Below are 56269 nucleotides of genomic sequence, written 5' to 3'. Positions count from 1 at the left end.
CGGCACTGCCGCCCCCGCCCCCGCCGCCACCACCACCGCCGCCACCGCTGTTGCCACGACCACGCGAACGCCTGGAGTTCGGTCCCTGTCTCATTCGGCTCTTAAGGCCCCATGCAAGAGAAGCGCAGTCCCCGGATCGCTCCGGAGGCCATCCGGCCTGCCGGGCCGCCATGGACGTTTTCCATGGACCGGTCACGGGGTTCAAAACGACGCGTCCGCATCAGGTGCGGCAGGGCCTCGCGGTCAGCACTCGGCAGACAACATCCGAGATTCATGCTCCGCAGGCCATAGGTTCGCGGTCGTGTACCGCACACTAACCGGCAAAGCCCGTCGATCCAACCGTTTTTTTGCCGGACCGGCGCCTCACCGGCCGTTTCGTGCCCGGACGCATCGTTTTATCCCGCCAAGGTCACACAGGATCGCGGTCTCGCCCAAGCCTTGCGCCTCGACCAGGGCGGCGACGTCCTCGGCCTGGCCCTGCCCGACCTCGAAGGCCGCCAGCCCACCCGGCCGCAGCAGGCGCGGCAGCTCCACGGCGATGATGCGGTAGGGCTCCAGCCCGTCCGGACCGCCATCCAGCGCACGCAGCGGGTCATGCTCCCGGACCTCAGGATCGAGCGTGGCGATGTCGGCGCTCGGGATGTAGGGGGGATTGGAGACGACGACGTCGAACCGCTCGTCGACGCCCCTTGCCCAGTCGCCGGTGCGGAAGCGGGCGCGCTCCGCCAGCCCGTTGCGCTCCGCGTTGCCGGCGGCGGCGGCGGCCGCTCCCGGGCTGAGATCGACGCCGAGGCCGGTGGCGTTCGGCAGTTCCGACAGCAGCGCCAGCAGGATGCACCCCGTGCCCGTCCCGAGGTCGAGCAGCCGCAGGGCGGCCTTGCGGTCGGGGATGGCGGCCAGCACCGCCTCCACCACCGTCTCGGTATCGGGCCGCGGCTCCAGCGTGTCGGGGGTGAGGACGAGATCGATGGTCCAGAACTCGCGATGGCCAAGGATGCGCCCCACCGGCTCGCGGGCGGCCCGGCGCTCGACCAGCGCCAGGGCATGGGCGGCGTCCTCGGCCGGAACGGCCTGATCGGCCTTCATCACGAAGTCGGTCCGGGTGAGACCGAGCGCATGCTCCAGCAGGTAGCGGACGTCGAGATCCGGCGTCTCGACGCCGGCCTCCCGCAGGCGCGCCTCGGCCTGCGCACGCAGGGCGCGGAGGGTCATGGATGCGACCATTCTACATCTTTCTCAACCGGACGGACGTCTTCAAACTCTGCACTGATCCCCTCTCCCGCGAAGCGGGGGAGGGTTAGGGAGGGGGCAGACGCCGCCGCACCATGCCGCACGCCAGAAAGACCGAGCTTGCCCGCGCGCGCGGAATGCGCCGCGTTCCCACCGATGCGGAACGCAAACTCTGGAGCGTTCTGCGCCGCCGCCAGATCGGCGGATGGTACTTCAGGCGCCAGCATCCCATTCATCCCTTTATCGCGGACTTCGCCTGCGTCGAGGCAATGCTGGTCGTCGAGGTCGATGGCGGGCAGCATGCGGAGTCTTCATACGACGCCGCACGCGACCAGCGGATGGAGGCCGCCGGCTGGCGGGTGCTGCGCTTCTGGAACACCGACGTGCTGAGCAATCCGGAAGGGGTGGCGCGCATGATCTGGGAGGCTCTCGGTCCCCTCCAGGCTCCCGGCCCCCTCCCCGACCCTCCCCCGCCTTCGGCGGGAGAGGGAGAAAGAGGCGGCGCTGGATAGCCCTCTCACCCCAGTTCGGCCAGCCTTGCCGCTTCGTCCTCGGCGATCAGCGCGTCGATCATCTCGTCCAGCGCTTCTCCCGCCATCACCTTGTCGATCTTGTAGAGCGTCAGGTTGATGCGGTGGTCGGTGACGCGGCCCTGGGGGAAGTTGTAGGTGCGGATGCGCTCCGAGCGGTCGCCGCTGCCGACCTGGCTCTTGCGGTCGGCGGCGCGGGCGGCGTCCTTCTCGGCGCGCTCGCGGTCGTAGAGGCGGGCGCGCAGCACCTTCAGCGCCTTGGCCTTGTTCTTGTGCTGCGACTTCTCGTCCTGCTGGCTCACCACCAGCCCGGTCGGCAGGTGGGTGATCCGCACGGCGCTGTCGGTGGTGTTGACAGACTGGCCGCCGGGACCGGACGAGCGGAAGACGTCGATCCGCAGGTCCTTCTCGTCGATGTGGATGTCCACCTCCTCCGCCTCCGGCAGCACGGCGACGGTGGCGGCGGAGGTGTGGATGCGGCCCTGCGCCTCGGTCGCCGGCACGCGCTGGACGCGGTGGACGCCCGACTCGAACTTCAGCCGGGCGAAGACGCCGCGGCCGGTGATGTTGGCGGTCGCCTCCTTGTAGCCGCCGATCCCGGTCTCGCTGACGTCCATCGCCTCGAAGCGCCAGCCATGCAGGCCGGCGTAGCGGCGGTACATCTCGAACAGCTCGGCGGCGAACAGCGCCGCCTCGTCGCCGCCGGTGCCGGCGCGCACCTCCAGGATGGCGTTCTTCTCGTCCGCCTCGTCCTTGGGCAGCAGCGAGACCTGCACCTTGCGCTCCAGGTCGGGGATGCGCTTGGTCAGGTCGTGGAACTCCTCCTCCGCCATCGCCTTCATCTCGGCGTCGGCGCCGGGGTCGGCGATCATCTCCGCCAGGTCGCCGGCCTCGCTGCGCGCCTTCTTCAGCTCGGCGATCGCCTCGGCGATCGGGGTGAGGTCGGCATACTCCTTGGACAGCCGGGCGAAGTCGCCCGAGTCGGCAAGGCCGGCCGCCAGCGTGTCGCGCAGCTCGTCGTAGCGGGCCATCACCTTATCGAACTTCTCGTCCAGGCTCACGTCGCTCGTCCTTATCCGGTTCAGTCTCATCCTGCCGGCCAGGGGCCGGGCCGGTCGCCCGGTCCAGCCCGAACAGCCGGAACAGCAGCCGCTCGGCCGAAGCCCGCTCGGCCAGCCCCTCGCCACTGCCGTCGGCGGCCAGCGCCCGCAGCGCCTCCGACGGGGCGTGCAGCAGGCGGTTGACCAGCAGCCGCGTCGCCGACGCCGCGTCGAGATCGGCATGCCCGGCCAGCAGGCGCCCGCGCTCCGTCTCGAAATGGCTGCGCAGGGCGGCCACCGCCGGCACCGCCGCCCGTTCGGCGCGGTCGCGGGCGAAGGCGGCCACCGCCTCGTCCACGATCATCCAGGCCGCCTGGGTCGCCGCCTCGCGCCCGACGCGGCCCTGCAGCGCCACCCGCTCCAGGTCCGCCAGGTCGTAGACGAAGGCGCCGTCCATGCCGGCGACCTCGGGGTCGACGTCGGCCGGGATGGCGGCGTCGACCACGAAGACCGGCCGGCGGCGGCGGCGCTTCAGCACCGCCTCCATCATCGGCGCGGTCAGGATATAGCGCCCCAGACCGGCCGCGGTCACCAGGATATCGGCGCCGGCCATCGCCGCCTCCAGCTCGGCCCAGGGGGCGAAATGACCGTCCAGCCGCCGCGCCGCCGCCTCCGCCCGGCGGTCGACCGGGGCCGCGACGGTCAGCCGCGGCAGGCCGGCCTCGCGCAGCCCCTCCAGCACCAGCGTTCCCATGTCGCCCAGCCCGACCAGCAGGGCGCCGCAGCGCCTGATGTCGCCGTGCAGGTCGCGCGCCACCTGGATGGCGGCGGCGGCGAGCGAGGTGGCGCCCTCGGCGATCGGGGTTTCGCTGCGGACCCGCTTGGCGGCGGCATAGGCCGCCTGCAGGACCGCCTCCAGCTCCGGCCCGGTCAGGCCGGCACCGGCGGCGCTGCGGTGCGCGGCCTTGACCTGGCCCAGGATGTGCGGCTCGCCGACGATCTGGCTGTCGAGGGAGCAGGCGACCGCGAACAGGTGGCGCACGGCGTCGATGCCGGTGCGGGTGTAGAGCTGCGGCGCCAGGTCGGCGGTGGACAGGCCGACACGATCGGCCATCACCTCGGCCACCGCCAGCGCCGCCTCGTTGGGGCGGTCATGGACCGCCTGCACCTCCACCCGGTCGCAGGTGCTGAGCCACAAGGCCTGGCCCAGCCCGGCGGCCCGCAGCCGCTCCAGCATGCCCGCGGTCTCCGCCTCCTCGGTGGAGAGGCGGTCCCGGACGGCTCCGGCACAGGTCCGGTGGCTGGCGCCGATGACGAGATAGGAGGAGGTGGTCACGCCGCTGGTCGCTGTCCCTGCCCAATTCGAGGGCAGCTTACTCCGCGGCCGGCGCCACGTCTCGGGCGGTCTGGTCTTGGCCAGTCTGGTCTTGGCCGGTCTGGTCTTGGCCGGTCTGGTTTCGGGCGCTCTCGGCCTTCGCCGCCTCGATCTCGGCGGCCTTCTTCTCGACCAGCCCGACCAGGTGGTCGACGATGTCCTGGTCCTTCAGCCGGTGGTCGGTGACGCCCGACAGGTAGACCTGGTGGGTGTTGTTGCCGCCGCCGGTCAGGCCGATGTCGGTCTCCCGCGCCTCGCCCGGGCCGTTGACGACGCAGCCGATCACCGACAGGGTCAGCGGCGTGGTGATGTGGGCCAGCCGCTGCTCCAGCAGTTCCACCGTCTTGATGACGTTGAAGTTCTGGCGGGCGCAGCTCGGGCAGGAGATCACCGTCACGCCGCGGCGGCGCAGCCCCAGCGATTTCAGGATGTCGTAGCCGACCAGGACCTCTTCCGTCGGGTCGGCCGACAGCGAGACGCGCAGGGTGTCGCCGATGCCCGACCACAGCAGCATGCCGAGCCCGATCGACGACTTCACCGTGCCGGCGCGCAGGCCGCCGGCCTCGGTGATGCCGATGTGCAGCGGATAGTCGCAGGCCTCGGCCAGCCCCTGGTAGGCGGCGACCGCCAGGAAGGCGTCGGAGGCCTTCACCGAGATCTTGAACTCGCGGAAGTCGTTGTCTTCCAGGATCTTCGCATGGTTCAGCGCGCTCTCGACCATCGCCTCGGGGCAGGGCTCGCCGTATTTCTCCAGCAGGTCCTGCTCCAGCGAGCCGGCATTGACGCCGATGCGCATCGAGCAGCCGTGGTCCTTGGCCGCCTTCACCACCTCGCGCACCCGCTCGGCCGAGCCGATGTTGCCGGGGTTGATGCGCAGGCAGGCCGCCCCGCTCTCCGCCGCCTCGATGGCGCGCTTGTAGTGGAAATGGATGTCGGCGACGATCGGCACCTTCACCTGCCGCACGATCTCCTTCAGCGCCAGCGCCGACTCGCGGTCGGGGCAGGAGACGCGGACGATGTCGGCCCCCACCCGCTCGGCCGCCTGGATCTGCTCGACCGTCGCCTTCACGTCGGTGGTCGGCGTGTTGGTCATCGTCTGGACCGAGATCGGCGCGTCGCCGCCGACAAGCACGTTGCCGACGCGAATCTGGCGCGATTTGCGGCGGAGGATCTGGCGATAGGCGCGCACGGTCATGACGGAAAGCCTCTGGACAGCAGAACGGTGCCGGGGGCGCATCCTAGCGCAGCCGGCGTCAGGCCAGAAGTGCGCTCCGCCGCCCCCGATTCAAGTCATAGGAGCCTTGTGACCGGCTCCCCCCGGTGAAGGCCCCCGTCCCGGCGGCGGCCGTGCACTCAACGGGTACGCTCAGCGGGTGTGCTCAGCGGCGTACCAGCCCGTGCGAGTCGATGCTGACGTCGCGCAGCACCTGGCCGGTGGAGCCGAGCGGCGGGCTTTCGGCGCCGTCGGCCATCACCACCAGGCCGCCGGCGTTGCCGGTGCGGATCTTCACGTTGGGCTTGTCGGGAACGCGGAAGGTGTCGCCCGGCTTGAGCACGCGCGTGAAGACGATCTCGCTGCCGTCCCGCACCTGCAGCCAGCTATCCTGCGTCGCCTTCAGGATCAGCTTCGCGTTGGTGTTCAGCGTGCCGTAGACCTTGCCGTTCGCCGGCACCGTCTCGGCGGCCGGCGCCGGTGGCGCGGCCGGAGCGGCCGGCGGCGGCGCGGCGGCGTTCAGCGGTGTCGGCGCCTCCGGCGCATCGTCCTCGTCATCCTCGGACGGCGGCGGCGGAACGTTGGTCATCCCGGAGGACGCGGCGGATGGGGAAGCGGACGGCGCGGCGGGTGGCAGTGCGGCGACGGTCGCCGGCCTGCCCGGTACGGCGGAGCCGGCCGGCGGCCTGGCGGCGGGAACGGTCCCGGAAGCCTGCCCGGCCGGCGCGGCGGTGGTCGCGGGGGGCGTCCCGGCCGCCGTCTGCTGGGAGGCGGAGGGCGGTTGGTCGGCCGGCGGGGTCAGCGCCGCCGGCGATCCCCCGGCCGGCGACTGCACCGATGTCTGTGCCGGGGCCTGGGCAGGAGGCTGTGTCGGAGCCTGGGCCGGCGGCTGGACGCCGGCGACCGTCTGCTGCTGGTCCGACGGCGCGGTGCCGCCCGCGGTTTCCGGCTTCGTCGGCACGCCGTCGAGCAGCGAGACCAGCCGGTCGGGCAGCGTCGGCACGAAGTCTGCGACCGAACGGTCGGTGGCCGACAGATAGTACCAGCCGCCATAGACGATACCGGCCAGCACCAGCGTGCCCAGCAGCAGGGTGCCGCCGGACGCCCGTCCTTCCGCCGCCGGGGTCGGCAGGTACAGTTCCTGGCGGCGGACGGTGCCGGCCGCCTCCTCCTTGTAGCGGGCGACGACCGCGTCGGGGTCCAGCCCCAGGGCCTCGGCGTAGGAGCGCAGGAAGCCGATGGCGTAGGTGCTGCCCGGCAGGTCCTGGAACCGGCCCTCCTCGATCGCCAGCAGGTAGGGATAGCGGATGCGCAGCATCGCGGCGACTTCGCGCAGGTCGTAGCCGTGCGCCATGCGCGTCGCGCGCAGTGTCTCGGAGATGGAGGGACCGGCGGGGGCCGGATCGAAATCGTCGAAAACCTTGCGCTTGGCCATGGGCTCGCCATCTGCTCGCAACGGGGGGCGCGCCCGCGGGGCCGCGCACCGGGGCATCCTCGGGGATGCGCTCGACGGAATGCGTACGACATGCCGCCCCCGCGGCGCAACCGCAATGACCACCCGCCGACGGGAGCCGGGCCGTGACAAGTGGCGTGCGGGCACCGCCGCAGGCCGGTCGACGGCCCGCCCGCAGCCCGCCGGCAGCCCGTCAGATGATCACGCCATGGTCCTTGGCGAAGGTCCTCAGCTTGTCGCGCAGGCTGTGGTCGGCGCCGGTGTAGAGCCCGCTCATGTACTGGCGCAGCGCCGCGACGTCGAGCGAGCGCAGCATGGTCTTCACCGGGCCGACCGAGGGCGGCGACATCGACAGGGTGCGGAAGCCGACGCCGATCAGGGCCATGGCGTCGAGCGGCCGGCCGGCCATCTCGCCGCAGATCGACAGCGACACCTTGTGCCTGCCGCACTCGTCGACCAGCCGGCGCATGACGCACAGCATCGCCGGCGACAGCGGGTCGTAGCGGGTCGAGGTGCGCGGGTTGCCGCGGTCGGCGGCGAACAGGTACTGGGTCAGGTCGTTGGAGCCGACCGACAGGAAATCCAGCTTCGGCAGCAGGGCCGGCAACTGCCAGAGCAGCGACGGCACCTCCAGCATCGTGCCGACGCGCAGGCTGCTGGGCGGCGCGATGCCCTGGGAGGACAGACGCCTCAGCTCCAGGTCGACCAGCCGGCGGGCGCCGTCGAACTCCGCCACCTCGGCGATCATCGGGAACATCACCGACAGCGGCCTCCCGGCCGCCGCCAGCAGCAGGGCGCGCAACTGCTGGCGCAGCAGCGACGGGTGGTCGAGCCCGATGCGCACGGCGCGCCAGCCCAGCGCCGGGTTCTCCTCCTCGCCACCGGTCATGTAGGGCAGCATCTTGTCGCCGCCGACGTCCAGCGTGCGGAAGACGATCGGCCGGTCGCCGACCTCGTCCATGATCCGCCCGTAGAGGTCGGTCTGCGCCTTCACGTCCGGGTAGGAGGCGCGGACCATGAAGGGAATTTCGGTGCGGTAGAGCCCCACCCCCTCGGCGCCGCTGGCCTTCAGGTGCGGCAGGTCGATCAGCAGGCCGCAGTTGAGCTGGATCGAGATCGGCACCCCGTCGCGCGTCACCGAGGGCAGGTTGCGGATCTCCGCATACATCTGCTCCTTGCGGTGCTGCAGCGCCACCGCCTCGGCGAAGGCCATCTGGATGTCTTCGGCCGGGCGGATGAAGACCTGCCCATGGTCGCCGTCGACGATCAACTGGTCGAGCGCCTCGATCCGGTTGAGCGCGTCGCCGGCCTGCACCACCGGGATGTTGAGGGCGCGGGCGACGATGCAGACATGGCTGGCCGGCGAGCCCTCCTCCAGCAGCAGGCCGCGCAGGCGGGTGCGGTCGTAATCCAGCAGCTCCGCCGGCCCCATCGAGCGGGCGACCAGGATCATGTCGTCGGGCAGGGTGGCGCCGTCGGTCCCGCTGGTCTTGCCGGCCAGATGTTGCAGCAACCTGTTGGTCAGGTCCTCGAAATCCATCAGCCGTTCCCGGATGTAGGGATCGGTCAGATGGCTCATGCGGGCGCGGGTGTCGTTCTGCACCTGCTGAACCGCCGCCTCGGCCGTCAGGCCGACGCGGATCGCCTCGCGGATGCGCGACAGCCAGCCGCGGTCCTCGGCGAACATCCGGTAGGTCTCCAGGATGTCGCGCGGTTCGCTGAGGCCCGCCAGCGACGCCGCCTCCAGCAGGTCGTCGATGGCGCTGTGCATGGTCTGCAGCGCGGCATTGAAGCGCTCCAGCTCGGCATCGGCGTCCTCCGCCACCATCTGGCGCACGGTCAGTTGCGGCCGGTGGATGACGGCGAGCCCCATGGCCAGCCCGGCGCTCATCGCCGTGCCCGACAGGCGGGCCGGCAGCAGCACGGGATCGCCGGTGGTGGTGACCTCCACCGGGTTGACCAGCTCGCTCTGGGCCACCAGTTCGGCGACGACCATGGCGATGGTCTGGAGGGTCTCGACCTCCTCCTCGACGTAGCGGCGGCGGTCCTTGTGTTGGATCACCAGCACGCCGCGCACCTTGCTGCCGCGCAGGATCGGCACGCCGGCCAGCGACTGGAAGGGATCCTCGCCGGTCTCCGGGCGGTAGGCGAAGCTGGGATGGGAGGGCGCGTTGTCCAGCGCGACCGAGCGGGCGTGGCCGGCGATGTAGCCGACGATGCCCTCGCCCACCCGCAGGCGGGTGTTGTGGACGGCGGTCTTGTTCAGGCCCTCGGTGGAGAACAGCTCCAGCACCTCGCCGGCCCGCATGACGTAGCAGGAGCAGACGTCGGCCTTCATCTCCGCCGCGATCAGCGTGACGATCTTGTCCAGCCGCTCCTGCCCGGACCCCGAGCCGGCCATGATGTCGCGCAGGCGGGCCAGCAGCCGGCGCGACGAGGTGCCGTCGAAGCGGGGACCCGCCCCCCCGTCGCCGGCTGCCGTCTCGAGGGTCTCGGTCATCGCTACAGGGCTCCCACGGCCTGGTCCGCCATCATGCCCAACGATGCCTCATCGCCTGCCCGCCGTGCCAGGGCCGTTTCCGCCTGGGCGGTCAATTCGGCCAGGATTTCCGCCACCGGCTGCTCGCGGGTGACCAGCCCGACGCTCTGGCCGGCCATCAGCGAGCCGCTTTCCACGTCGCCGTCGATGACCGCCCGGCGCAGGGCGCCGGCCCAGAAATGCTCGATCTCCAGGATGCCCTCGTCGCGGCCCATGGCCCCGGCGTCGACCTTGGCGATGACCTCGCGCTGGAACTCCATGAAGCGCTTGGACGCCTCGTTCGCCAGCGCCCGCACCGGGATGACGGGAAAGCGCGGGTCGATCTGCACCGACGGCTGGGCGTCGCGGGCCGAGGCCCGGATGAAGGCCTGCTTGAAGCTGGGATGGGCGATGCACTCGGTGGCGCAGACGAAGCGGGTGCCGATCTGCACCCCGGAGGCTCCCAGCTCCAGGTAGGAGAGGATGGTCTCGCCGCGGCCGATGCCGCCGGCGACGAAGACCGGCACCTCGCGCAGGTCCGGCAGGATCTCCTGCGCCAGCACCGTGGTGGATACCGGGCCGATATGCCCGCCGGCCTCGGTCCCCTCGATCACCAGCGCGTCGGCGCCCTGCTTCACCAGCCGCCGGCCGGCGATCAGGGTGGGGGCGAAGGCCAGCGCCTTGGCCCCGCCGTCCTTGATGCGGCGCAGGGTGGCGCCAGACGGCAGGCCGCCGGCGATCACCACATGCCCGACCGCCTGCTCGCGGCAGACGTCGAGCAGGCGGTCGAGCGCCGGATGCATGTTGATCAGGTTGACGCCGAACGGCCGGGCGGTCAGCGCCCTGGTGGCGGCGATCTCCTCGGCGAGCTGGTCCGGCCCCATCGAGCCGCAGGCCAGCACGCCGAAGCCGCCGGCATCGGAAATGGCGGCGACGAGGCGCCGTTCCGACACCCAGCTCATCGCCCCGCCCATGATGGCGGTGGGGGTGCCGAGGAAATCGCACCCCCGCTGCCAGAGCCGGTCGAGGCGCGCCCGCGCTGCCCTGCCGGCCAACGGGGTTGGGGCCGGGGCCGGAGCCGGAGCCGCCGCGTACGAAATGGCGTCGGTCATCACCGGCCCTCCCCTGCTGTTGCGGTCCCCGGCAAGCGGGTTCCCACCGGTGCTCAGGCGGCGTCCAGGCCGTACGCGGTGTGCAGCGCGCGCAGCGCCAGCTCCGCATACTCCTCGGCGATCAGGACGGAGATCTTGATCTCGGAGGTCGAGATGACCTGGATGTTGATGCCCTTGTCGGCAAGCGCCTTGAACATGCGCTGGGCGACGCCGGCATGGCTGCGCATGCCGACGCCGATGACCGACACCTTGACCACGTTGGCGTCGGACACGATGCGCTTGTAGTTCAGGGTGGACTGCGCGTCCTCCAGCACCTTGACGGCGCGGGCGAGGTCCGCCTTGCCGACGGTGAAGGTCATGTCGGTCGACTTGCCGTCCTCCGACACGTTCTGGACGATCATGTCGACGTTGACGGCGTTGTCGGTCAGCGGGCCGAAGATGGCGGCGGCCACGCCCGGACGGTCGGCGACGCCGACCAGGGTGATCTTCGCCTCGTCGCGGCTGTAGGCGATGCCGCTCACAACTTCCTTTTCCACGATCTCGTCCTCGTCAACAACCAGGGTTCCGGGAAGCGAGCTGCCGGCCGCAGCCTCGAAGCTGGACAGCACCTGCACGCGCACGCGGTGGTTCATCGCCATCTCGACCGAGCGGGTCTGAAGCACCTTGGCCCCCTGCGAGGCCAGCTCCAGCATCTCCTCGTAGGTGATCTTGTCGAGCTTGCGGGCCTTGGAGACGATACGCGGGTCGGTGGTGTAGACGCCGTCCACGTCGGTGTAGATGTCGCAGCGGTCGGCCTTGACCGCCGCCGCCAGCGCCACCGCCGAGGTGTCGGAGCCGCCGCGGCCCAGCGTGGTGATGCGCCCCTGCTCGGACACGCCCTGGAAGCCCGCGACCACGGCGACCTCGCCGGTCTGCAGGGACTTTTCCATCTCGGTGGTGTCGATGGAGACGATGCGCGCCTTGCCGTGGGTGTCGTCGGTGCGGAGCGGCACCTGCCAGCCGGCCCAGGAGCGGGCGGGGATGCCGAGCGACTGCAGCGCGATGGCCAGCAGGCCCGAGGTCACCTGCTCGCCGGACGCCACGACCGCGTCGTATTCGCGCGCGTCGTGCAGCTTGTCGATGTCGTTGCAGTACTTGACGAGCTGGTTGGTCACGCCGGACATCGCCGACACGACGACGGCGACCTGATGCCCCGCCTTGACTTCCTGCTCGACCTTCCGGGCCACGTTCTTGATGCGGTCGATGTCGCCGACCGACGTGCCTCCGAACTTCAGGACGATCCGCGCCATACCTCACACCATGTCTGGCCGCATCCGATCGGTCGGGCGCGGCGAAGCGCACCCCCGCTCCACCGTTGCCGGCGCGGGGCGGCGTATCCATACTCCGTCGCTGGAAGCGAGGCAAGTTGCCCGCACCCGTCCCGCCTCACTGTTTACGGATTTTCAGCCATGACCGCCTCCGCCTCGGCCCACCCCCACGCGACCGCCACCGCCCCGGCAGGAGGGACCGTGGATGCGGAGGACGTCGCGCGCTTCTCCGCCATCGCCGCCGAATGGTGGGACCCGGCGGGCAAGTTCCGGCCGCTCCACCGGCTGAACCCGCTGCGCCTCGCCTACATCCGCGACAGCGTGTGCCGGCGGCTGGGCCGCGACCCGCTGGCGCCCAGCCCGCTGGCGGGCCTGCGCGTGGTCGACATCGGCTGCGGCGGCGGCCTGCTGGCCGAGCCGCTCGCCCGCATGGGCGCCACGGTGGTCGGCGTCGACGCCTCGGAGCGCAACGTCGGGACGGCCGCCGCCCACGCGGCGGAGAGCGGCGTCGCGGTCGACTACCGCGCCACCACCGCGGAGGCGCTGGCCGCCTCGGGCGAGAGGTTCGACGTGGTGCTGGCGATGGAGGTGATCGAGCATGTCGCCGACGTGCCGCTGTTCGTGAAGTCGCTGGCCGACCTGCTGGCCCCTGGCGGCGTCCTGTTCCTGGCGACGCTGAACCGGACGCCGAAGTCCTTCGCGCTCGCCATCGTCGGGGCGGAATACATCCTGCGCTGGCTGCCCCGCGGCACCCACAACTGGCGCCAGTTCCTCCGCCCGTCCGAGCTGAGCGCCGCCGTACGCGCGTACGGGCTGTCGATGCGCGACCTCACCGGCATCACGTACAGCCCGCTGAGCGACGAGTTCCGGCTGGCCCCGCGCGACCTCGACGTCAACTACATGGGCTGGGCGGAGAGGGTGTAGGCCTCTGTCAATCCTCGTAAAGCGCATCGAGGGGAACGGACATGGCGACCGACGCTAGGTGTACTGTTCCCTCGGTCACCACATCCGTCACCCAGCCGCCGTGGTCGCGGCGGTAGATCTCCACCCGGCGGTCGGCCTGCGACACCAGGACGATCTCCCGCAGGGACGGGATCCTCTGGTAATTGGTGCGCTTTTCGCGACGGTCGATCGCCTCCGTGCTGTCGGACAGCACCTCGACAATCAGGACCGGGTGCTTGACCACATAGGGATCGTCGTCGCCGTCGGCACAGGTCGCGATGAGGTCGGGGTAGTAGAAGGCGTTCGCCGCCTCGACCCGGACCTTCACGTCGTTGGCGTAAGCCCGGCCTCCGTTGGCGCGGGCGGCCTGCCGCAGGACGACGAACAGATTGCCGACGATGGTCGCGTGACGCCGGCCCGCCCCGACCATGGCGAAGATCTCGCCGTCGACATATTCGTGGCGCACCTCGGCGACCCGCTCGCCGGCAAGATAGTCCTGCGGCGAAATCCAGGCTTTGCGCTGCGCGTCGGCCATGGCCCTGCCCCCGGTCGGTGGATCGGCTTGGCTCAAGTGTACCAGCCTGCACGGCCCCACACCAATCGGTGTGCCGGACGCGAACAAGAAAAAGGGCCGCGCACGATCCGTGCGGCGGCCCCTTCGCCCTGGCGCCCCCTGGACGGGCCGTCCGTCAGTTCGACGGGCTCGGCTCGTGCTGGGTCAGGAGCGCATACATCGCGTCGCCGGACTCGGCACCGCGCAGCTTCTCACACATGGACTGGTCGCGCAGCAGGCGCGACACACGGGCCAGCGCCTTCAGGTGATCGGCCCCCGCCTGCTCGGGAGCGAGGAGGAGGAAGATCAGGTCGACCGGCTGCTCATCGATCGCATCGAAATCGATGGGCCGCTCCAGGCGGGCGAACACGCCGTGGACGCGGTCGAGGCTGGACAGCTTGCCGTGCGGGATGGCGATGCCATGGCCCACGCCGGTCGTGCCCAGCCGCTCGCGCTCCAGGAGCACGTCGAAGATCGCCCGCTCATGCTGGCCGGTCAGTTCGGACGCTTTGCGCGCCATCTCCTGCAGGGCCTGCTTCTTGTTGCCGGCCTTCAGGTTCGGGAGGATGGCGCGCGGGGAGATGAGGTCGAGCATGACGCTTCGGACCGCGGAAGGGGGTCGGCGCCGGTCAGGCGCCGGCCTTCCCCGCCGGATCGACCCAGCCGATGTTCCCGTCGGCGCGGCGGTAGACCATGTTCAGGCGGCCATGCGCACCGTTGTGGAACATCATGGCGGGCGCCTGCGCCAGCTCCAGGCGCATCACCGCCTCGCTGACCGAAAGGGTCGGGATGCTGGTCTCCATCTCCGCCACCACCATCGGCTGATGCGCGCCGTCGACCTGCGCCTCGGCCTCGTCCTGGCTATCCTCGCGCTCGGCTTCCAGGATCTGGTAGCGGGCGGGCATGGCGCCGCCGTTCTCGGCGGAATGGTGGTCGCGCAGGCGGCGCTTGTAGCGGCGCAGGCGCTTGGCCAGCTTCTCGGCGGCGAGATCGAAGGCGGGGTAGGGCTCGGTGGCGTCGGCGCCGCTCTGGAGCATGATCCCGCGGCCCACATGGACCTGGATGTCGGCCTTGTAGAGATGGGCGTCCTTGGTCAGGATCACCGTCGCTTCGATGGGCTTGTCGAAGTACTTGCCGACCACGGCGTTCAGGCTGTCGGCCACATGGGTGCGCAGAGCGTCGCCCACGTCGAGCTGCTTGCCTTTAACGGAGAGTTGCATGGTGGAACGTTTCCAAATTGGTCCGCTGGGGACGGTGTAGCGACGGCGTGTGGAGATGTGCGGTCCACCGCTTGCGGGCCGGGACGATAGGTCAGGGAAAAGGCGGCTGTCAATGCAACCGCCTCCTGGCCATCCGGCTACATGCGTGACATCTTGGCGCGTCGTCGCTGCACCGATGACGGTATTTTCATCGCCTCACGATACTTCGCGACCGTCCTTCGCGCAATGTCGATCCCCTCATCCCGAAGAATCTCCACCAGTTTGTCGTCCGACAGCACGTCGGAGGGCTTTTCGGCATCGATCATCGTCTTGATGCGGTGCCGAACCGCTTCCGCGGAATGCGCGGCCTGCCCGTCGGCGCTCTGGATGGCGGAGGTGAAGAAGTATTTCAGCTCGAAAACGCCGCGCTGCGTCGCCATGAACTTGTTGGTGGTGACGCGGCTGACGGTGCTTTCGTGCATGCCGATCGCCTCGGCGATGTCGCGCAGGATCAGCGGCCGCAGGTGCGAGACGCCGTGGATGAAGAAGGCGTCCTGCTGGCGGATGATCTCGCCCGCCACCTTCAGGATGGTGGTGGCGCGCTGGTGCAGCGACTTGACCAGCCAGTTGGCCGACTGGAAGCGCTCGGAGATGTAGTCCTTGTCGGCCTTCGACTTGGCGCCGTCGGAGATGCGGGCGAAATAGCGGTGGTTCACCAGCACCCGCGGCAGGGTGTCGGGGTTGAGGTCGATCAGCCAGCCGCCGCCGGGATTGGGCCGCATCAGGATGTCGGGGGTGACGAGCTGCGCCGGCGTGTGGTCGAAGGCCAGCGCCGGCTTCGGGTTCAGCTTGCGGATGTCGGCGACCATGTCGGCGACGTCCTCGGCATCGACGCCGCAGACCTTCATGATGGCCGGCAGGTTGCGCGCGGCCAGCAGTTCCAGGTTGTCGAGCAGCGCCGCCATCGCCGGGTCGAGCCGGTTCTTCTCGCGCAACTGGATGGCCAGGCATTCCTTCAGCGAGCGGGCGAAGATGCCGGGCGGATCGAAGCGCTGGCAGGCGGCCAGCACCCGCTCCACCCGGTCGAGGCCGCAGCCGAGCTGCTCGGCGAGCGCCGGCCCGTCGAAGCCGGCAAGCCAGCCGGCCTCGTCCAGCATGTCGATCAGCGCCAGCCCTATGAGCTGGTCGCCATGGTCGGGCAGGTCGATCTTCAACTGCTCGGTCAGGTGGTCGCGCAGGTTCTTTTCGCTGGTCAGCGTCGCTTCGAGGTTGCCGTCGTCATCCTCGAAGCCGCTGCGGCCGCCGCGCTCGCCGTAGGAGCCGTAGACCTCGCTGCCGCCGTCGGAGCCGTCGGAGAAGCGGTCGTCGCTGTAGACATTCTCGTAGTCGGTGTCGAGCGGCGCCTCCGCGGAGGACCCCATCGTGTCCGACGAGGTCATCTCCACCGTGTCGCGGGTGCGGCCGTCGGCCGGCGGGGCCGCCGGCATCTCGGCGTCGACGCCGCTGGCCTCCAGCCGCCCGTCGAGACGCCCCGCCTCCGCGTCGCCGCCGGCCTCGCCGCCCTCTCCGGGACCGCCGTCACGCTCCAGCAGCGGGTTCTGCTCGATCTCGCGGTCGACGAAGTCCGACAGTTCGATGTTCGACAGTTGCAGCAGCTTGATGGCCTGCTGCAACTGCGGCGTCATCACCAGGGTTTGGGCTTGTCGAAGGTCGAGACGTTGAGCAAGCGCCATGGCTGGAAACCGGGACCAGTGGAACGGAAGGCTACAGACTGAACCGGTCGCCGAGATAGACCTTGCGCACGCCCTCGTGCGCGACGATCTCGTCCGGCCGTCCCTCCATTAGTACCACACCATCGTGCAAAATGTATGCCCGATCGACGAGGTCCAGGGTTTCCCGCACATTGTGGTCGGTGATCAGCACGCCGATGCCGCGGTCGCGCAGGTGTCCGACCAGTTCGCGGATATCGCTCACCGCGATGGGGTCGATGCCGGCCAGCGGCTCGTCCAGCAGGATGAAGTGCGGCTGGCCGGCCAACGCGCGGGCAATCTCGACGCGCCGCCGCTCGCCGCCGGACAGCGCCAGCGCCGGCGACCGCCGCAGGTGCGTCACCGAGAATTCGGCCAGCAGCTCGTCCAGCATCGCCTCGCGCGCGTCGCGGTCGCTCTCCACCACCTCCAGCACCGAGCGGATGTTGTTCTCCACCGTCATGCCGCGGAAGATCGACGCCTCCTGCGGCAGGTAGCCGATGCCGAGCCGGGCGCGCCGGTACATCGGCAGGGCGGTGATGTCCTGGCCGTCCAGCGTGATCATGCCGGAATCGGCGGCGATCAGGCCGGTGATCATGTAGAAGCAGGTGGTCTTGCCGGCGCCGTTCGGGCCGAGCAGCCCGACCGCCTCGCCGCGCTGGACGCTGAGCGAGACGTCGCGCACCACCGGCCGCTTCTTGAAGGACTTGCCGAGATGCTGGGCCACCAGCCCCTCCGCCGCGGCGGCGGCACCGGGGGAGTGGGGCGCCCCGGCGGCGCCGGGCCCGTTGGCGGTCAGCACGGTCACGGCTTGCCCGCCGGCTGGCCCGCCGCGCCCTGGCCCGCACCCTGCCCCGCGGCCCGGCCTGCTCCCTGCCCCGGCGCCTGGCCCGGGACACCCGCCTTGTCGCCGGGGATCAGCAGGCCGCTGACGCGGCCGCCGGCGTCGCGGCCGGCGATGACTCGGTTGATCTTGGTGTTCATGTTCATCTCGGCGGCTTCGCCGTTCAGTTGGTTGTCGCCGCGGGTGATCTTCACGTTGCCGATCAGCACCGCGACGTTGTCGGCCACCGAATAGACCAGCTTCTCGGCCAGCGCCACATCCGTCGGGGTGGTCACCACCACGTTCCCCGAGCCGTCGATCCGCTCCATCTGGGTGGTGCCGTCGGCGGCCTTCTTCAGCCGGCCGATCAGCACGTCGGCCCGCAGCCGGTCGGCGCCGCGCACCGCGACGGCGTCGCCGCGCGCCACCGTCAGGTCGCGCGCCTCGTAATATTCCAGGCTGTCGCGGGCGGTGACGACGTCCTTGGTGGTGACCAGCCGCAGGTCCCTGCCGGTGACGACGGCGACCTGCTTGTCGGTGTCGTAGACCGCGTGGTCGCCGAACACCTGCTGGGACGGGCTGACGATGCGCACGCTGCCGTCGGCGACGAGCTGGAACACCTCGTTCCCCTTGCCCGGCACCTCGCGGTAGTAGGCGGTCAGGACGTCGGCGTAGACCGTCGAGTCGTTGCGCTTGGCCGACGCGTTGCCGCGCGCGACATAGGCGTGCACGTCCTGGTGCCACTCGATCGCCTGGTCGGCGTTGATCTCGACCGGCTGCTTGCCGCCGCCCAGTCCGGGGATCCCCTGGGCGAGGGCGGCCCCCGGCGCGAGGGCGGCGCCGACGACCGTGCTGCCCAGCAGGAGGGCGGTGGCCAGCGCCGCGGCGAGGCGCGTCGCGGAAGGGGCGCCAGACGGGGCTGGGCCTGCGGATGGGGTGGCGGTGCTGAACGGCGACCGTCTGGACGTCACGGCTTCTTGCTCCCGGGGCGCTCGGCGGCCTGGACCTGGGCCTTCGACTGGTTGAGGAAAACGATGGTCTTGCCGCGGTCCGACATGCGGAAGCCCTTGGCGTCGATCTCGCCCTGCGGGCCCTGGCCGCTCACCGCCTTGTCGCCCCAGGCGTTGCCCTTGCGGATGTCGGCCTCGGCCTCGCTGGTGGTGAACTCGTTGCCGTCGTCGCGCAGGACATGGACGTTGCCCCGCATCAGCAGGATGCCGGTGTCCTGGTTGTACCAGCCCTTGTCGGAGCTCATGGTCACCCAGGTGCCGGCGTTCTCTGTCATTTCGGCCTGCGGCTGGTCGAGGACGACGATGTCCGGCTGGTCGGCCGACTTGTCGGCCTTGGCCGCCACTAGCGAGAAGGGCTGGTTATGCTCGTCCAGGCTGAAGTAGCGCGGCTTCAGCATCTCACTCTGCCCGGAATCCGCGGTGATGTGCGGGGTCGGCAGGCTGGTCAGCGACGGCCAGGCGGCGAGCAGCGCCACCATCGCCAGCGCGGCGGCCGGCAGGGTGAACTTCATGGCCGAGACGAAGCGGGTGTGGAAGCGGCTGACCGGACGGGTGTCGCGCCGCCGGTGCGCGCGCATGGCCGCCGGCGGCTCCGCCGTCGGCCCTCCCGACTCCGCGCCGCCGGCCGGATGATGGCCGGTGCCGCCGGTTGCGGTGCGTTCGGGGGTGCGCAGGTCGTCCAGGCTCAACTCTCTGTCCCTCCGGCTCGGCCTTGCTTGCTGGTTCTGCTTGGCGGTTGGCGTGGCGGCGTCGTGCGGCGCCCGGGATGACGGCTGCTCAGGCGGCACCCGCACGCAGGCAGTCGTGGATGTGCACGATGCCCAGCGGCCGGTCGGCTTCCACAACGAACAGGGTGGTGATCTGCTTGTCGTTCATCTCGCGCAGCGCCTCGACGATCAGGGCCTTTGGGCGGATCGTCTTGGGGCGCGGGGACATGATGCTGTCGGCCCGCTCGGCCAGAAGCTCCGGCGTCAGGTGACGGCGCAGGTCGCCGTCGGTGATGATCCCGGCCAGGGCGCCGTCCTCGTCGGTCACCCCGACGCAGCCGAGCCGCTTGGCCGTCATCTCGAAGATGACGTCGGACAGCGGGGAGTCAAGACGGCACAGGGGCAAATCCGCCCCCTTGTGCATGATGTCGGTGACCTTCAGCAGGGCGCGGCCGAGCTGGCCGCCCGGGTGGAATTCCCGGAAATCGGCGGCGGAGAAGCCGCGCCGCTCCAGCAGGGTCACCGCCAGCGCGTCGCCAAGCGCCAGCATCATCGTGGTCGAGGTGGTGGGGGCGAGGCCCAGCGGGCATGCCTCCGGAACCGGCGGCAGGACCAGCGCCACGTCCGACTGCTCGGCCAGCGAGGAGGCGCCGTTGCGCGTCATCGCGATCAGCGGAATGCCGAAGCGCCGGGTGTAGGCGATGATGTCCGCCAGCTCGTGCGTCTCGCCGGAATTGGACAGCGCCACCACCGCGTCGATCTTCGCGATCATGCCGAGGTCGCCGTGGCTCGCCTCGCCCGGATGGACGAAGAGGGCCGGCGTCCCGGTCGAGGCCATGGTCGCGGCGATCTTGCGGGCGACGTGGCCCGACTTGCCCATGCCGGAGACGACCACCCGGCCCGCGATGCCGTGCAGGATGTCCAGCGCCCGCAGGAAGGCGCCGTCGAGGCTGTCGGCGAGCGCCGCCAGCGCCTCCGCCTCGGTCCGCAGCACGCGGGCGGCGCAGGCGAGGTCACGGTTCCCGGCCGGGCCGGGGGACAGGACGCCGGCGGCCATCGCACCGGACGAGATCAAGCTGGTCAAGGCTGTCGATGCCTTTCATTCCGAAGCGCGGCCGCGGGGCCATGCCCCGGAGGCCGCGTGCCATGGCCGGCACCGCCGGCGTCGCGAGGACGGTTGCCGGCCGCCGGCCGGCGGTCCGCCCGCTGCAGTATGCCCACCGGCGCATCCGGGGTCAAACGCCCGCCCGCCGCACCCCGGATCCCCGGGCCGTCGATGCCGGGACTTAGGATGCGGCGGGGGAGCGGGTCAATGGGCCAGGATGTCGGGGGTTTCCCAGCCGCCGAGGTCGAGCTCGCCGCGCGCCGGAAGGAAGTCGAAGCATGCCTGGGCCAGATGGGTGCGCCCCTCGCGCGCCAGCATGCCGTCCAGCTTCGCCTTCAGGTCGTGCAGATGCAGCACGTCGGAGGCGGCGTACTTCATCTGGTCGGTGGTCAGTTCGGCCGCCCCCCAGTCGGAGGACTGCTGCTGCTTGGAGATCTCGACGCCCAGCAGGTCCTTGCACAGGTCCTTCAGGCCATGCCGGTCGGTGAAGGTGCGGACCAGCTTGGACGCCACCTTGGTGCAGTAGACCGGCCGGCAGTCGACGCCGAGATAGGCCTTCATCACCGCGACGTCGAAACGGGCGAAATGGAACAGCTTGGTGACGGCCGGATCGGCCAGCAGCCGCTTCAGGTTGGGCGCGGCATACTGCCCCTGGCGGAACTGCACCAGGTGGACGGCGCCGTCGCCGGCGGAAAGCTGGACCAGGCACAGGCGGTCGCGGTGGGGATTGAGCCCCATCGTCTCGGTGTCGATGGCGATGCAGTTGTCACGCGCGCCGGCGGCGAGATCGAGGCCGTCGGGGAGATCGCCGTCATGAAGGTCGATGGGCATGGTCGCTTCCCGGGTGGTAAGGCCCCCGGCCATGGACCCTAGAAACGACGAACGCCGCTCTGCACGATCTCCCCAGCCGGGGATTTGTGCATGCGGCGCAGCCGGGTAGAAGAAATGGTGCCCAGGAGAAGACTCGAACTTCCACGACATTTCTGCCACAGGTACCTGAAACCTGCGCGTCTACCAATTCCGCCACCTGGGCTCGGTGCTCGGTGTGTGGGCGGTTGTTTAATGATCCGGCCGGATGCCGTCAACAGCTTTTTTTCGCCCCTTCGCTTTTTCCGGCCCCCATCCCGCCTGGCCGCTCCCGCCGGCCTGCGGCCACTCCGGGCCGTGATCCCACGTCTCGCGCCTGCCCTTCCAGCTTGCCCCCTAGCTTGCCCCCTGCGCATTCGCTATAAGCGTGCCCGCAGATTTCATGGCGACACAGTCGGAAGACGCGCCGGAGCACCGCGGGACGGTGAAAGGCCGCAACCGCCGGCGCTCCAGCCGGCAGGGTCCTCCGGACGCGCAACGACACGGGAGACGGTCGATGTCCTATCGCACTCAGGTTATCACGGTGTTCGGCGGTTCGGGTTTCATCGGCCGTCACCTGATCCGGCGGCTCGCCAAGTCGGGCGCGGTCATCCGCATTGCCACCCGGACCCCGTCCAAGGCCAACTTCCTGAAGACGGCCGGCGCCGTCGGCCAGATCATCCCCTTCGCCACCGACTGCTCCAAGGACGACTCCGTCGCCCGCGCGCTGCAGGGGGCGGACGTCGCCATCAACCTGCTGGGCGTCCTCTACGAGCGCGGCAGCCAGAGCTTCCAGGGCGTGCACGTCGAGGCCGCCGGCCGCATCGCCCGGCTGGCCGCCGCCGCCGGGGTCGGCCGGCTGGTCCATCTCTCGGCCATCGGCGCCGACGCCGCCTCCACGTCGGCCTATGGCCGCTCCAAGGCGGCCGGCGAGCAGGCGGTGCGCGACGTCTTCCCCGCGGCAACGATCCTGCGCCCCAGCATCGTCTTCGGGCCGGAGGACAACTTCTTCAACAAGTTCGCGGCGATGGCGCAGAAGGCGCCCGTCCTGCCGCTGATCGGCGGCGGCAAGACCCGCTTCCAGCCGGTCTATGTCGGCGACGTCGCCGAGGCGGTGGTGGCGGCGCTCGAACTCGACAGCGCCAGGGGCCGGACCTTCGAGCTGGGCGGCCCGCGCGTCTACAGCTTCAGGGAACTGCTGGAGCTGACCCAGAAGGACATCCGCCGCCACCGCCACCTGCTCACCCTGCCCTGGGGCACCGCCGAGCGGCTGGCCGGCTTCCTGGAGAAGGTGCCGGTGCTGGCCCCGGCGCTGACCCGCGACCAGGTGGAGATGCTCAAGCGCGACAACGTCGCCGCTCCCGGCGCCCCCGGCTTCAAGGATCTCGGCATCACCTCGCTCGCCACCTGCGAGGTGATCCTGCCGACCTACCTGTCGCGCTTCATCGTCGGCGGCAAGTACAGCACCCTGACCAACGACACCGGGACCAACGATACCGGGACCAACGGCACCGGGACGCCCGGCGCCGCCCACTGAGAAGGGCGTCTGCCCCGCCGGCCGGCTAGGGTGTGATCGTTTCAAGCGGTAGCGCTTGAAACGTGGCTCACACGGAAAACCAAACGCTCAGAGCCTGTCCGGTGCTTATTGAAGCACCGGACAGGCTCTGGCCCCCAAGCGGGATTTCCGGACTCACGCCCGCGGATGGCCGGGCCTGGAAATCCTGCACCCCTGCCTGGGAGCCCCGGCCGCCGCCGGGGCTATTTCTTTGGCCGCGCTGTTGGAGAGCGGCAATCGGACGAGATCATCCCGGAAGGACGCGACGAATGAGCGACGACACCCTGACCGAGAGGACGGAGCGCCGCCGCGCCGCCTCCGGCCCGGCCAACGCCGCCCGCTGGGCCACCGTGGCGGCATTTTTCCTGAACGGCACGGTCTTCGGCGTCTGGGCGACCCAGATCCCGCTGCTGAAGAACCGGCTCGACCTCAGCGCTGCCGTGCTGGGAGTGGCGCTGCTCTTCCTCGCGGCCGGCGCCCTGACGGCGATGGTGGCCAGCGGGCCGCTGCTGTCGCGGCTGGGCAGCGCGCCGGTGACGCGGGTGACCGCACTGCTGTTCGCCGCACTGCTGCCGCTGCCGGCGCTGGTGCCCGACGTGCCGGCCCTCTGCCTGGTGCTGGCGCTGTTCGGGGCGGCCGGCGGGACGATGGACGTCGCCATGAACGCGCAGGGCGCCCTGGTCGAACGGCGGCTCGGCCGGCCGATCATGTCGTCCCTGCACGGGATGTGGAGCCTGGGCGGCCTGGCCGGCGCCGCCCTCGGCGGGCTGCTGCTGCCGCTGATGCCCGCCGCCGCCCAGGCCGGGCTGGTGTCGGCCGCCCTGCTGGTGCTGTTCCTGGCGCTTCAGGGACGCCTGCTGCCGGACCGCAGCGGCGGCGGCGGCGGGCTGGTCCTGCCCGACCGGCGGACCCTGCTGCTGGGAACGCTCGCCGCCCTGTCCTTCATGAGCGAGGGCGCCATCCTCGACTGGAGCGCCATCCACCTGCGCGACGATCTCGGCGCGCCGCAGTCGCTGGCCGGGCTGGGATTCGGGCTGTTCTGCGCCGCCATGGCCGCCGGCCGCTTCAGCGGCGACCGGCTGCGCCAGCGGTTCGGCGGCGCGACGCTGATGCGCAGCGGCGCGGTGGTCGCCGCGGCCGGCCTCGGGCTGGTCCTGCTGGGGGGCTCGCCGCTGGCGGCGATGATCGGGTTCGGCGTGACCGGCCTCGGCCTGTCGAACGTCGTGCCGGTGCTGTTCAGCACCGCCGGCGCCGTCGAGGGCGGCCGGGCCGACCATGCCGTCGCCGCGGTGTCGACGATGGGCTATGCGGGCGTGCTGGCCGGACCGCCGCTGGTCGGCTTCATCGCCCAGGCGACCAGCCTCGCCACCGCCTTCGCGCTGATCGCCCTGCTGGCCCTGGTCCAGGCCGCCGCGGCGGCACGCGCCGTGCCGCCGCGGCATTGAGGGGGGAACGCGCGGGAACGGCCGCCGACGGCGGCGGTTACAGGTACAGGAAGGCCAGCATGCCGGTCCCGATGGCGATGCGGTACCAGGCGAAGGGGGTGAAGCCGTAGCGGCCGACGAAGTCGACCAGCGTCTTCACCACCAGCGCCGCCGCGATGAAGGCGGTGACGAAGCCGACGACGATCAGCAGGCCGCTGTCCAGGCTCATGCTCGACCAGTTCTTGTAGAGGTCGTAGGCGGTGGCGCCGGCCATGGTCGGGACCGCCAGGAAGAAGGAGAATTCCGCCGCCGCCTTGCGGTCGACCCCCATCAGCAGCGCCCCCAGGATGCTGGCACCCGACCGCGAGACTCCCGGAACCAGGGCCAGGCACTGGCAGAAGCCGATCTTCAGCGCCAGCGGGGCGGAGAAGTTCTCGATCCGGTGGTAGCGGGCGACCGGCACCATGCGCTCCACCAGCAGGATGGCGACCCCGCCCAGGATCAGGGCGATGCTGACGACGGTCGGGTTGAACAGCACCGACTTGATGATGCCGTGCAGCCCGGCGCCCAGCACCATCGCCGGCAGGAAGGCGATCAGCACCGCCATCACGAAGCGGCGTGCGCCGGGATCGTCCTTCAGCCCTGTGGCGACATGCCACAGCCGGTGGAAATAGACGACGCAGATCGCCAGAATGGCCCCGAGCTGGATCACCACCTCGAAAACCTGGCCCGGAGGTCCCTGGAATCCCAGCAGTTCGTCCAGCATGATGAGGTGCCCGGTCGAGGACACCGGCAGGAATTCGGTCAGCCCCTCGATGAGCCCCATGAGGGTGGCGTCCAGATATTGATCGATCATCATTGCGGCACGCAGCCTTCGGCAGGATTCGTATTCCGCGGCTTATAGCAGGCGACGGTTACGCTTGGCGACGACGAGGGTTCGGTACCTCTTTCTGCGAGATAGTCTCTTTATGGGACTAATTTTATGTCTCGGTTTTGCGACGTCAGGGGTGGCCGGGAGTGCATTCCAGCCTTGCGGGAAAAAAGGTCAACAAACGATACCTATCGGCATTTTTGTGCTTCCTCGCCCTTCGCGCATGCGTTATATGACGAGCGTCCGCCACTTTGCGGACGTTCGATTTCAACCCAGCCGACGGTCCTAGGGCGATGCCCCCGCGGCCTCGGTCAGGCGGCCGCCCCGATCGGCGACGGGGCCGCGAAGCGAAGGAGCAGACGTCATGGCGAACCAGAAAATGTTGGGCTTCGTGCACACCGCGCAGAAGATGCCCGACAAGCGGTCCGCTGCCGACCGCCGCCAGGACTTCGCGGAAATCTACGCCCGCTTCAGCGACGAGCGCGCGAACGAGCAGGCCAACCGCTGCTCGCAGTGCGGCGTCCCCTTCTGCCAGGTGCACTGCCCGGTTTCCAACAACATCCCGGACTGGCTGAAGCTGACCGCCGAGGGCCGCCTGGAGGAGGCCTACGAGGTTTCCCAGGCCACCAACAACTTCCCGGAAATCTGCGGCCGCATCTGCCCGCAGGACCGGCTGTGCGAGGGCAACTGCGTCATCGAGCAGTCGACCCACGGCGCCGTCACCATCGGCTCGGTCGAGAAGTACATCAACGACACCGCCTGGGAGAACGGCTGGGTCAAGCCGCGCACGCCGGCCCGCGAGCTGGGCCTGTCGGTCGGCGTGATCGGCGCCGGCCCGGCCGGCCTCGCCGCCGCCGAGGAACTGCGCGCCAAGGGCTACGAGGTCCATGTCTACGACCGCTACGACCGCATGGGCGGCCTGCTGGTCTACGGCATCCCCGGCTTCAAGCTGGAGAAGGACGTCGTCGCCCGCCGCGTCCAGCGCCTGGCCGACGCCGGCGTCATCTTCCATTCCAATTTCGAGGTCGGCCGCGACGCCACCCTGGCCGAACTGCGCGAGCGCCACGTCACCATCCTGATCGCCACCGGCGTCTACAAGGCCCGCGACATCCAGGCCCCCGGCTCGGGGTTGAAGAACATCGTCCCGGCGCTGGAATACCTGACCACCTCCAACCGGGTCGGCCTGGGCGACCGGATGGAGGCCTACGAGGACGGCTCGCTGAACGCCGCCGGCAAGAAGGTGGTGGTGCTCGGCGGCGGCGACACCGCGATGGACTGCGTGCGCACGGCGATCCGCCAGGGCGCCACCTCGGTCAAGTGCCTGTACCGCCGCGACCGCAAGAACATGCCGGGCTCGCAGCGCGAAGTGGCGCACGCCGAGGAGGAGGGCGTCGAGTTCGTCTGGCAGGCGGCTCCCGAGGCCTTCACCGGCGACGAGGTGGTGACCGGCGTGCGCGCCGTGCGCATCCATCTGGGCGTGGCCGACGCCACCGGCCGCCAGACCCCGCAGGTGATCGAGGGCTCCGACTTCACCGAGCCGGCCGACCTCGTCATCAAGGCGCTCGGCTTCGAGCCGGAGGATCTGCCGGGCCTGTTCGGCTCGCCCGACCTGACCGTCACCCGCTGGGGCACGCTGCTGGTCGACCACCGCACCAAGATGACCAGCCTGGACGGCGTCTTCGCCGCCGGCGACATCGTCCGCGGCGCCTCGCTGGTGGTGTGGGCGATCCGCGACGGCCGCGACGCCGCCGACGCCATGCACGCCTACGCCCAGACCGTCGGCGCGCCCAAGCTGGCGGTCGCGGCCGAGTAAGTTCACCCGCCTGCCCCCTCCCCGACCCTCCCCCGCTTTGCGGGAGAGGGTGCCTTGCGGGAAGGCGGCGGCAGTTCCCTCTCCCGCGTTAGCGGGGGAGGGTAAGGGAGGGGGCATCTGGCCTCCACCCAATTTCGCTATCAGAACCACCGTCTACCCCAGGGGGCCTTCCCTTCGGCCCCCCAGGTCAACGTCCAGACTGTGAAAGGGTCGTTCCATGACCACCGAGTTGAACCAGGGTGAGCAGTTCGTCGCCGATTTCCGCGCCAACGCCGCGGCGCTGACCACTGCCCACGCCTACAATCCGGCCGACGAGCACGACGCCTGCGGCGTCGGCTTCATCGCCGCGATCGACGGCAAACCCCGCCGTTCGGTGGTCGAGAAAGGCATCGAAGCCCTGAAGGCGGTCTGGCACCGCGGTGCGGTGGACGCCGACGGCAAGACCGGCGACGGCGCCGGCATCCATGTCCAGGTGCCGCAGAAGTTCTTCAAGGACCACGTCAAGATCATCGGCCACCTGCCGCCGGAGAACAACCTGGCGGTCGGCCAGGTCTTCCTGCCGCGCATCAGCCTGGACGCCCAGGAAGCCTGCCGCTGCATCGTCGAGACCGAGATCCTGGCCTTCGGCTACTACATCTACGGCTGGCGCCAGGTGCCGATCAACGTCGACATCATCGGCGAGAAGGCCAACGCCACCCGGCCCGAGATCGAGCAGATCATCATCGGCAATTCGAAGGGCGTGTCGGACGAGCAGTTCGAACTCGACCTCTACATCATCCGCCGCCGCATCGAGAAGGCGGTGCAGAACGAGCGCATCAACGACTTCTACATCTGCTCGCTGTCGGCGCGCTCGATCATCTACAAGGGCATGTTCCTCGCCGAGCAGCTCTCGACCTTCTATCCGGACCTGACCGACGACCGCTTCGAGTCGTCCTTCGCCATCTACCACCAGCGCTATTCGACCAACACCTTCCCGACCTGGCCGCTGGCCCAGCCCTTCCGCATGCTCGCCCACAACGGCGAGATCAACACGCTGAAGGGCAACGTCAACTGGATGAAGGCGCACGAGACCCGGATGGAGCATGGGGTGTTCGGCACCCACATGGCCGACCTGAAGCCGGTGATCGGCGTCGGGCTGTCGGACTCGGGCGCGCTGGATGCCGTCTTCGAGGTGATGGTCCGTGCCGGCCGCAGCGCGCCGATGGTCAAGATGATGCTGGTGCCGCAGGCGCTGACCAGCTCGCAGACCACGCCGGACAACCACAAGGCGCTGATCGGTTACTGCAACTCGGTGATGGAGCCGTGGGACGGCCCGGCGGCGCTGGCCATGACCGACGGCCGCTGGGTCGTCGGCGGCATGGACCGCAACGGCCTGCGCCCGATGCGCTACACCATCACCACCGACGGCCTGATCATCGGCGGCTCCGAGACCGGCATGGTCAAGATCGAGGAGAACCAGGTGGTCGAGAAGGGCCGCCTCGGCCCGGGCGAGATGATCGCCGTCGACCTCCAGGCCGGCAAGCTTTTCAACGACCGTGAGCTGAAGGACCATCTGGCGACCCAGAAGCCCTGGGGCCAGTGGGTCAAGAACACGACGCACCTTGACGAGCTGGTGAAGACCGCCTCGCTGAAGGGCGAGCCGTCGGAGATGGAGAAGGAGGAGCTGCGCCGCCGCCAGATGGCCTTCGGCCTCGCCATGGAGGACATGGAGCTGATCCTCCACCCGATGGCGGAGGACGCCAAGGAGGCCGTCGGCTCGATGGGCGACGACAGCCCGATCGCCGTGCTGTCGGACAAGTACCGCGGCCTGCACCACTTCTTCCGCCAGAACTTCTCCCAGGTCACCAATCCGCCCATCGACTCGCTTCGCGAGCGCCGGGTGATGAGCCTGAAGACGCGCCTGGGCAACCTCGGCAACATCCTGGACGAGGATGAGAGCCAGACCCGGTTGCTGCAACTCGACAGCCCGGTGCTGACCACCGCCGAATTCCGCGCCATGCGCGACTACATGGGCGAGACGGCGGCGGAGATCGACGCGACCTTCCCGGTCGATGCCGGCCCGGACGCGCTGCGCGACGCGCTCCGCCGCATCCGCCAGGAGGCGGAGGACGCCGTGCGCGGCGGTGCCACCCACGTCATCCTGACCGACGAGGCGATGGGCCCGGCCCGCGCCGCCATCCCGGCGATCCTGGCGACCGGTGCGGTCCACACCCACCTGATCCGCTCCAACCTGCGCACCTTCACCTCGCTGAACCTGCGCACGGCGGAGTGCCTGGACACCCATTACTTCGCGGTGCTGATCGGCGTCGGCGCCACCACCGTCAACGCCTATCTGGCGCAGGAAGCGGTGGCCGAGCGCCAGCGCCGCGGCCTGCTCGGCTCGCTGTCGCTGGAAAAGGCGATGACGAACTACAAGAAGGCCATCGACGACGGCCTGCTGAAGATCATGTCCAAGATGGGCATCTCGGTCATCAGCAGCTACCGCGGCGGCGGCAACTTCGAGGCCATCGGCCTCAGCCGCGCCCTGGTCGCCGAGCATTTCCCGGCGATGGTCAGCCGCATCTCCGGCATCGGCCTGAACGGCATCCAGAAGAAGGTGCTGGAGCAGCATGCGCTGGCCTATGCCGGCGAGGCGCTGCCGCTGCCGGTCGGCGGCTTCTACCGCTTCCGCAAGTCGGGCGACCGCCATGGCTGGGAGGGTGGGATCATCCACACCCTGCAGCAGGCCGTCACCAACGACAGCTACACCACCTTCAAGAAGTATTCGGAGCAGGTGAACAAGCGGCCGCCGATGCAGCTCCGCGACCTGCTGGAGTTCCGCACCACCAAGGCCGCCGTTCCGGTGGACGAGGTGGAGAGCATCACCTCCATCCGCAAGCGCTTCATAACGCCGGGCATGTCGATGGGCGCCCTGTCGCCCGAGGCGCACGGCACGCTGAACGTCGCCATGAACCGCATCGGCGCCAAGTCCGACTCGGGCGAGGGCGGCGAGGATCCGGCGCGCTTCCGTCCCGACAAGAACGGCGACAACTGGAACTCCGCCATCAAGCAGGTGGCGTCGGGCCGCTTCGGCGTCACCGCCGAGTACCTGAACCAGTGCCGCGAGCTGGAGATCAAGGTCGCCCAGGGCGCCAAGCCCGGCGAAGGCGGCCAGCTCCCCGGCTTCAAGGTGACGGAGATGATCGCGCGGCTGCGCCACTCGACGCCGGGCGTCATGCTGATCAGCCCGCCGCCGCACCACGACATCTACTCGATCGAGGATCTGGCCCAGCTCATCTATGACCTGAAGCAGATCAACCCGGACGCCAAGGTCACGGTGAAGCTGGTCAGCCGGTCGGGCATCGGCACCATCGCCGCCGGTGTCGCCAAGGCCAACGCCGACATCATCCTGATCTCCGGCAACTCCGGCGGCACCGGCGCCAGCCCGCAGACCTCGATCAAGTTCGCCGGCCTGCCCTGGGAGATGGGCCTGTCGGAGGTCCATCAGGTCCTGACGCTGAACAAGCTGCGCCACCGCGTGCGGCTGCGTACCGACGGCGGCCTGAAGACCGGCCGCGACATCGTCATCGCCGCCATGCTGGGCGCGGAGGAGTTCGGCATCGGCACCGCCAGCCTGATCGCCATGGGCTGCATCATGGTCCGGCAGTGCCATTCCAACACCTGCCCGGTCGGCGTCTGCGTCCAGGACGAGAAGCTGCGCGAGAAGTTCGTCGGCACGCCGGAGAAGGTGGTGAACCTCTTCACCTTCCTGGCCGAGGAGGTCCGCGAGATCCTGGCCCGGCTGGGCTTCCGCTCGCTGACCGAGGTGATCGGCCGCACCGACCTGCTGCACCAGGTCAGCCGCGGCGGCGCCCACCTCGACGACCTCGACCTCAACCCGCTGCTGGCCCAGGTCGATCCCGGCGAGAACGCCCGCTACTGCACGTTGCAGGGCCGCAACGAGGTGCCGGACACGCTGGACGCCCGCATCGTCGCCGACGCCCGCCCGCTGTTCGAGGAGGGCGAGAAGATGCAGCTCGCCTACAACGCCCGCAACACGCAGCGCGCCATCGGCACGCGGCTGTCGTCGATGGTGACGCGGAAGTTCGGCATGTTCGGGCTGCAGCCCGGCCACATCACGGTGCGCCTGCGCGGCACCGCCGGCCAGTCGCTGGGCGCCTTCGCGGTGCAGGGCATCAAGCTGGAGGTGATGGGCGACGCGAACGACTATGTCGGCAAGGGCCTGTCGGGCGGCACCATCGTCGTCCGTCCGGCGACCAGCAGCCCGCTGGAGTCGAACAGGAACACCATCATCGGCAACACGGTGCTGTACGGCGCCACCGCCGGCAAGCTGTTCGCCGCCGGCCAGGCCGGCGAGCGGTTCGCGGTTCGCAACTCCGGCGCCACCGTGGTGGTGGAGGGCTGCGGCTCCAACGGCTGCGAGTACATGACCGGCGGCATGGCGGTCATCCTGGGCAAGGTCGGCGACAACTTCGCCGCCGGCATGACCGGGGGCATGGCCTACCTCTACGACCCGGAGGACTCGCTGCCGCTGCACATCAACGAGGAAAGCGTCATCTTCCAGCGGATCGAGGTGCCGCATTACGAGGCCCAGCTCCGCGCGCTGATCGAGGAGCATGTCGCCGAGACGCAGAGCCGTTTCGCCGCCGAGATCCTCAACGACTGGCGGCGTGAACTCGGCCACTTCTGGCAGGTGGTCCCGAAGGAGATGCTGCACCGCCTGGCCGTCCCGGTGACCCTGCCGCGCGCCATCCCGGCGGAGTAAGGCCCCCGACGGGGGCTCCCGACCGGAGGGAGCGCCCGCGACCCGGCATCGACGCGCAAGAGCCCGCCGCTCCCCCGAGGGAGCGGCGGGCTTTTTCCTTGCCGCTTCCTTGCTGCTCATGGGCGGACCGCCCACGGCGCGGTCCTGGGCAGTGGAGGGTCGAGGACAATTCCGGACATCCAGCGAAACAAATTCGCCGCTCGCGTGTCATCAGCCCAGGGAGCTCCGCCGGCAGGTGCCGCTCCCTTCGTCTGAGGTTCATTCCGGGAGGATGACATGCACAAGTTTCTCGCCGCCGCCGTTCCGGCCCTGATGCTGATGGCCGCAGCGGTGCCGGGCCACGCCCAGAGCGGCTCCAGCCGGTCCGAGGCGGTCGCCAGCGGGCGGATGGACACCGGTGCCCGCGGCCTGCCGATCACCCAGTCCCTGGTCGGCAAGAAGGTCTATCATCGCCATGGCGGCCCGGTGGCCGGCACCATCCAGAGCATCACCACCGGCACCGACGGCCAGCCGGTCGCCGTGCTCGACGTGCGGGGCGCCTCCGCTCCGGTGATGCTGGGCTCGGAGCATTTCGAGCGCCGCGGCAACCGCATCATCGTCATGCATGACCAGACCGAGTTGCAGCAACTCGCCCAGTATGCCAGCCAGGGCAACACCGCCTACGGCAGCTCGATGGACAACAGCGCCACCGGCAACGCCATGGGCAGCGGCTCGATGGGAAACAGCTCGATGGGCAATGGCTCGATGGGCACCACCCCGCAGCCCTACGGCACGATGAACCGCAACTCCACGGGCAACGGCTCCATGGGCAACGGCTCGGTGAATGACGGTTCCATGAGCCGTGGCATGGCGCCGAACCAGCCCGGCCTGGGGCAGTAAGGCGGACGCCCGCAAGGCGGGACATGTCCTGATCCACCACCGATCGGCACCGCTCGGCCCTCAGCCGGCCCTCAGCCGGCCAGCGACCGGTCCGCGACCGGTGGTGGATCCGTGTGCTGGCCTCCGCCGGGCCGTGGCGGGGCTAGCCCTCGATCACCGTCAGCTCGCCCGCCAAGGGCCTGGGCATCTCCGCCTTGACCGCTTCGGTGTCCAGGCCGCCGGCGAGCAGGCAGACCAGCTTGGCGTAGCTGGCCTCCGGCGTCATGTCGTAGGCGCCGACAGCACCGATGGCCCCGAGGCCGGTGGCATAGGCGCCGGGCAGGACCGCGCCGCGCTGCACCTGGGTGTTGTCCATCACCACCATGCCAGCCTTCACCGCCGCCGACAGCGCGTCGAGGAACTCCCGGTCGGTCGGGCCGTTGCCCTCGCCGAAGGCCAGCAACACCACCCCCCTGGGCGCCGGGCTGGTGCCGGTCAGCATCGCCGACACCGTGCTGCCGCGGATGCCGGGGTAGAGCCACAGCATCACCACGGACAGATCGGCGACCGCCGCCGCTGCCGCCTCCAGCGCGGCCAGCCGGCGGGCGCGATTGCCCGGCTCGGTCAACGACGTGTCGGCGCCCGGCATCGGCAGCCACAGCGCCTCGTTGCGGGCGACCACGCTGCCGATGGTGGCGAGCGGCGGGAGGTTCGGCGAGTCGAAGCCGGCATAGCGGTTGGCGTCGACCTTCGAGGCACGGTTGCCGCGCAGCAGCTTGGTATCGAAATAGACGCAGGCCTCGGGCACCGGCAGGGTTCCGGCAACCACGATGGCGCCGATAAGGTTGGCCGGTGCGTCGCTCAGCGTGAAGGACAGCGGGATCTGCGACCCGCTGAACACCACCGGCTTCGACAGGCCGGGCAGCAGGAAGGAGAGGGCCGAGGCGCTGTAGGCCATGCTGTCGGTGCCGTGCAGCACCACGAAGCCGTCATACTGGTCGTAGACTTCCAGCAGGCGCCGGGCGATGGCGATCCAGTCCGCCGGCGTCATGTTGGAGCTGTCGAGCGTGCGGTCGAACCAGCCCATCGTCCAGCCGAGCTGCGGATACCCTGCCACCCCGTGGCCGGACAGGCCCGGCATCGACATCACCCGCTGTTCGAACTCCGGACCCGCAACCGGGGAGAGCACGCCCCGGTCGTTGGTCACGCACCCGATGGTGCCCCCGGTGTACAGCACATAGACCCGCGCCATCGCCATTCCCCCGTCTTTCCGGTCGCCGGCGGCAGGATAGGCCGTCGCAGGACTACTTCTCAAGGAACAGCGGGTCCCGGAACAGCGGTTCGGAAGCCGGCGGGCGGCGCCGGCCGACCTCGCCCGGCCGCCCGAGCGGGTTGTAGGGCAGCCGGAAATGCCGCGGCTCCGGGACCCTGGGCGGCGGGGCGGAGACGGGCTCCAGCCTTGCGGCCTCAAGCACGGCGCTGGACCAGATGGACAGAAGGGACATGGACGCGCGCTCCCGATCGGTTGGAAAGCGACAATGGGGTGGCGCTCAATTCCTTGGAAACGAATAGACATTATGCGGTCATCACGGTTCGTGATAACCATGGGTCGGGACCGCCCGTTTCACGCCCTCCCTTACCGCCACCGGGTGTCCGTGCTAGGAAGGAACGGTCCGTTCCCGGCCGCGGAAGGTCACGCATGTCCCCTCGCCCGCCCCGACACCGGCGACCCGCTCCCGGATGGAACGCTGGAACAGGCGCGCAACGGCGTTCCACCCGGTTTCAAATGTTCCACTCGCGCCCGCCCGCCGCGCCGGACCGCCGCATTCCCGCCCCACCCCCGGTTCCCCGACATGCCCGCCAACCTTGATACCGACCTGCTGCGCGCCTTCGTCGCCGTCGCCGAGCATGCCAGCTTCACCCGCGCCGGCGAGACGCTGGGCCGCACCCAGGCGGCGGTCAGCCAGCAGGTCCGCCGCCTGGAGGAAACGGTCGGCAAGCGCGTGTTCGAGCGCGACACCCACGGCGTGCGCGTGACCCGCGACGGCGAGGTGCTGCTGGCCTACGCCCGCCGCATGCTGACGCTGAACGACGAGGTGCTGGCGCTGATGCGCCGCAGCCCGACGGTGGCCAGCGTGCGCATCGGCACCCCCGACGACTACGCCACCATGCTGCTGCCGGAGGTGCTGGCCCGCTTCAACGCCGCCTACCCGGAGGTGATGGTCGAGGTGGTGTGCGACAACAGCCCCGACTTGGTGGCGGAGATCGACCGCGGCCGCTACGACCTCGCCCTGGTCACCCGCCGGGCCGGCGACACGGCGGGCGAGCTGGTACGACGGGAGCCGGTGGCCTGGGTGGCGCCGCCGCTCGATCCCGCGCCGCCGCCGGGCCACCGGCCGGTGGAACGCCTGGACCCGCTGCCGCTCGCCCTGTTCCCCAAGGGCTGCGTCGTCCGCGACCTCGCGGTTGCCGCGCTCGACACGATGGGGCGCGACTGGCGGGTCGCCTTCACCAGCAAGAGCGTCGTCGCCGTGCACGGCGCGGTGATGGGCGGGCTTGGGGTGACGGCGATGGAGTGCTGCACCGTGCCGGCCGGCCTGCGCCGCATCGGTGCGGCGGAGGGCTTCCCCGACCTGCCGGACATCGACATCGCCCTGCACCGCGCCCGCGGCGAGGCGCCCAAGCCGGTGCGGCTGCTGGCCGACGCCATCCACGATCTCGTCGGCCGCCAGATGCTGGGTGGCAGGCCGCCCGCTCCCGCCGCAGGCACCGCTGTCGGCGCTGTCGGGAGGGTGGCATGACGGTGCGGGCGGCTCCCCTCCCCCGCGCCTCCCGGCTCCGCAGGCTGCTGCTTGCGGGCGGCGTGCTGTGGGCCGCGGCGTCCGGCGCGCTCTGCCCTGCGCCGGCGCGCGCGCAGAGCCCGGTCGCCATCGGTGCGCCCCTGACCGGCGAGGTCGTGCTGAACCGCGACATCGAGGTGCGGATCGGTCCCGGCGAGGATGCGCGCATCGTCATGACGCTGAAGCAGGGCAAGGCGCTGAACGCCCTCGGCACCCCGCGCGGCACCGCCTGGACGGAGGTGGCGATCGGCGGCAAGCCCATCGGCTACGTCCCCGCCGACTCACTGGACCCGGCGCTGATGGTGACCGGGCGCCCGGCGGTCGGCGGCGAGGGTCCCCGCCCGCCCGCCAAGCCGGCCTCGGGCGGCGGCCAGGCGTCACCGCCGGCAGCGCCGTCCCCGGCGGCCCAGCGGCCGGACACCGCCGCTCCCCACCGCAGCGCCGCCGTCGTGCCGCGCGAGGCCTGGGACAAGGCGGCCCGCAGCCCGGCGGAAGGCTATGTCGTCGCCGCCGCCCCGATAACCGCCACCGAGGTGTTGAGCAACCGCAAGCGCCGGTCCTTCACCCTGCGCACGGGCGACGTGGTCGGGCTGCTCGGCGCCGCCGACGGGCAGGCGACGCTGGCGCTCCCCGCCGGGACGCACGCCCTGGCGCCGATCCGCGACCTCGTCGGGGTGGCCGCCGCCTATCCGCTGCCGGGCATGCCGCCGGTGGAGCCGGGGATGCTCTACGGCATCAAGCTCGGCGAGTATGTCAGCTACGGCGAAGGGCTGCGCGCCTGGAAGGAGTTCACCGCCGGCCCCGGCAGCACCTACCGCGACCTGCCGCCGATGGTCTGGCCGGTCTTCCGCCGGGGACGCCTGCTGTACGACGTGGGCGTTGCCCCCTTCACCCGCTTGCAGGTCGACAACGCCTGCGGCACGCTGGCGCAACGCGGACTCGATTGTACGGTGATCGAGCTGGATACGTTCTGATGGCTGTCCCCGCTTCGAGGCCGACGCGCCATGACCGACCCTGATCCAGGCACCACCCCCGCCACCCCACCTCCCGAGGACGAGGAGCTGGTGTTCCTTGATGAGTCCGGTGGGGATGAATCCGGCGGGAACGACGCAGGCGGGGCGGCCGACCATGGGCCGCCCGGCAGCCGATGGACCATGCTGATCGTCGACGACGAGCCGGAGGTGCATGCGATCACCAAGCTCGTCCTGTCGGATTTCGCCTTCAAGGGCCGGCGCGCGCGCTTCCTGTCCGCCCATTCGGCGGCGGAGGCGCAGGCGATCCTGGCGCGCGAGAGCGACATCGCGCTGATCCTGCTCGACGTGGTGATGGAGACCGAGGATGCCGGCCTGCAACTCGTCCACCACATCCGCGAGGAGCTCGGCAACCGCCATGTCCGCATCATCCTGCGCACCGGCCAGCCGGGGCAGGCGCCGGAACGGGCGGTGATCCTCGATTACGACATCAACGACTACAAGGCGAAGACCCAGCTCACCGCCCAGCAGCTCTTCACCAGCACCGTCGCGGCGCTGCGCTCCTACGAGGACATCGTGGCGATCGACGCCAACCGCCGCGGGCTGGAGAAGATCATCGAGGCGTCGTCGTCGCTGTTCCGCACCCGCTCGATGAAGCTGTTCGCCGCCGGCGTCCTGACCCAGCTTTCCGGACTGCTCGGGGTCGGGCCGGACGCCATCCTCTGCGTGCAGCGGGGGGGACGCGGCGGCCCCCGCCCCGATCCCGGCCCTGATCGCGGCCCTGACCCCGGCCCCGGCGGCGTCGCCGACCACGACGGCCTCTACGTGCTCGCCGGCTCCGGACGGTTCGAGGCGCTGATCGACGAACTCGCCGCCGGCCATGTCGAGGCGCCGGTCCTCGACGCGGTGACCGCCTGCCTGGAGCGGCGGGCGCACCAGTATGCCGCCGACCACTGCACGCTCTACATCCGCACGCCCAACGGCCGCGAGACGGTGGTCTACCTGCGCTCCGGCCGCCCCCTCTCGGACCTCGACCGCCGGCTGATCGAGCTGTTCTGCGGCAAGATCTCGGTCGGGTTCGACAACCTGCACCATTACGAGCAGCTCCACCGCGTCCAGCAGGGCACGCTGGCTGCCCTGGCCGACCTCGTCGAGGGTGGCCAGCCTGCCTTGCCGGGCGCCCTGTCGGCTGCCGAACCGCAGCCGGCGGACGCCAGGGGCGGCGATCAGGGGACCGCGCGCCTCAGCCGGTCGCTGCACCTCGCCGCGCTGACCGAATGCATCGCCCGCCGCCTGCATGCCGACGGGCATTTTCCCGAGTCGCTGGACGAAACGTCACTGGAGATCATCGGGCTGGCCGCCATCCTCCATGACATCGGCAACGCCGTGGTCAGCCCGGCGATCCTCGCCAAGCCGGGTCCGCTCGACGACGCCGAACGCGCGGCGATGCAGGTCCACACGGTCGCGGGCGCCGCCTTGCTGTCGCAGGCGAGCCATCTGGCCGAGGGGCCGAGCCATCTTCATCTCGGCGCCACGGTGGCACGCTCGCATCATGAGAACTGGGACGGCAGCGGCTATCCCGACGGCCGCAGCGGCCCCGCCATTCCGCTGTGCGCCCGCATCGTCGCGGTCGCCGACGCCTATGACGCGATGACGCGCGACCGTCCCTACCGGACGGCATTGGGACACGAGGCTGCGGTGGCGGAAATCAGGCGGCTGGGCGGTCTGCGCTTCGACCCGACGGTGGTCGATGCCTTCCTGGCGGCCCTGCCGGAAATCGAGGGACTCGGCCGGTAAGGCCGCCGTCAGCGGCGGGAGAGCGACTCCACCGCCTCGCGCAGGGGACCGACCTGCACCGGCTTCAGCAGGAGCTGGCATCCCAGCAGTTCGGCTTCGTCCCGGCGGGCGGCGGTGCTGTCCCCGGTCAGGATGATCGCCGGGATCTCCACGCCGGTGCGGCTGCGCAGCAGTTCCACCACCTCGCGCCCGGTCCGGCCGGCCGGCAGGTAATGGTCGGCGATGATCAGGTTCGGGGTCCGGGCAAGGCCGGGGAGCTGCTGCTCCAGTGCGGCCGCGCTCAAGGCTGTCACGGTCTCGTATCCCCATCCGTCCAGCAGGATCGTCAGCCCTTCCACGATGGAACGGTCGTCGTCGACCACAATGACGAGTGGTTTGCTGGACTTACTTTCGATTGTCCGGTCGCTCCCCGATGCAGCCATTTGCCTCCCCTGCTCCCTTCAGTGCAATCCAATCCCGTCCGAAAACACCAAGGCAACACAAGCTTGGCCTGTGCCTTAACCGTGACATTGATGAAACCGCAGGCTTATCGGATACAGATAAATTTGACTTCCGGATTTTCCATAGGTCCATGCATCTCTGCGCAGCATTTAGCCGTAATACAAGGCAATAGGGTTTTCCCTTAGCTGATGCAATCTCACGCCTTCAATCAGCGATTCATCATATGCTCGTATGTGCAACCGGTTGAATTCGCGGGTACACCTGTTGTTTGGCGTCGAAACGAAAACGCCCCCGCGGAAGCGGGGGCGTTTCTTCAATCGGCAGGCTGTTCAACCTTGGCGGGCAGGCATCACCCGCGCAGGGTGCCTCCGGTCGCCTTGGCCACCGCCGCGACGATCTTCTGGCCGACCGCTTCGATCGCCTCGTCCGTCAGCGTCGCGCTGGTCGGCTGGTAGGTGACCGACACGGCGACCGACTTGCGGCCCTCGCCGACACCCGGCCCCTCATAGACGTCGAAAACCGTGACGTCCTTGACCAGCGCCTTGTCGGCGCCCTTCACCGCGCGGAGGATCTTGTCGGTCTCCACCTTGCGGTCGAGGACGAAGGCGAAATCGCGCTCGACCGGCTGGAAGGACGAGAGCTGGACCATCGGCTTGGCGGTGCCGCCCTTCTTCTTGGGCAGCGGCACGGCGTCCAGCATCACCTCGAAGCCGACCACCGGCCCCTTGACACCCAGCGTCTCCAGCACCGAGGGGTGAATCTCGCCGAAGCGGGCCATCACCGTGGGGCCGAGCCGCAGCACGCCGGAGCGGCCGGGATGGTACCAGCCCGGCGCATCGGTGGTGACCTGCAGGTTGCCGGCCGGGGCGCCGACCGCCTCCAGAACCACCAGCGCATCGGCCTTGGCGTCGAACACGTCGACACCGCGGGCCTTCTCCGCCCAGTGGCGCGGCACTGCCGCACCGGCGCGGATGCCGGCGGCGACGCTGTCCTGCCCGTCGGGCGCCGGCGTGCGGAAAGCCGCCCCGACCTCGAACAGGCGGACGTCGGCATAGCCGCGGTCGGCGTTGCGGCCGGCGGCCTGGATCAGGTTGGGCAGGATCGACGGGCGCATGACGTCGAGGTCGCTGCTGATCGGGTTGACCAGCCGCAGGCCGGGCTGGCCGCCGCCGAACAGCTCGGCGACCGGACCGGACAGGAAGGACCAGGTGACGGCCTCCGACAGGCCGCGGGCGGCGAGCGTGCGCTTGGCCAGCGCCACGCGGCGCTGCTTCAGCGTCAGGGCCGGGCGGGTCAGCACCGTCTCGCGCGGCAGCGGCGTCGCCGGAATGGCGTCGAAGCCGTGGACGCGCAGCACCTCCTCGACCAGATCGGCCTCGCCCTGAACGTCGGCGCGCCAGGACGGAACGCCGACGACCAGACGGCCCTCGGCATCCTCGCCCTCCAGGGTGAAGCCAAGGTCGGTCAGGATCCGCTCCTGACGGTCGCGCGGCAGGTCGACGCCGCCGAGCGCGGCGACGCGGCCCGGACGCAAGCTCAGGCTGCGCTTCCAGTCCGGCTCGGCCCCGGCGACCACCAGGTCCGACGGCTCGCCGCCGCAGAGATCCAGAATCAGGCGGGTGGCGCGCTCCATGCCGGCGAAGACCGCTGCCGGATCGACGCCGCGCTCGAAGCGGTAGCGGGCATCCGAGTCGATGCCCAGCCGGCGCCCGGTCTGCGCCGTGCGCACCGGATCGAACAGCGCCGCCTCGACGAAGACGTTGACCGTCGACTCGGTGCAGCCGGTCGGCTCGCCGCCGACGATGCCGGCCAGAGCCTCAGCCCGCTCGTCGTCGGCCACGACGGTCATGGCGCCGTCCAGCGCGTATTCCTTGCCGTTCAGCGCCGCCAGCGTTTCGCCCTCGCGGGCCATGCGGACGGTGATGTCGCCCTTCACCGCGTCGGCGTCGAAGACGTGCAGCGGACGGGCGGCGTCGAAGGTCAGGTAGTTGGTGATGTCGACCAGCGCCGAGATCGGGCGCAGGCCGATGGACACCAGCTTGTCCTGCAGCCACTTCGGCGACGGACCATTCTTCACGCCGCGGATGTAGCGGCCGACGAACAGCGGACAGGCCTCCGGTACCGTGATCGACACGCCGATCGGGCTGGCGAAGCGGCCTTCGACCGGGGTGGTGTCGAGATGCCCGGCGGTCAGCGGCTTCAGCGTCCCCATGCCGGCAGCGGCGAGGTCGCGGGCGATGCCGCGCACGCCGGCGCAATCGGCGCGGTCCGGCGTCAGGTTGATGTCGATGACCGGATCGTTCAGCCCGGCATAGTCGGCGAAGCCGGCGCCGACGGGGGCGTCGTCCGGCAGCTCGATGATGCCCTCATGCTCGTCCGACAGCTTCAGCTCGCGCTTCGAGCACATCATGCCGTTCGACTCGACGCCACGGATGACGCCCTTCTTCAGCGTGATGTCGGAGCCGGGGACATAGGTCCCCTCCGGCGCGAAGACGCCCTTCATGCCGGCGCGCGCGTTGGGAGCGCCGCAGACGACCTGCAGGGTGCCGGCGCCGGTATCGACCATCAGCACGCGCAGCTTGTCGGCGTCCGGGTGCTTCTCGGCCGAGACGACATGGGCGACGCGGAAGGGCGCCAGCTCCTTCGACCGGTCATGGACGCCTTCCACCTCCAGGCCGAGGGCGGTCAGCTTCTCCGTGATCTGGTCGAGCGAGGCGTCGGTCTCCAGATGGTCCTTCAGCCAGGACAGCGTGAACTTCATGGATCCGGCTCCTTAGCGCGTCAGGCCGTGGGCGATGTTGGGAATGTCGAGGGCGGCGAAGCCGTAGTGCTTCAGCCAGCGCAGGTCGGCTTCGAAGAAGGTGCGCAGGTCGGGGATGCCGTATTTCAGCATGGCGACGCGCTCCACCCCCATGCCGAAGGCGAAGCCCTGGTAGCGGGTGCTGTCGATGCCGCAGGCTTCCAGCACGTTCGGGTGGACCATGCCGCAGCCGAGGATCTCCAGCCAGTCACCGTAGTTGCCCAGCTTCAGCTCGCCGCCCTTGCGCGAGCAGCCGATGTCGACCTCCGCCGACGGTTCGGTGAAGGGGAAGAAGCTGGGGCGGAAGCGCAGCGGCAGGTCGTCCACGTCGAAGAAGGCGCGGCAGAACTCCACGAGGCAGCCCTTCAGGTGCCCCATGTTGGTCGCCTCGTCGATGACCAGCCCCTCGATCTGGTGGAACATCGGGGTGTGGGTCATGTCGTAGTCGGAGCGGTAGGTGCGCCCCGGGGCGATGATGCGGATCGGCGGCTTGTTGTTCAGCATGGTGCGGACCTGCACCGGGCTGGTGTGGGTGCGCAGCAGCATCTTCTTATCGGCCCCGTTTTCCGAAGGCGCGTCGGGCAGATAGAAGGTGTCGTGCATGTCGCGCGCCGGGTGGCCGGGCGGGAAGTTCAGGGCGGTGAAGTTGTGGAAATCATCCTCGATGTCCGGCCCTTCGGCGACCGAGAAGCCCATTTCGGCGAAGATGGCGACCATCTCGTCCATCGTCTGGCTGATGGGATGGATGCGCCCTTCCGTCTCGGGGCGGACCGGCAGGGTGACGTCGACCCGTTCGGTTTCCAGCCGTGCCTTCAGGTGGGCGGCGGCGAGGTCGGCCTTGCGCGCGTCGATGGCGGCGGCGATCTCGTCCTTCAGCGCGTTGAGCTGCTGGCCGCGCTCCTTGCGCTCGTCCGGCGTGAGGGTCCCCAGCTCCTTCATGAAGCCGGTGATGCGCCCCTTCTTGCCGAGCGCGGAGACCCGCACCTCGTCCAGCGCCGGAAGGTCGGCGGCGGCGTTGACCTGCGACAGAAGTTCGTCTTTCAGCGCGTCGAGCATGGCGGTTCCCGGCAAGCGTGGGGAAGAAATCGGTGCAAAAAGAAAAAGGGAGCCGGCCCAGCGGCCCGGCTCCCTTCTCTTACAACTGACGCCGTGACGGCAAGCGTTCCCTAAGAGCGGGAAGCGCGAGGCGCGTTACGCGGCGGCCTTGGAGGCGAGCGCGGCCTGGGCCTGGTCCACCAAGGTCTTAAAGGCCTCCGGCTCGCGCGCGGCCAGATCGGACAGGACCTTGCGGTCGATCTCGATGCCGGCCAGCTTGATGCCGTTGATGAAGCGCGAGTAGGTCAGGCCGTACTGGCGGACGCCGGCGTTGATGCGCTGGATCCACAGGCCGCGGAAATCGCGCTTCTTGTTGCGGCGGTCGCGGTAGGCGTAACGAAGCGCCTTCTCGACCTTCTCGATCGCAATGCGGAAATTCTTGGAATTGCGACCCCGGTAGCCCTTGGCGAGCTTCAGGATCTTGCGGTGACGGGCGTGCGTCGTGACGCCGCGCTTAACACGAGCCATGGTTCAGGTCCTTCCGAATTCTAGATGTGCCGAGATCAGGCGTTGCGCAGCCAGTTCTTCAGCACCGTGCGGGCGTTGGAGTCGCACAGGGTCATCATGCCGCGCGCGTTGCGCTTCATGTTCGGGGACTTCTGTTCCAGGCAGTGGCGCTTGTAGGCGGCCTGAGCGCGGACCTTACCCGTGGCGGTCACCTTGAAGCGCTTCTTGGCGCCGCTCTTCGTCTTCAGCTTGGGCATTTTCGTTTCCTAGATGGAAATGAGGCGGAATTTCCAGCGGACGGTTGGGCATGCCCTGAGCCTCGCGGCCCGGCCTCGCCGCCCGTGGAAGGTTGGGCTTATACGCGCGGGGACGGCGGGATGCAAGGATTTCTCCGCCCGTCCCCTGCCGACGCCAAGGATTTCCCTCGCCGCCGCAAGGAGTCCGCAGGACCGATCGCCCATTCGCCGGCCGCCATACGCCAATCGCCGCAGCAGTGCCTTATGCCGCACGCCCCGGCTGGCGCATGCCCCATGCCCGCGCTATGTTCCCGGCCATGAGCGACACCACCCCCCCTCCCCAGACCGATCCGCAGAAGCCCGTGTCCGGTGCCGCCCCCTCGGGCGCCGAAGGCAACTGGTTCGGCTTCACCCCCGTCGATCCGTCCGCCAAGTCGGGGTTGGTCCGCGCCGTCTTCGACAGCGTCGCGACCAACTATGACCTGATGAACGACCTGATGTCGGGGGGCATCCATCGGCTGTGGAAGGACACGCTGATGGAGATGGTGGCGCCGAAGCCCGACATGACCCTGCTGGACGTGGCGGGCGGCACCGGCGACATCGCCTTCCGCTTCCTCAAGAAGGGCGGCGGGGCCGCGGTGGTCTGCGACATCACCGAGGCCATGGTCCGGGTCGGGCGCGACCGCGCCATCGACCGCAACATCCTGTCCGGTGTGCAATGGACGGTCGGCGACGCGGAGCGGCTGCCGGTGGCCTCGCGGTCGGTCGACGCCTACACAATCGCCTTCGGCCTGCGCAACGTCACCCGCATCGACGAGGCGATCAAGGAGGCCCACCGCGTCCTGAAGCCCGGCGGCAAATTCTATTGCCTGGAGTTCAGCCACGTCGTCCTGCCGGTCCTGCGCGAGCTGTACGACGTCTACTCCTTCAAGGTGCTGCCCGTGATGGGGCGCATGGTGGCGAAGGACGAGGGGAGCTACCGCTATCTGGCGGAGAGCATCCGCCGCTTCCCGCCGCAGGAGGACCTGGCCAGGCGCATCGAGGCCGCCGGCTTCGGCGCCGTGCGCGTGCGCAACCTGACGGGCGGGATCGCCGCCATCCATTCCGGCTGGCGGATCTAGGCGACCGTGTTCCGCATCCTGCGCAACCTGGTCCGGATGGCCGTCATCGGCCGGACGGTCGCCCGCCACGACGCCCTGCCCACCAGCCTGCTGGGCACGGCCCCCGGCCTGCTCTGGCTGTGGCGACGCATTGCCCGCAAGGACGTACCCGGCCGCGAAGGCCAGCGGCTGGCCCGCGCCCTGGCGGAGCTGGGGCCGACCTACATCAAGCTGGGGCAGCTCCTGTCCACCCGCTCCGACCTGGTGGGCGAGCGGATGGCGGTCGACCTGGCGGAGCTGCAGGACAAGCTGCCGCCCTTCCCGGGCGATCAGGCCCGCGCCATCATCGAGGCCGAGTTCGGCCTGCCGGTCCAGGCGCTGTTCCAGAGCTTCGACGACCGGCCGGTCGCCGCCGCCTCGATCGCGCAGGTGCATTTCGCCGTCACCGCCGACGGCGACGAGGTCGCGGTCAAGGTGCTGCGCCCCGGCATCCTCGCCGCCTTCGAACGCGACATCGACCTGTTCTATTGGCTGGCGGCCCTGGCCGAATGGGTGCTGCCGCGGCTGAAGCGGCTCCGGCTGCGCGAGGTGGTCGACACCTTCGCCCGCACCTCGCGGCTGGAGATGGATCTGCGGATGGAGGCGGCCGCGGCCTCGGAGCTGGCGTCGAACTTCAAGAGCGATCCGAGCTTCAACGTCCCGAAGATCGACTGGGAGCGCACCGGCGCCCGGGTGCTGACCCTGGAGCGCATCCGCGGCTTCAAGGTGGACGAGCCCGCCCGCATCTCGGCGGCCGGCTTCGACCGCGACGAGATCCTGGCGATGGCGTCCGCCTCGTTCTTCAACCAGGTCTTCCGCGACGGCTTCTTCCACGCCGACCTGCATCCCGGCAACCTGTTCATCAATGAACAGGGGACGATCACCGCGGTCGATTTCGGCATCATGGGCCGGCTGGACCGCTCGACCCGCTACTATCTCGCCGACATGCTGATCGGCTTCCTGACCGGCGACTACCGCCGCGTCGCCGTGGTGCATTTCGAAGCCGGCTACGTCCCGCCCCACCAGTCGATCGAGCTGTTCACCCAGGCCTGCCGCGCCATCGGCGAACCGCTGCAGAACAAGCCGCTGAACGAGATCTCGGTCGGCCGGCTGCTGGCGCAGCTCTTCGCCGTCACCGAGCAGTTCGAGATGGAGACCCAGCCCCAGCTCCTGCTCCTGCAGAAGAGCATGCTGACCGCCGAGGGCGTCGGACGCCTGCTGAACCCCAACATCAACATGTGGGAACTGGCGCGTCCGCTGATCGAGGAGTGGATGCGCGAGAACCGCGGGCCGGAAGCGCAGTTCATCGACGATGCCGGGGCGGCGCTGTCCACCATCCGCCGCCTGCCCGCCCTGGTCCGCGAGGCGGAACGGGTCACCCGTGACATGGCCGACGGGGGCGTACGCCTGCACCCGCAGACGGTCCGCCAGATCCTGGCCGGATGGGACCGGCGGCGGCGTCCCGACCGTGCAGCCCTGTGGGTGATCGCCGCCCTGCTGGCGGTCATCGCCCTCGGTCTGGCCTGACGGCCGAAACCCTCCATTCCCCCCATTCCCCGGGATGGCCGGCCGGGGAATGGGAACCGGAAAGCAGCGGTTTGCGGCATGCCGCAACCAATTCGGGTGAGGCTCGTCCGAAAGACAGAGTTACGCTCCCGGCATCCTGCGCTACCATGGCGCGATTCCCGACGTCGACTCGACCTTCGACGCTGAAGGCGCAGGAAACGGTTGATTGCATGCGCCTGCTCGGCCAGCGCTCTGACAGATTGCCGACAGACGGTATTCCGTCCTTCCACAACCCCAGGCTCGAAGCCGCCATCGGCTGGCTGGCGGCCTGCGGATTCCTGTTCCTTGCCGTCGTCACGGTGGTGGTCGGGGTGCAATCCCGCGAACGGGCGGTGACCGGCGCGCAGGAGCGGGCGCAGGCGGCGGTCCGGGTGCTGGCCGAGCATGCCGCCCGCCTGTTCGATGCCGCCGACCTGCTGGTCGAGTATGCGGCGCAGGAGTCGGCCGGCCGGCCATGGGACGAGATCGCCGGCTCGCGCGAGCTGTGGGACAAGCTGAACGCCCAGCGGGCCCGCCTGCCCTTCCTCGACGCCGTCTGGCTCAACGACCCCTCGGGACTGCTGCGCCTGACGACGGTGGCTTTCCCAACCCCCTATTCCGACGCCTCGGACCGCGAGGCGTTCCTGTTCCACCGCAAGGTCACCGAAGGCGACCGCCCCCATATCAGCCAGCGCATCATCGGCCGGGTCACCAACCAGCCGACCTTCCTGCTCAGCCGCCGGCTGTCAGAGCCCGGCGGAAGCTTCCGCGGCATGGTGTCGGTCACCGTCGATCCGTCCTATCTGGCCGGCTTCTACAAGACCCTGGACCTGCCGCACGAGCCGGTGACCATCCTGGTCCGTGCGGACGACCTGAGCGTGCTGGTGCGCGAACCGGTTGCCGATCCGGCCAACCCCACCCCGCTGTCCGAGTTCGCCCGCCAGGCGCTCCGCGCTCCGCAGGGCGACGGGGTGGTGCGCGACGACGCGGTGATCATCGCCCACCGCCGGGTCGATAGCTGGCCCGCGCACGTGGTGGTGCAACTGGACCTGGCACCGGTCCTGGCGACCTGGCGGCGCCTGATCGCCCCCTATGCCGGCCTGGCTGCCGCCGCCGCCCTGGCGTTGATGGCCCTGTCGCTCTTCGCCTTCCGGCAGGCGCAGAGCGCCCGGGTGGTGCAGCTCGAACTGGAGCGGCGCGTGCTGGAACGCACCGCCTCGCTGGAACGCACCATCGGCGAGCGCGACGCGGCGCTGGCCCAGAAGGACCTGCTGATGCGGGAGGTCAACCACCGCATCAAGAACAGTCTTCAGGTGGTCTCCAGCCTGCTCGGCCTGCAGGGACAGGCGGTGGGCGACGCGCGCCTGCACGGGCACCTGCAGGAGGCAGGACGACGGGTCCAGGCGATCGCCGACATCCATCGGCTGCTGTACCGGGTCGACGACGTCCAGTTCATTCCCTTCCACGACTATCTCACCGACCTGTGCCGCGAACTGGAGCGATCGGCGCAGTCGGAGGGCGGCGGCTGGCGGCTGGACCTGGCCGTCGAACCGCTGGAGGTCCCGACCGACCATGCGGTGCAGTTGGGTCTGATCGCCAACGAACTGGTGATGAACGCCATCAAGCATGCCTACCGGCCGCTCGTCGCCACCCCGGCGGCTGCCGGCGGTGCGCGCGTCGCGACGGCGGAGGCGGCTTCGAGGAACACCATTGCCGTCGGGCTGCACGCGGATGGCGGCATGCTGGTGCTGAGCGTCGCCGACCGGGGCGTGGGACTGCCCTCCGGCTTCGACTGGCGCCAGAGCCGCAGCCTGGGCATGAGGCTGATCCACACGCTGTCCGACCAGCTCGACGCCACCTTGAGCGTGGAGAACACCGCACCCGGCGCACGCTTCACCATCCGCCTGCCGCGCGAGGCGATGGCCTGACCGGCAGCCGGCTGGCCTTGACGGCTGCCGGCACCTGCCGGGCGCCATCAAGGCCGGCCGGCTGCCTCCTCCTTCCGGAGGGTCTCGCGCGCCCGTTCCCAATGTGCCGGCGTCAGATGGGTCCGGACGGTCTGGATCGCCGCGGCGAGCACCGCCGCATCGTCGGTGAAGCCGGCGATGAGCAGCCAGTCGGGAACGGCATCGGCCGGCAACACGAAATAGGCCAATGCCGCCAGCAGGATCGCCTTGGCCCGCCGCGGTGTGGCCGGATCGGTCGCACAGTAGAAGGCCGCCAGCACCTCCTCAAGGAAGGGAATGCGGTGGAGGTTGCCACGCAGCTTCGCCCAGAAGCGATGGCGGACCAGCCGCTCGTCCCGTGCGGCCCGTTCGGGATCGGCGACCACCGGCAACGGGCGCTGCAGTGACGGCGGCAGAGCGGAGGGGACGGCCATGGCAACTCGACCTTCTGGCGGCGGGTGGCGGAGCACACGGCCTCATACCCCTCACCATACGGTAGGGTGTGGTGGCAACGCGCATCTGCTAAACAAGTTCGGCCGCGATCTGTTCAATGCAGGGTCGGTTGAAATTGGAGCCGGCCGGAATCGGGGCCGGCCGCAAATCAGGAGGAGATGCCATGAACATCCAGGGTCTGGCCGCCATCGTGACCGGCGGCGCCTCGGGCATGGGGGCGGCGACGGCGCGCCATCTGGCCGGGCTCGGTGCCAAGGTGACGGTGCTCGACGTCAACGAGGATGCGGTGCTGAAGACCGCGCACGAGGTCGGCGGGCTTGGGCTGGTCTGCGACGTCACCGACGGCGCTTCGGCCGAGCGGGCCTTCGATCAGGCACGCTCCGCCCATGGCCCGGCCCGCATCGCGGTCAACTGCGCCGGCATCGCGCCGGCCCAGCGCATCGTCGGCCGCGACGGCCCGATGCCGCTGGAGAATTTCCGCTCGGTGATCGAGGTGAACCTGATCGGCACCTTCAACATCCTTCGCCTCGCCGCCGCCGACATGGCAAAGCTGGAGCCGCTGGACAGCGGCGAGCGCGGCGTCGTCGTCAACACCGCTTCGGTCGCCGCCTATGAAGGGCAGATCGGCCAGGCCGCCTACGCCGCCTCCAAGGGCGGCATCGTCGCATTGACCATCTGCGCCGCCCGCGATCTCGCCCGGTACGGCGTGCGGGTGATGACGGTCGCGCCCGGGCTGATCGGCACGCCGATGCTGCTGAACATGCCGCAGGAGGTGCAGGACAGCCTGGCCGCCTCGGTGCCCTTCCCCAAGCGCTTCGGCAAGCCGGAGGAGTATGCCAGGCTGGTCCAGCACATCGTGGAGAACGAGATGCTGAACGGCGACGTCATCCGCCTGGACGGCGCCATCCGCATGGCTCCGCAATAACCGCCCGACGGTGAAGCCGGACGGCGGCCAGGGGAAGGCAGCAGGCGGACGGTCCCGCCTGCCGCCGTCCGGCTCCACCGTCAGGCCATGAACGTCAGCTCTCGATCGCCGCGGCTTCGTCCGCGCGTTCGGCTTCGCCCAGCAGGTCGATCAGCAGCGTGGTGCAGTGCTGCATCCGCTGGTCGGCCATCGCCGTCGCCATGTCGCGGCCGGTCTGCTCCTGCCAGCCCTCCAGCATCTGGGCCAGATATCTCCGGACGTGGTCTTCCCGATCCAGCCGCCGCGTCGCCATGCAATCCCCCGTTTGCGTCACCAGACCCGGATGGGTCCGACCCTCGACATTTTCGTACACCCAAATTAGGTAATCATTGGTCCCGGCAACAGACCGTCCCCAATATATCACAATTCCGGGCCAGTGGTCTCGATCGGCAGATCATGGGCCATAGGGGGTAACCGGGCCGTCGCCCGCGCTCCGGCCGGTTTGCGTGCACGGCTTCCGCGGCCGGTTTCCATGAAGCCCCCCTGGCCGGAAGGTTCATTGACCTTCCCGGCGAATCGATAAGTTCATGGGAAACAATCGGAAAGCTGGCTCTGCCGGTCCCGTTCCGGCACCGTCAGCGGGGATCCAAACCAGGAGAGCACCAACCATGAGCAACGGCGTCAGCAAGACCGGCCTCCCGACGCGCCGCTTCGGCACCACCGACATGTCGATCACCCGCGTCGGCTTCGGCGCCTGGGCGATCGGCGGGCCGGACTGGGCCGCCGGCTGGGGCGCGCAGGACGACAGCCATTCGGTCACCGCCATCCGCCACGCGGTGGACCGCGGCATCAACTGGATCGACACCGCCGCAGTGTACGGCCTCGGCCATTCCGAGGAGATCGTGCGCCGCGCGCTCGCCGAGATCCCCGAGGCGGAACGTCCCTACGTCTTCACCAAGTGCGGCCTGGTGTGGGACGAGGCCGACCGTAAGGCGATGCCGCGCCGCATCGGCAAGGCCGACAGCATCCGTCGCGAACTGGACGCGTCGCTGAAGCGGCTGGGCGTCGAGCGCATAGACCTCTACCAGATGCACTGGCCGGCCGAGAACGACGCCATCGAGGAATACTGGCAGACCCTTCTGGACCTGAAGAAGGAAGGCAAGGTCAGGGCCGTCGGCCTGTCCAACCACAGTGCCGCGCAGTTGGAGTCGGCGGAGGCGCTGGGCCATGTCGATACCCTTCAGCCGCCCTTCTCGGCGATCCGCCGCGACGTCGCTGGGTCGGAACTGCCCTGGTGCCTGGAGCACCGGACCGGCGTCATCGTCTACAGCCCCATGCAGGCGGGCCTGCTGACCGGCCGCTTCACGGCGGAACGGGCGAAGGCGCTGCCGGCCGACGACTGGCGCTCGACCAACGCCAACTTCAAGGGTGAAGCACTGGAGCGCAACCTGGCGCTGGCCCAGTCCCTGGCTCCGGTGGCGGAGCGTCACGGCACCAGCATCGCCGCGGTGGCGGTGGCCTGGGTCCTGTCCTGGCCCGCCGTGACCGGAGCCATTGTCGGCGCCCGCACGCCGGACCAAGTTGATGGCTGGCTGGACGCGGCCACCCTGACCCTGACGGCGGAGGATCTCGACGAGATCGCCGCCGCCATCGCCAGGACCGGGGCCGGCAGCGGCCCGTCCCACCCGAGCAAGTAAGAAAGGCAACCGCTTCATGACCGATGCAACGCCGCGCGCCAAGCTGCTGGGCCTGCCCGGCAGCCTGCGCCGCAACTCCAACTCGCTTGCCGTGCTGCAGGGGCTCCGGGATGCCCTGCCCGCCGGCATCGGCATGGAGATCCGCGACCTCCGCCTGCCGCTGTACGACCAGGATCTCGATACGCCCGACGGGCCGGCGGAGGTCCAGGCCCTGCGCCAGGCGATCGCCGACGCCGACGGCGTCGTCATCGTCACGCCGGAATACAATTACGGCATGCCGGGCGTGCTGAAGAACGCGCTGGACTGGGCCTCGCGCCCCTACGGCAAGTCGGCGCTGATCGGCAAGCCGGTGCTGGTGATCTCCAACTCCCCCGCCTTCACCGGCGGCGTGCGCGCGCACCAGCAGGTGAACGACACCCTCCTGGCGGTTTCCGCCAAGCTGGTCGGCGGTGCGCAGGTGGTCATCGGCATGGTCGGCGAAAAGGTGAAGGAGGGCAAGCTGGCCGACGAGGCGGTCTTGAAGTTCGCGCTCGGCGCGGTCGACAAGCTGGTCGCCGCGGGCGGAAAATGACCCCTGCCGCCGTCCGTCGCCCGCAAGGCGGCGGACGGCGGCGGAGGCGATGGGCCGGCATGATCGGCGGGAGGGCATCGCCCTCCCGCCTTCCCGGCAGATTACCCGATCTTCTGCTTGGCCATCGCGCCCAGGCGCAGGCGGAGCGCGTTCAGCTTGATGAAGCCTTCCGCGTCCTTCTGGTTGTAGACGCTGTCCTGCTCAAAGGTGACGTAGTCCATGCGGTAGAGCGAGTTGGGCGACTTGCGGCCGACGACCGTGACGTTGCCCTTGAACAGCTTCAGCCGCACCGTGCCGTTGACCAGCGACTGGGTCTGGTCGATCAGCGCCTGGATCGCCAGACGCTCCGGGCTCCACCAGTAGCCGCAATAGATCAGCTCTGCGTAGCGCGGCATCAGCTCGTCCTTCAGGTGCCCGGCACCGCGGTCCAGCGTGATGCTCTCCATCGCACGGTGGGCGACCAGCAGGATGCTGCCGCCCGGCGTCTCGTAGACGCCGCGCGACTTCATGCCGACATAGCGGTTCTCGACCAGGTCGAGGCGGCCGATGCCGTTCTCGCCGCCCAGGCGGTTCAGCTCGGTCAGCAGGGCTGCCGGCGACAGCGCCTTGCCGTCGATGGCGACCGCGTCACCGTTCTTGAACTCCACCTCGATGTAGGTCGGGCTGTCCGGCGCCTTCTCCGGGGCGACGGAGCGGGTGTACATGTCCTCGTCCGGCTCGACCCACGGATCCTCCAGCGCCTTGCCCTCGTAGGAGATGTGCAGGAGGTTGGCGTCGGTGGAATAGGGTGCTTCGCCGCGCTTGTCCTTGGCGATCGGGATCTGGTTCTTCTCGGCGTAGTCCAGCAGCGTGGTGCGGCTGTTCAGGCTCCACTCGCGCCACGGCGCGATGACGGTGATGTCGGGCTTCAGCGCGTAGTAGCCCAGCTCGAAGCGGACCTGGTCGTTGCCCTTGCCGGTGGCGCCGTGGGCGACGGCGTCGGCGCCGACGAGGTTGGCGATCTCGATCTGGCGCTTGGCGATCAGCGGCCGGGCGATCGAGGTGCCGAGCAGGTAGGTGCCCTCGTAGAGCGTGTTGGCGCGGAACATCGGGAAGACGAAGTCCCGCACGAACTCTTCGCGCAGGTCGTCGATGAAGATGTTTTCCGGCTTGATGCCCAGAAGCTCGGCCTTCTTGCGGGCGGGCTCCAGCTCCTCGCCCTGGCCGAGGTCGGCGGTGAAGGTCACCACCTCGCAGGAATAGGTTTCCTGCAGCCACTTCAGGATGACCGAGGTGTCGAGGCCGCCCGAATAGGCGAGCACCACTTTCTTGATCTGTTTGCCGGACGCGCCGCTCATGGGACTGCTCTTGCAGTAGAGAAAGGTAAGGCCGCGACCGTACGGCCTTTCCCGCCCTCCTTCAAGCCCCCGCCCGCCGAAAGCCGTATCTCCGGCCCGATCCGCGCAGCGATCCCCGGCCCGGCCGGCGTCCCGGCCGGAGTCTCAGTCGATCTTCTCGCCGGGATAGGTCCCCCAGAAATCGCCGCGCTTCATCCAGCCGCGATAGCCCTTCAGCTCGACCTCGCACCAGTCGTCGCGGCACTTCTTCAGCGAACCGATGACGCCGGGCTCGGCCCGCGCCACCACCGCGCTGTCGGCACGCGGCGCGTCGTACAGCATGCGGGTCTGGCCGGTGGTCAGGATGCCGCGCCGGCCGGACAGGGCGCTCTGGTGGACCCAGCCCTCCGCCCCTTCCCAGTCGCGGATGCGGCGCCAGGTGTCGAATTCCTGGATGATCTCCACCGGCATGTCCTTGCGCGTGAAGACCCATTCGATGGGATAGTTGCCGTTGGGACCCGAGCGCAGGTTGATCTCGCCGAAGCGCAGGGTGACGAAACGCGGGATCGGCAGACCGGACGCATGGGTCGGATCCTTGCGGCCTTCCGCGGCGTTGCCCGGAGCCATGCCGAGCCCGGCGATCAGGGCCAGCGCGGCAAGGACGGAGCGGCGGACGAGCATGACGGCACCGGAGATAGCGGCGGGAAACGGCTGGCGGGCCGCACTATAGTGACCACCCGTTCGATAGGGCAAGAGGCCGGTCCGCTGATCGCACCGGGGGATCGCACCGGGGGATCGCACCGGGGGATCGCACTGGGGGAGCGGGCCGGGAGAGTGGCCGGGACATGGGCGGTGCCGCGGCGTCCCCTTCCGCAGGACGGGCTTCCGCCAAGGACATCTGGACAGCCTTACAACCGCTTGGTATGGCAACCATGGACCGGAAGGTTCCCGATGGATGCGCGGGGGCAGGCCGGGGCGACGCCGGGAGCGTTGCCGGCACAAGGGCCGACACAAGGGCCGGGACAGGGGCCGGGACAGGGGCCGGGAACAAGGAAGGAACAGCACCGATGACCGACAAGAAGAAGCCGCTCGTTGTCGTCACCCGCAAGCTGCCGGACGTCATCGAGACCCGGATGATGGAGCTGTTCGACACCCGCCTGAACCCGGACGACCTGCCGCTCACCGCCGCCCAGTTGCAGGACGCGATGGCGATCGCCGAGGTGCTGGTGCCGACCGTGACCGACCGCATCGACCGCGCGCTGATCGAGGCGGCCGGGCCGCAACTGCGGCTGATCGCCTCGTTCGGCACCGGCGTCGACCATATCGACCTGAAGGCTGCCCGCGAGCGCGGCATCATCGTCACCAACACCCCCGGCGTCCTCACCGAGGACACCGCCGACATGACCATGGCCCTGCTGCTGGCGACCGCGCGCCGCGTGGCGGAGGGCGAGCGGCTGGTGCGCTCCGGCCAGTGGACCGGCTGGGGACCGACCACCATGCTGGGCCACCGCATCAGCGGCAAGCGGCTGGGCATCCTCGGCATGGGCCGCATCGGTTCGGCGCTGGCCCGCCGCGCGCGCGCCTTCGGCATGTCGATCCACTACCACAACCGCCGCCGCGTCCATCCCGAGCTGGAGCAGGAGCTGGAGGCGACCTACTGGTCGAGCCTGGACCAGATGCTGGCGCGGATGGACATCATCTCCATCAACTGCCCGCACACGCCGGCCACCTACCATCTCCTGTCGGAGCGCCGCCTGAAGCTGCTGCGGCCCCACTGCTACATCGTCAACACCTCGCGCGGCGAGGTGATCGACGAGGTGGCGCTGACCCGGATGCTGTCCAAGGGCGAGATCGCCGGCGCGGGGTTGGACGTGTTCGAGCACGAGCCGGCGGTCAACCCCAAGCTCCTGCGCCTCGACAACGTCGTCCTGCTGCCGCACATGGGATCCGCCACCATCGAAGGACGCATCGACATGGGCGAGAAGGTGGTGGTCAACATCAAGACCTTCACCGACGGCCACGCCCCGCCGGACCGCGTGCTGGAAGCGCTGCTCTGAAGCGTGCTCACACGGAAAACCAAAAGCTTAGAGTCTGTCCGGTGCTTCATCAAGCATCAGACGGACTCTAGCGGATCGAGTCGTTGTGGAGGACCATCTCCACCGCAAGCTGGGCGGCGCAGAGATCCTCCACCGGCGTGCCGGTCGATTTGAACAGCGTGATCTGGTCGTAGAAACGGCGGCCGGCCCGCTCGCCGCGGGTGAGGTCGTAGAGGTCGCCGGCGATGTCGTCGGGGGCGAGGATGCCGGCGGCCATCGGCTGGACGATGTCGCCCGCCTCGTCCAGCGCCGTCTCGCGGGTGTCGACGAAGACGCGGGAGCGGCGGATGCAGGTGTCGTCGGCCTCGCGCATTCCCGGCGCAACCCCGCCGACCAGGTCGAGGTGCTGTCCCGGCCGCAGCCACTCGCCGCGGATGATCGGCTCGGCCGCGGAGGTGGCGCAGGTGACGATGTCGGCACCGCGCACCGCGCCCTCGAGGTCGGCGGTGGCTTCGATGCGGAATTTCGGGCGGTGGAAGCGGCCGACGATGCGCTTGGCCTTGGCCGGGTCGCGGCCCCAGACCAGCACGTGGCGCAGCGGCCGGACGGCGGCGTAGGCTTCCACCAGTTCGAGCGCCAGCGGGCCGGTGCCGACCACCAGCAGCCGTTCGGAATCCGGACGCGCCAGGTAGGAGGCGGCCAGCGCCGAGGCGGCGGCCGTGCGGCGGCGGGTCAGCGACCCCGCCTCCAGCAGGGCCTGCGGCACCCCGGTCTTGCCGTCGATCAGCAGGTAGACGCCCTGGGTCTTCGGCAGGTCGGCCGTGGCGTTGTCGGGGAAGACCGTGTCGATCCTCACCCCGATCACCTGGTTGACCTGCCAGGACGGCTCCAGGCGCAGCAGGGCGTCGCTGGAGCCGTAGGTCTCGACGGTGTGGCGCTGGGCCGGCGGGATGACCGCCCCGGCGCGGAAGGCCTGCCGCATCCGCTCGATCAGCATGCGGTGGTGCAGGACGGATCGCAGCTCGGCGCCGCTGACGGTGCGCATGGAACCACCTCCTGCCGCCGTCCCGCAGCGGCGCCCTCCCCGCCCCTCCCCCGCCTCGCGGGCGGAGGACCGGACAGCGAGCGGGCCGGGCAGCGGGCCGGGATCAGTGAACCGTGGGGGCCTGGGTCTCCGCCGCCGGGACCGGCAGGGTGCCGGAGGGGCCGGGCAGCGTCCCGGCCGCAGGGCCGGACAGCGGGCGGGTGGTTTCGGCGAGGCGCTTCTCGGCGGCGGCGGCGCGGGCCTGCGCCTCCTTCAGCTCACGCTCCAGGTACAGCACGCGGTTGCCCTCGCGCCGGGCCCGGCGGCGATGGCGGCGCTGGCTGTTCCACACGATGAAGCCGCCGGCCAGGAAGCCCAGCAGCAGGGCGACCAGCGTGGCGATATAGACCGGGGCTTCCAGCGTGAAGGGCAGCGGCCACAGCGACAGGGTCACGATGCCGCGGTTGGAGATCGCGAACAGGATCGCGACGAGGGCCACGGGAATGGTGATGATCCAGGAGAGATGGCGCAAGGCGAGGATTCCTTGGTGACTGGGGCGGACGCCCGGATGATCGGGCCGGCGACGCGCCCGGCCTTGATATGAAGTGGCCCGGCGCTCACTCCGTGTTCAGACGCTCCCGGAGCTGCTTGCCGGTCTTGAAGAAGGGGATGCATTTCTCCCCGACGTCAACCGATTCCCCGGTCCGGGGGTTGCGACCGGTGCGCGCGTCGCGCTTCTTGATGGAGAAGGCGCCGAAGCCGCGCAGCTCCACCCGGTCGCCCCGCGCCAGCGCCTCGGTGATCTCGTCGAAGATGGTGCCGACGATCTTCTCGATGTCGCGCTGGTAGAGGTGCGGATTGCGCTCCGCCAGCCGTTGGATCAGTTCCGACTTGGTCATGGCCGTTGACGTTTCCCCATTTGCTGCGGGCGCGTTTGTTCGCCAAGCGCCACGCTTGCGAAGCAGCGTGCCACCGGGCCAAGTGGGCGTCAAGCCCCACCCGTGGCGCTAAGCC

Annotated in this window: 50 protein-coding genes and 1 tRNA gene (1 of these 51 only partly in view); 17 read left to right on the top strand and 34 right to left on the bottom strand. The window is 69.8% G+C overall.

Going from position 1 to position 56269, the window contains the following annotated elements:
- Together J2850_RS13345 and prmC are read right to left on the bottom strand one after the other, a co-directional pair.
- Positions 1 to 94: the start of a DUF4167 domain-containing protein gene (locus J2850_RS13345; RefSeq protein WP_209982356.1), read on the bottom strand. Its footprint begins 347 nt before the window's first position; only the first 94 of its 441 coding nucleotides appear in the window; its start codon is at positions 92 to 94; its stop codon lies off the left edge, out of view.
- A 269-nt stretch (positions 95 to 363) separates the two neighbouring features.
- Positions 364 to 1212, bottom strand: coding sequence for a peptide chain release factor N(5)-glutamine methyltransferase (gene prmC / locus J2850_RS13340; protein ID WP_209982549.1), 849 nt, complete (start codon positions 1210 to 1212; stop codon positions 364 to 366).
- A gap of 113 nt (positions 1213 to 1325) precedes the next feature.
- Between prmC and J2850_RS13335 the strand changes: the two genes are divergently transcribed.
- Complete coding sequence (locus tag J2850_RS13335; RefSeq protein ID WP_209982354.1) at positions 1326 to 1742, top strand: endonuclease domain-containing protein; 417 nt, start codon at positions 1326 to 1328, stop codon at positions 1740 to 1742.
- A 5-nt stretch (positions 1743 to 1747) separates the two neighbouring features.
- Here the strand turns inward: J2850_RS13335 and prfA are convergent, their stop codons facing one another.
- The 7 genes from prfA to J2850_RS13300 all read right to left on the bottom strand — a co-directional run bounded on the left by prfA (position 1748) and on the right by J2850_RS13300 (position 11760).
- The gene (gene prfA, locus J2850_RS13330) at positions 1748 to 2821 is read right to left on the bottom strand and encodes a peptide chain release factor 1 (protein ID WP_209982352.1); all 1074 of its coding nucleotides are present in this window, start codon (positions 2819 to 2821) and stop codon (positions 1748 to 1750) included.
- Complete coding sequence (gene hemA, locus J2850_RS13325) at positions 2796 to 4136, bottom strand: glutamyl-tRNA reductase (RefSeq protein ID WP_209982351.1); 1341 nt, start codon at positions 4134 to 4136, stop codon at positions 2796 to 2798. The genes prfA and hemA overlap by 26 nt, the downstream gene beginning before the upstream one ends.
- A 37-nt stretch (positions 4137 to 4173) precedes the next feature.
- A complete protein-coding gene (gene ispG, locus J2850_RS13320; protein ID WP_209982350.1) occupies positions 4174 to 5370 on the bottom strand; it encodes a flavodoxin-dependent (E)-4-hydroxy-3-methylbut-2-enyl-diphosphate synthase in 1197 nt (398 codons plus the stop codon).
- Between the two features lie 184 nt (positions 5371 to 5554).
- On the bottom strand, positions 5555 to 6823 hold the full coding sequence (locus J2850_RS13315) for a helix-turn-helix domain-containing protein (RefSeq protein WP_209982348.1): 1269 nt from the start codon (positions 6821 to 6823) through the stop codon (positions 5555 to 5557).
- 211 nt (positions 6824 to 7034) lie between these two features.
- Positions 7035 to 9341: a phosphoenolpyruvate--protein phosphotransferase gene (ptsP, locus tag J2850_RS13310; RefSeq protein WP_209982345.1), complete on the bottom strand. Its 2307-nt coding sequence runs from the start codon at positions 9339 to 9341 to the stop codon at positions 7035 to 7037.
- A gap of 2 nt (positions 9342 to 9343) precedes the next feature.
- Positions 9344 to 10471 carry an NAD(P)H-dependent flavin oxidoreductase gene (locus J2850_RS13305; RefSeq protein WP_209982343.1) on the bottom strand — a complete coding sequence of 376 codons (1128 nt, stop codon included), beginning with the start codon at positions 10469 to 10471 and terminating at the stop codon, positions 9344 to 9346.
- Between the two features lie 53 nt (positions 10472 to 10524).
- Positions 10525 to 11760 (bottom strand): aspartate kinase, encoded by a 1236-nt coding sequence (locus tag J2850_RS13300; protein WP_209982342.1) that lies wholly within the window; start codon positions 11758 to 11760, stop codon positions 10525 to 10527.
- A gap of 159 nt (positions 11761 to 11919) precedes the next feature.
- Between J2850_RS13300 and ubiG the strand changes: the two genes are divergently transcribed.
- Positions 11920 to 12702: a bifunctional 2-polyprenyl-6-hydroxyphenol methylase/3-demethylubiquinol 3-O-methyltransferase UbiG gene (gene ubiG / locus J2850_RS13295; protein WP_209982340.1), complete on the top strand. Its 783-nt coding sequence runs from the start codon at positions 11920 to 11922 to the stop codon at positions 12700 to 12702.
- 7 nt (positions 12703 to 12709) lie between these two features.
- Here the strand turns inward: ubiG and J2850_RS13290 are convergent, their stop codons facing one another.
- The 10 genes from J2850_RS13290 to J2850_RS13245 form a co-directional block, all read right to left on the bottom strand.
- On the bottom strand, positions 12710 to 13255 hold the full coding sequence (locus J2850_RS13290) for a Uma2 family endonuclease (protein WP_209982338.1): 546 nt from the start codon (positions 13253 to 13255) through the stop codon (positions 12710 to 12712).
- A gap of 154 nt (positions 13256 to 13409) precedes the next feature.
- Positions 13410 to 13868, bottom strand: a complete 459-nt coding sequence (gene ptsN / locus J2850_RS13285; protein ID WP_109108124.1) for a PTS IIA-like nitrogen regulatory protein PtsN — start codon at positions 13866 to 13868, stop codon at positions 13410 to 13412.
- Between the two features lie 34 nt (positions 13869 to 13902).
- Positions 13903 to 14493, bottom strand: a complete 591-nt coding sequence (gene hpf / locus J2850_RS13280) for a ribosome hibernation-promoting factor, HPF/YfiA family (RefSeq protein WP_209982336.1) — start codon at positions 14491 to 14493, stop codon at positions 13903 to 13905.
- A 137-nt stretch (positions 14494 to 14630) separates the two neighbouring features.
- Positions 14631 to 16205, bottom strand: coding sequence for an RNA polymerase factor sigma-54 (rpoN, locus tag J2850_RS13275; protein WP_209982334.1), 1575 nt, complete (start codon positions 16203 to 16205; stop codon positions 14631 to 14633).
- Between the two features lie 31 nt (positions 16206 to 16236).
- Positions 16237 to 17028 (bottom strand): LPS export ABC transporter ATP-binding protein, encoded by a 792-nt coding sequence (gene lptB, locus J2850_RS13270; RefSeq protein ID WP_209982332.1) that lies wholly within the window; start codon positions 17026 to 17028, stop codon positions 16237 to 16239.
- Positions 17025 to 18014, bottom strand: a complete 990-nt coding sequence (locus tag J2850_RS13265; RefSeq protein ID WP_209982330.1) for an LptA/OstA family protein — start codon at positions 18012 to 18014, stop codon at positions 17025 to 17027. Before J2850_RS13265 ends, lptB begins: the two co-directional genes overlap by 4 nt.
- The gene (lptC, locus tag J2850_RS13260) at positions 18011 to 18742 is read right to left on the bottom strand and encodes an LPS export ABC transporter periplasmic protein LptC (RefSeq protein ID WP_246513044.1); all 732 of its coding nucleotides are present in this window, start codon (positions 18740 to 18742) and stop codon (positions 18011 to 18013) included. Before lptC ends, J2850_RS13265 begins: the two co-directional genes overlap by 4 nt.
- A gap of 88 nt (positions 18743 to 18830) precedes the next feature.
- On the bottom strand, positions 18831 to 19817 hold the full coding sequence (locus J2850_RS13255) for a KpsF/GutQ family sugar-phosphate isomerase (RefSeq protein ID WP_209982545.1): 987 nt from the start codon (positions 19815 to 19817) through the stop codon (positions 18831 to 18833).
- Positions 19818 to 20069: 252 nt separating this feature from the next.
- A complete protein-coding gene (locus J2850_RS13250; protein WP_209982328.1) occupies positions 20070 to 20696 on the bottom strand; it encodes a ribonuclease D in 627 nt (208 codons plus the stop codon).
- Between the two features lie 115 nt (positions 20697 to 20811).
- Positions 20812 to 20898 (bottom strand) — tRNA-Leu (locus tag J2850_RS13245).
- Positions 20899 to 21228: 330 nt separating this feature from the next.
- On the opposite strand from J2850_RS13245, the gene J2850_RS13240 reads away from it, so the two are divergent.
- Positions 21229 to 22248 (top strand): complex I NDUFA9 subunit family protein, encoded by a 1020-nt coding sequence (locus J2850_RS13240; RefSeq protein ID WP_209982327.1) that lies wholly within the window; start codon positions 21229 to 21231, stop codon positions 22246 to 22248.
- 287 nt (positions 22249 to 22535) lie between these two features.
- Positions 22536 to 23711, top strand: coding sequence for an MFS transporter (locus J2850_RS13235; RefSeq protein ID WP_209982324.1), 1176 nt, complete (start codon positions 22536 to 22538; stop codon positions 23709 to 23711).
- Positions 23712 to 23748: 37 nt separating this feature from the next.
- On the opposite strand, the gene J2850_RS13230 is transcribed toward J2850_RS13235, so the two are convergent.
- Entirely contained in the window at positions 23749 to 24549 is an 801-nt protein-coding gene (locus J2850_RS13230) for an undecaprenyl-diphosphate phosphatase (RefSeq protein ID WP_209982323.1), read from the bottom strand.
- A 376-nt stretch (positions 24550 to 24925) separates the two neighbouring features.
- Here J2850_RS13230 and J2850_RS13225 point away from each other — a divergent pair, with 376 nt between their 5' ends.
- The 3 genes from J2850_RS13225 (at position 24926) to J2850_RS13215 (ending at position 32018) form a co-directional block, all read left to right on the top strand.
- Positions 24926 to 26374 (top strand): NAD(P)-dependent oxidoreductase, encoded by a 1449-nt coding sequence (locus J2850_RS13225; RefSeq protein WP_209982321.1) that lies wholly within the window; start codon positions 24926 to 24928, stop codon positions 26372 to 26374.
- A gap of 217 nt (positions 26375 to 26591) precedes the next feature.
- Entirely contained in the window at positions 26592 to 31139 is a 4548-nt protein-coding gene (gene gltB / locus J2850_RS13220; protein WP_209982320.1) for a glutamate synthase large subunit, read from the top strand.
- A gap of 276 nt (positions 31140 to 31415) precedes the next feature.
- Complete coding sequence (locus J2850_RS13215) at positions 31416 to 32018, top strand: hypothetical protein (protein ID WP_209982319.1); 603 nt, start codon at positions 31416 to 31418, stop codon at positions 32016 to 32018.
- Positions 32019 to 32160: 142 nt separating this feature from the next.
- Here the strand turns inward: J2850_RS13215 and J2850_RS13210 are convergent, their stop codons facing one another.
- Both J2850_RS13210 and J2850_RS13205 read right to left on the bottom strand, forming a co-directional pair.
- Entirely contained in the window at positions 32161 to 33255 is a 1095-nt protein-coding gene (locus J2850_RS13210; protein WP_246513043.1) for an asparaginase, read from the bottom strand.
- Positions 33256 to 33301: 46 nt separating this feature from the next.
- A complete protein-coding gene (locus tag J2850_RS13205; protein WP_209982318.1) occupies positions 33302 to 33502 on the bottom strand; it encodes a hypothetical protein in 201 nt (66 codons plus the stop codon).
- A gap of 348 nt (positions 33503 to 33850) precedes the next feature.
- On the opposite strand from J2850_RS13205, the gene J2850_RS13200 reads away from it, so the two are divergent.
- From J2850_RS13200 to J2850_RS13190, 3 genes are read left to right on the top strand one after another with little or no spacing between them, the layout of a single operon-like run.
- Positions 33851 to 34798 carry a LysR substrate-binding domain-containing protein gene (locus J2850_RS13200; protein WP_209982317.1) on the top strand — a complete coding sequence of 316 codons (948 nt, stop codon included), beginning with the start codon at positions 33851 to 33853 and terminating at the stop codon, positions 34796 to 34798.
- A complete protein-coding gene (locus tag J2850_RS13195) occupies positions 34795 to 35811 on the top strand; it encodes an SH3 domain-containing protein (protein ID WP_209982316.1) in 1017 nt (338 codons plus the stop codon). The genes J2850_RS13200 and J2850_RS13195 overlap by 4 nt, the downstream gene beginning before the upstream one ends.
- Positions 35812 to 35841: 30 nt before the next feature.
- Entirely contained in the window at positions 35842 to 37605 is a 1764-nt protein-coding gene (locus tag J2850_RS13190) for a DUF3369 domain-containing protein (RefSeq protein ID WP_209982315.1), read from the top strand.
- Positions 37606 to 37613: 8 nt separating this feature from the next.
- Here the strand turns inward: J2850_RS13190 and J2850_RS13185 are convergent, their stop codons facing one another.
- From J2850_RS13185 to rpmI, 5 genes are all read right to left on the bottom strand, one after another.
- A complete protein-coding gene (locus J2850_RS13185; protein WP_211113897.1) occupies positions 37614 to 38027 on the bottom strand; it encodes a response regulator in 414 nt (137 codons plus the stop codon).
- Between the two features lie 368 nt (positions 38028 to 38395).
- Positions 38396 to 40807, bottom strand: coding sequence for a phenylalanine--tRNA ligase subunit beta (gene pheT, locus J2850_RS13180; RefSeq protein WP_209982314.1), 2412 nt, complete (start codon positions 40805 to 40807; stop codon positions 38396 to 38398).
- A 12-nt stretch (positions 40808 to 40819) separates the two neighbouring features.
- Positions 40820 to 41902, bottom strand: a complete 1083-nt coding sequence (gene pheS, locus J2850_RS13175) for a phenylalanine--tRNA ligase subunit alpha (RefSeq protein ID WP_209982313.1) — start codon at positions 41900 to 41902, stop codon at positions 40820 to 40822.
- A 135-nt stretch (positions 41903 to 42037) separates the two neighbouring features.
- Positions 42038 to 42409, bottom strand: a complete 372-nt coding sequence (rplT, locus tag J2850_RS13170; protein WP_085555667.1) for a 50S ribosomal protein L20 — start codon at positions 42407 to 42409, stop codon at positions 42038 to 42040.
- Positions 42410 to 42444: 35 nt separating this feature from the next.
- Positions 42445 to 42645, bottom strand: coding sequence for a 50S ribosomal protein L35 (gene rpmI, locus J2850_RS13165; protein WP_012975158.1), 201 nt, complete (start codon positions 42643 to 42645; stop codon positions 42445 to 42447).
- A 296-nt stretch (positions 42646 to 42941) separates the two neighbouring features.
- Here rpmI and J2850_RS13160 point away from each other — a divergent pair, with 296 nt between their 5' ends.
- The 3 genes from J2850_RS13160 to J2850_RS13150 all read left to right on the top strand — a co-directional run bounded on the left by J2850_RS13160 (position 42942) and on the right by J2850_RS13150 (position 47236).
- Positions 42942 to 43745 (top strand): class I SAM-dependent methyltransferase, encoded by an 804-nt coding sequence (locus J2850_RS13160; RefSeq protein WP_246513042.1) that lies wholly within the window; start codon positions 42942 to 42944, stop codon positions 43743 to 43745.
- Positions 43746 to 43751: 6 nt separating this feature from the next.
- Positions 43752 to 45290: a 2-polyprenylphenol 6-hydroxylase gene (ubiB, locus tag J2850_RS13155; protein WP_209982309.1), complete on the top strand. Its 1539-nt coding sequence runs from the start codon at positions 43752 to 43754 to the stop codon at positions 45288 to 45290.
- A gap of 239 nt (positions 45291 to 45529) precedes the next feature.
- On the top strand, positions 45530 to 47236 hold the full coding sequence (locus J2850_RS13150; protein WP_209982307.1) for a sensor histidine kinase: 1707 nt from the start codon (positions 45530 to 45532) through the stop codon (positions 47234 to 47236).
- 47 nt (positions 47237 to 47283) lie between these two features.
- Here the strand turns inward: J2850_RS13150 and J2850_RS13145 are convergent, their stop codons facing one another.
- The gene (locus J2850_RS13145; RefSeq protein ID WP_209982305.1) at positions 47284 to 47688 is read right to left on the bottom strand and encodes a YkvA family protein; all 405 of its coding nucleotides are present in this window, start codon (positions 47686 to 47688) and stop codon (positions 47284 to 47286) included.
- 182 nt (positions 47689 to 47870) lie between these two features.
- Here J2850_RS13145 and J2850_RS13140 point away from each other — a divergent pair, with 182 nt between their 5' ends.
- Positions 47871 to 48632 carry an SDR family NAD(P)-dependent oxidoreductase gene (locus J2850_RS13140; RefSeq protein ID WP_209982303.1) on the top strand — a complete coding sequence of 254 codons (762 nt, stop codon included), beginning with the start codon at positions 47871 to 47873 and terminating at the stop codon, positions 48630 to 48632.
- A gap of 94 nt (positions 48633 to 48726) precedes the next feature.
- Here the strand turns inward: J2850_RS13140 and J2850_RS13135 are convergent, their stop codons facing one another.
- On the bottom strand, positions 48727 to 48924 hold the full coding sequence (locus J2850_RS13135; protein ID WP_209982301.1) for a hypothetical protein: 198 nt from the start codon (positions 48922 to 48924) through the stop codon (positions 48727 to 48729).
- 355 nt (positions 48925 to 49279) lie between these two features.
- Here J2850_RS13135 and J2850_RS13130 point away from each other — a divergent pair, with 355 nt between their 5' ends.
- Both J2850_RS13130 and J2850_RS13125 read left to right on the top strand, forming a co-directional pair.
- The gene (locus tag J2850_RS13130) at positions 49280 to 50308 is read left to right on the top strand and encodes an aldo/keto reductase (RefSeq protein WP_209982300.1); all 1029 of its coding nucleotides are present in this window, start codon (positions 49280 to 49282) and stop codon (positions 50306 to 50308) included.
- A 16-nt stretch (positions 50309 to 50324) separates the two neighbouring features.
- On the top strand, positions 50325 to 50879 hold the full coding sequence (locus J2850_RS13125; protein WP_209982299.1) for an NADPH-dependent FMN reductase: 555 nt from the start codon (positions 50325 to 50327) through the stop codon (positions 50877 to 50879).
- A 101-nt stretch (positions 50880 to 50980) separates the two neighbouring features.
- Here the strand turns inward: J2850_RS13125 and J2850_RS13120 are convergent, their stop codons facing one another.
- Positions 50981 to 52216 (bottom strand): argininosuccinate synthase, encoded by a 1236-nt coding sequence (locus tag J2850_RS13120; protein ID WP_209982296.1) that lies wholly within the window; start codon positions 52214 to 52216, stop codon positions 50981 to 50983.
- A 144-nt stretch (positions 52217 to 52360) separates the two neighbouring features.
- Entirely contained in the window at positions 52361 to 52876 is a 516-nt protein-coding gene (locus J2850_RS13115) for an SH3 domain-containing protein (RefSeq protein ID WP_209982294.1), read from the bottom strand.
- Positions 52877 to 53262: 386 nt separating this feature from the next.
- On the opposite strand from J2850_RS13115, the gene J2850_RS13110 reads away from it, so the two are divergent.
- Positions 53263 to 54252, top strand: a complete 990-nt coding sequence (locus tag J2850_RS13110) for a 2-hydroxyacid dehydrogenase (RefSeq protein ID WP_209982292.1) — start codon at positions 53263 to 53265, stop codon at positions 54250 to 54252.
- 67 nt (positions 54253 to 54319) lie between these two features.
- On the opposite strand, the gene lhpI is transcribed toward J2850_RS13110, so the two are convergent.
- From lhpI to ihfB, 3 genes are all read right to left on the bottom strand, one after another.
- Positions 54320 to 55276 carry a bifunctional Delta(1)-pyrroline-2-carboxylate/Delta(1)-piperideine-2-carboxylate reductase gene (gene lhpI, locus J2850_RS13105; RefSeq protein WP_209982290.1) on the bottom strand — a complete coding sequence of 319 codons (957 nt, stop codon included), beginning with the start codon at positions 55274 to 55276 and terminating at the stop codon, positions 54320 to 54322.
- Positions 55277 to 55379: 103 nt separating this feature from the next.
- On the bottom strand, positions 55380 to 55787 hold the full coding sequence (locus J2850_RS13100) for a lipopolysaccharide assembly protein LapA domain-containing protein (protein WP_209982288.1): 408 nt from the start codon (positions 55785 to 55787) through the stop codon (positions 55380 to 55382).
- Positions 55788 to 55872: 85 nt separating this feature from the next.
- Positions 55873 to 56154: an integration host factor subunit beta gene (gene ihfB / locus J2850_RS13095; RefSeq protein ID WP_085090428.1), complete on the bottom strand. Its 282-nt coding sequence runs from the start codon at positions 56152 to 56154 to the stop codon at positions 55873 to 55875.
- Between the last annotated feature and the right edge of the window lie 115 nt (positions 56155 to 56269).

It is taken from the genome of Azospirillum picis (assembly GCF_017876115.1).
In the GTDB taxonomy this organism is placed as follows: Bacteria; Pseudomonadota; Alphaproteobacteria; order Azospirillales; family Azospirillaceae; genus Azospirillum; species Azospirillum picis.
The sequence above is the reverse complement of the archived record's forward strand: the minus strand, read 5'-3'. Positions and strand labels throughout refer to the sequence as shown.

Coding starts and splice junctions, on each gene's coding strand:
- ptsP (WP_209982345.1), bottom strand. CDS start 9,341: ATGACCGAGACCCTCGAGACGGCAGCCGGCGACGGGGGGGCGGGTCCC.
- J2850_RS13235 (WP_209982324.1), top strand. CDS start 22,536: ATGAGCGACGACACCCTGACCGAGAGGACGGAGCGCCGCCGCGCCGCC.
- J2850_RS13110 (WP_209982292.1), top strand. CDS start 53,263: ATGACCGACAAGAAGAAGCCGCTCGTTGTCGTCACCCGCAAGCTGCCG.
- J2850_RS13185 (WP_211113897.1), bottom strand. CDS start 38,027: ATGGCTGCATCGGGGAGCGACCGGACAATCGAAAGTAAGTCCAGCAAA.
- J2850_RS13135 (WP_209982301.1), bottom strand. CDS start 48,924: ATGGCGACGCGGCGGCTGGATCGGGAAGACCACGTCCGGAGATATCTG.
- J2850_RS13230 (WP_209982323.1), bottom strand. CDS start 24,549: ATGATGATCGATCAATATCTGGACGCCACCCTCATGGGGCTCATCGAG.
- pheT (WP_209982314.1), bottom strand. CDS start 40,807: ATGAAGTTCACGCTGTCCTGGCTGAAGGACCATCTGGAGACCGACGCC.
- J2850_RS13305 (WP_209982343.1), bottom strand. CDS start 10,471: ATGACCGACGCCATTTCGTACGCGGCGGCTCCGGCTCCGGCCCCGGCC.
- rpmI (WP_012975158.1), bottom strand. CDS start 42,645: ATGCCCAAGCTGAAGACGAAGAGCGGCGCCAAGAAGCGCTTCAAGGTG.
- J2850_RS13130 (WP_209982300.1), top strand. CDS start 49,280: ATGAGCAACGGCGTCAGCAAGACCGGCCTCCCGACGCGCCGCTTCGGC.
- J2850_RS13290 (WP_209982338.1), bottom strand. CDS start 13,255: ATGGCCGACGCGCAGCGCAAAGCCTGGATTTCGCCGCAGGACTATCTT.
- ispG (WP_209982350.1), bottom strand. CDS start 5,370: ATGACCGTGCGCGCCTATCGCCAGATCCTCCGCCGCAAATCGCGCCAG.
- rpoN (WP_209982334.1), bottom strand. CDS start 16,205: ATGGCGCTTGCTCAACGTCTCGACCTTCGACAAGCCCAAACCCTGGTG.
- ubiG (WP_209982340.1), top strand. CDS start 11,920: ATGACCGCCTCCGCCTCGGCCCACCCCCACGCGACCGCCACCGCCCCG.
- ptsN (WP_109108124.1), bottom strand. CDS start 13,868: ATGCTCGACCTCATCTCCCCGCGCGCCATCCTCCCGAACCTGAAGGCC.
- J2850_RS13200 (WP_209982317.1), top strand. CDS start 33,851: ATGCCCGCCAACCTTGATACCGACCTGCTGCGCGCCTTCGTCGCCGTC.
- pheS (WP_209982313.1), bottom strand. CDS start 41,902: ATGCTCGACGCGCTGAAAGACGAACTTCTGTCGCAGGTCAACGCCGCC.
- rplT (WP_085555667.1), bottom strand. CDS start 42,409: ATGGCTCGTGTTAAGCGCGGCGTCACGACGCACGCCCGTCACCGCAAG.
- J2850_RS13125 (WP_209982299.1), top strand. CDS start 50,325: ATGACCGATGCAACGCCGCGCGCCAAGCTGCTGGGCCTGCCCGGCAGC.
- J2850_RS13225 (WP_209982321.1), top strand. CDS start 24,926: ATGGCGAACCAGAAAATGTTGGGCTTCGTGCACACCGCGCAGAAGATG.
- J2850_RS13250 (WP_209982328.1), bottom strand. CDS start 20,696: ATGCCCATCGACCTTCATGACGGCGATCTCCCCGACGGCCTCGATCTC.
- J2850_RS13315 (WP_209982348.1), bottom strand. CDS start 6,823: ATGGCCAAGCGCAAGGTTTTCGACGATTTCGATCCGGCCCCCGCCGGT.
- J2850_RS13115 (WP_209982294.1), bottom strand. CDS start 52,876: ATGCTCGTCCGCCGCTCCGTCCTTGCCGCGCTGGCCCTGATCGCCGGG.
- J2850_RS13215 (WP_209982319.1), top strand. CDS start 31,416: ATGCACAAGTTTCTCGCCGCCGCCGTTCCGGCCCTGATGCTGATGGCC.
- prmC (WP_209982549.1), bottom strand. CDS start 1,212: ATGACCCTCCGCGCCCTGCGTGCGCAGGCCGAGGCGCGCCTGCGGGAG.
- gltB (WP_209982320.1), top strand. CDS start 26,592: ATGACCACCGAGTTGAACCAGGGTGAGCAGTTCGTCGCCGATTTCCGC.
- J2850_RS13300 (WP_209982342.1), bottom strand. CDS start 11,760: ATGGCGCGGATCGTCCTGAAGTTCGGAGGCACGTCGGTCGGCGACATC.
- J2850_RS13190 (WP_209982315.1), top strand. CDS start 35,842: ATGACCGACCCTGATCCAGGCACCACCCCCGCCACCCCACCTCCCGAG.
- J2850_RS13335 (WP_209982354.1), top strand. CDS start 1,326: ATGCCGCACGCCAGAAAGACCGAGCTTGCCCGCGCGCGCGGAATGCGC.
- J2850_RS13255 (WP_209982545.1), bottom strand. CDS start 19,817: ATGGCCGCCGGCGTCCTGTCCCCCGGCCCGGCCGGGAACCGTGACCTC.
- J2850_RS13145 (WP_209982305.1), bottom strand. CDS start 47,688: ATGGCCGTCCCCTCCGCTCTGCCGCCGTCACTGCAGCGCCCGTTGCCG.
- J2850_RS13160 (WP_246513042.1), top strand. CDS start 42,942: ATGAGCGACACCACCCCCCCTCCCCAGACCGATCCGCAGAAGCCCGTG.
- J2850_RS13120 (WP_209982296.1), bottom strand. CDS start 52,216: ATGAGCGGCGCGTCCGGCAAACAGATCAAGAAAGTGGTGCTCGCCTAT.
- hpf (WP_209982336.1), bottom strand. CDS start 14,493: ATGCAACTCTCCGTTAAAGGCAAGCAGCTCGACGTGGGCGACGCTCTG.
- J2850_RS13240 (WP_209982327.1), top strand. CDS start 21,229: ATGTCCTATCGCACTCAGGTTATCACGGTGTTCGGCGGTTCGGGTTTC.
- ihfB (WP_085090428.1), bottom strand. CDS start 56,154: ATGACCAAGTCGGAACTGATCCAACGGCTGGCGGAGCGCAATCCGCAC.
- J2850_RS13140 (WP_209982303.1), top strand. CDS start 47,871: ATGAACATCCAGGGTCTGGCCGCCATCGTGACCGGCGGCGCCTCGGGC.
- J2850_RS13210 (WP_246513043.1), bottom strand. CDS start 33,255: ATGGCGATGGCGCGGGTCTATGTGCTGTACACCGGGGGCACCATCGGG.
- J2850_RS13205 (WP_209982318.1), bottom strand. CDS start 33,502: ATGTCCCTTCTGTCCATCTGGTCCAGCGCCGTGCTTGAGGCCGCAAGG.
- lhpI (WP_209982290.1), bottom strand. CDS start 55,276: ATGCGCACCGTCAGCGGCGCCGAGCTGCGATCCGTCCTGCACCACCGC.
- J2850_RS13195 (WP_209982316.1), top strand. CDS start 34,795: ATGACGGTGCGGGCGGCTCCCCTCCCCCGCGCCTCCCGGCTCCGCAGG.